The organism is Salinibacter altiplanensis (genome assembly GCF_002894645.1).
Taxonomy (GTDB): Bacteria; Bacteroidota; Rhodothermia; order Rhodothermales; family Salinibacteraceae; genus Salinibacter; species Salinibacter altiplanensis.
On sequence record NZ_NCQY01000023.1, the window covers coordinates 1 to 56,822 of the forward strand.

General features: G+C 64.4%; 47 protein-coding genes, 3 tRNA genes and 3 rRNA genes. 29 read left to right on the top strand and 24 right to left on the bottom strand.

Annotated elements, in window-relative coordinates:
- On the bottom strand, positions 1 to 1,484 hold a 1,484-nt coding region (locus tag B7R93_RS10195; protein WP_157942268.1), incomplete at its 3' end, for a methyl-accepting chemotaxis protein.
- A gap of 94 nt (positions 1,485 to 1,578) precedes the next feature.
- On the bottom strand, positions 1,579 to 2,322 hold the full coding sequence (locus B7R93_RS10200; RefSeq protein ID WP_103020686.1) for a hypothetical protein: 744 nt from the start codon (positions 2,320 to 2,322) through the stop codon (positions 1,579 to 1,581).
- Between the two features lie 663 nt (positions 2,323 to 2,985).
- On the opposite strand from B7R93_RS10200, the gene B7R93_RS10205 reads away from it, so the two are divergent.
- The 3 genes from B7R93_RS10205 to lptE all read left to right on the top strand — a co-directional run bounded on the left by B7R93_RS10205 (position 2,986) and on the right by lptE (position 5,463).
- Positions 2,986 to 4,416, top strand: a complete 1,431-nt coding sequence (locus tag B7R93_RS10205; RefSeq protein WP_103020687.1) for a sigma-54 interaction domain-containing protein — start codon at positions 2,986 to 2,988, stop codon at positions 4,414 to 4,416.
- Positions 4,417 to 4,481: 65 nt separating this feature from the next.
- Positions 4,482 to 4,652: a four helix bundle protein gene (locus tag B7R93_RS16155; RefSeq protein ID WP_198598650.1), complete on the top strand. Its 171-nt coding sequence runs from the start codon at positions 4,482 to 4,484 to the stop codon at positions 4,650 to 4,652.
- Positions 4,653 to 4,878: 226 nt separating this feature from the next.
- Positions 4,879 to 5,463 (top strand): LPS assembly lipoprotein LptE, encoded by a 585-nt coding sequence (gene lptE, locus B7R93_RS10215; protein WP_232798310.1) that lies wholly within the window; start codon positions 4,879 to 4,881, stop codon positions 5,461 to 5,463.
- A 12-nt stretch (positions 5,464 to 5,475) separates the two neighbouring features.
- Here lptE and B7R93_RS10220 read toward each other — a convergent pair whose 3' ends face one another.
- Together B7R93_RS10220 and B7R93_RS10225 are read right to left on the bottom strand one after the other, a co-directional pair.
- Positions 5,476 to 6,561 carry a glycosylasparaginase gene (locus tag B7R93_RS10220; RefSeq protein ID WP_103020689.1) on the bottom strand — a complete coding sequence of 362 codons (1,086 nt, stop codon included), beginning with the start codon at positions 6,559 to 6,561 and terminating at the stop codon, positions 5,476 to 5,478.
- A gap of 82 nt (positions 6,562 to 6,643) precedes the next feature.
- Positions 6,644 to 7,699 (bottom strand): SDR family oxidoreductase, encoded by a 1,056-nt coding sequence (locus tag B7R93_RS10225; RefSeq protein WP_232798312.1) that lies wholly within the window; start codon positions 7,697 to 7,699, stop codon positions 6,644 to 6,646.
- A 190-nt stretch (positions 7,700 to 7,889) separates the two neighbouring features.
- On the opposite strand from B7R93_RS10225, the gene purL reads away from it, so the two are divergent.
- The 5 genes from purL (at position 7,890) to ggt (ending at position 14,454) form a co-directional block, all read left to right on the top strand.
- Complete coding sequence (purL, locus tag B7R93_RS10230; RefSeq protein WP_103020690.1) at positions 7,890 to 10,154, top strand: phosphoribosylformylglycinamidine synthase subunit PurL; 2,265 nt, start codon at positions 7,890 to 7,892, stop codon at positions 10,152 to 10,154.
- Positions 10,155 to 10,408: 254 nt separating this feature from the next.
- A complete protein-coding gene (gene trxA / locus B7R93_RS10235) occupies positions 10,409 to 10,753 on the top strand; it encodes a thioredoxin (protein ID WP_103020691.1) in 345 nt (114 codons plus the stop codon).
- Positions 10,754 to 10,860: 107 nt separating this feature from the next.
- Positions 10,861 to 11,964 carry a thioredoxin-disulfide reductase gene (gene trxB / locus B7R93_RS10240; protein ID WP_423815910.1) on the top strand — a complete coding sequence of 368 codons (1,104 nt, stop codon included), beginning with the start codon at positions 10,861 to 10,863 and terminating at the stop codon, positions 11,962 to 11,964.
- 22 nt (positions 11,965 to 11,986) lie between these two features.
- Positions 11,987 to 12,580, top strand: a complete 594-nt coding sequence (locus tag B7R93_RS10245; protein WP_103020693.1) for a LysM peptidoglycan-binding domain-containing protein — start codon at positions 11,987 to 11,989, stop codon at positions 12,578 to 12,580.
- Between the two features lie 71 nt (positions 12,581 to 12,651).
- Positions 12,652 to 14,454 (top strand): gamma-glutamyltransferase, encoded by a 1,803-nt coding sequence (gene ggt, locus B7R93_RS10250; protein ID WP_103020694.1) that lies wholly within the window; start codon positions 12,652 to 12,654, stop codon positions 14,452 to 14,454.
- On the opposite strand, the gene B7R93_RS10255 is transcribed toward ggt, so the two are convergent.
- The 3 genes from B7R93_RS10255 to B7R93_RS10265 form a co-directional block, all read right to left on the bottom strand.
- Entirely contained in the window at positions 14,448 to 14,819 is a 372-nt protein-coding gene (locus B7R93_RS10255; RefSeq protein ID WP_103020695.1) for a hypothetical protein, read from the bottom strand. The genes ggt and B7R93_RS10255 overlap by 7 nt on opposite strands.
- A 78-nt stretch (positions 14,820 to 14,897) precedes the next feature.
- Positions 14,898 to 15,305, bottom strand: coding sequence for a hypothetical protein (locus B7R93_RS10260; RefSeq protein WP_232798314.1), 408 nt, complete (start codon positions 15,303 to 15,305; stop codon positions 14,898 to 14,900).
- A gap of 80 nt (positions 15,306 to 15,385) precedes the next feature.
- Positions 15,386 to 17,611 carry a tetratricopeptide repeat protein gene (locus B7R93_RS10265; protein WP_232798315.1) on the bottom strand — a complete coding sequence of 742 codons (2,226 nt, stop codon included), beginning with the start codon at positions 17,609 to 17,611 and terminating at the stop codon, positions 15,386 to 15,388.
- 251 nt (positions 17,612 to 17,862) lie between these two features.
- On the opposite strand from B7R93_RS10265, the gene B7R93_RS10270 reads away from it, so the two are divergent.
- The 4 genes from B7R93_RS10270 to ruvC all read left to right on the top strand — a co-directional run bounded on the left by B7R93_RS10270 (position 17,863) and on the right by ruvC (position 21,979).
- Positions 17,863 to 18,570 (top strand): CDP-alcohol phosphatidyltransferase family protein, encoded by a 708-nt coding sequence (locus B7R93_RS10270; protein WP_232798316.1) that lies wholly within the window; start codon positions 17,863 to 17,865, stop codon positions 18,568 to 18,570.
- A 49-nt stretch (positions 18,571 to 18,619) separates the two neighbouring features.
- Positions 18,620 to 20,407 carry an LTA synthase family protein gene (locus B7R93_RS10275; RefSeq protein ID WP_103020698.1) on the top strand — a complete coding sequence of 596 codons (1,788 nt, stop codon included), beginning with the start codon at positions 18,620 to 18,622 and terminating at the stop codon, positions 20,405 to 20,407.
- A 204-nt stretch (positions 20,408 to 20,611) separates the two neighbouring features.
- Positions 20,612 to 21,385, top strand: a complete 774-nt coding sequence (locus B7R93_RS10280; protein WP_103020699.1) for a YebC/PmpR family DNA-binding transcriptional regulator — start codon at positions 20,612 to 20,614, stop codon at positions 21,383 to 21,385.
- Between the two features lie 54 nt (positions 21,386 to 21,439).
- A complete protein-coding gene (gene ruvC, locus B7R93_RS10285) occupies positions 21,440 to 21,979 on the top strand; it encodes a crossover junction endodeoxyribonuclease RuvC (protein WP_103020700.1) in 540 nt (179 codons plus the stop codon).
- A 44-nt stretch (positions 21,980 to 22,023) separates the two neighbouring features.
- Here the strand turns inward: ruvC and B7R93_RS10290 are convergent, their stop codons facing one another.
- Complete coding sequence (locus tag B7R93_RS10290) at positions 22,024 to 22,299, bottom strand: DUF4290 domain-containing protein (RefSeq protein WP_103020701.1); 276 nt, start codon at positions 22,297 to 22,299, stop codon at positions 22,024 to 22,026.
- Positions 22,300 to 22,581: 282 nt separating this feature from the next.
- Between B7R93_RS10290 and B7R93_RS15890 the strand changes: the two genes are divergently transcribed.
- From B7R93_RS15890 to B7R93_RS10315, 5 genes are all read left to right on the top strand, one after another.
- A complete protein-coding gene (locus tag B7R93_RS15890) occupies positions 22,582 to 22,866 on the top strand; it encodes a hypothetical protein (protein WP_103020702.1) in 285 nt (94 codons plus the stop codon).
- A gap of 178 nt (positions 22,867 to 23,044) precedes the next feature.
- Positions 23,045 to 23,995: an ABC transporter ATP-binding protein gene (locus tag B7R93_RS10300; RefSeq protein ID WP_103020703.1), complete on the top strand. Its 951-nt coding sequence runs from the start codon at positions 23,045 to 23,047 to the stop codon at positions 23,993 to 23,995.
- Between the two features lie 55 nt (positions 23,996 to 24,050).
- Positions 24,051 to 25,352 (top strand): ABC transporter permease, encoded by a 1,302-nt coding sequence (locus B7R93_RS10305; RefSeq protein ID WP_103020704.1) that lies wholly within the window; start codon positions 24,051 to 24,053, stop codon positions 25,350 to 25,352.
- 209 nt (positions 25,353 to 25,561) lie between these two features.
- On the top strand, positions 25,562 to 26,941 hold the full coding sequence (tig, locus tag B7R93_RS10310) for a trigger factor (RefSeq protein ID WP_103020705.1): 1,380 nt from the start codon (positions 25,562 to 25,564) through the stop codon (positions 26,939 to 26,941).
- A 104-nt stretch (positions 26,942 to 27,045) separates the two neighbouring features.
- Entirely contained in the window at positions 27,046 to 27,780 is a 735-nt protein-coding gene (locus B7R93_RS10315) for an ATP-dependent Clp protease proteolytic subunit (protein ID WP_103020706.1), read from the top strand.
- Positions 27,781 to 27,952: 172 nt separating this feature from the next.
- Here the strand turns inward: B7R93_RS10315 and B7R93_RS10320 are convergent.
- Positions 27,953 to 28,025, bottom strand: a tRNA-Glu gene (locus B7R93_RS10320).
- A 306-nt stretch (positions 28,026 to 28,331) separates the two neighbouring features.
- Between B7R93_RS10320 and B7R93_RS10325 the strand changes: the two genes are divergently transcribed.
- Positions 28,332 to 29,363 (top strand): peptidylprolyl isomerase, encoded by a 1,032-nt coding sequence (locus tag B7R93_RS10325; RefSeq protein ID WP_103020707.1) that lies wholly within the window; start codon positions 28,332 to 28,334, stop codon positions 29,361 to 29,363.
- A 60-nt stretch (positions 29,364 to 29,423) separates the two neighbouring features.
- Here B7R93_RS10325 and B7R93_RS10330 read toward each other — a convergent pair whose 3' ends face one another.
- Complete coding sequence (locus tag B7R93_RS10330) at positions 29,424 to 29,864, bottom strand: GNAT family N-acetyltransferase (protein WP_232798317.1); 441 nt, start codon at positions 29,862 to 29,864, stop codon at positions 29,424 to 29,426.
- Between the two features lie 129 nt (positions 29,865 to 29,993).
- Here B7R93_RS10330 and B7R93_RS10335 point away from each other — a divergent pair, with 129 nt between their 5' ends.
- The 6 genes from B7R93_RS10335 (at position 29,994) to B7R93_RS10365 (ending at position 35,392) form a co-directional block, all read left to right on the top strand.
- Positions 29,994 to 30,644, top strand: a complete 651-nt coding sequence (locus B7R93_RS10335) for an HD domain-containing protein (protein WP_103020709.1) — start codon at positions 29,994 to 29,996, stop codon at positions 30,642 to 30,644.
- Between the two features lie 145 nt (positions 30,645 to 30,789).
- Complete coding sequence (locus tag B7R93_RS10340) at positions 30,790 to 31,368, top strand: DUF2480 family protein (protein WP_103020710.1); 579 nt, start codon at positions 30,790 to 30,792, stop codon at positions 31,366 to 31,368.
- Positions 31,369 to 31,982: 614 nt separating this feature from the next.
- Positions 31,983 to 32,747: an SDR family NAD(P)-dependent oxidoreductase gene (locus B7R93_RS10350; RefSeq protein ID WP_103020712.1), complete on the top strand. Its 765-nt coding sequence runs from the start codon at positions 31,983 to 31,985 to the stop codon at positions 32,745 to 32,747.
- A gap of 223 nt (positions 32,748 to 32,970) precedes the next feature.
- Positions 32,971 to 33,489, top strand: coding sequence for a polyhydroxyalkanoate synthesis regulator DNA-binding domain-containing protein (locus B7R93_RS10355; RefSeq protein WP_103020713.1), 519 nt, complete (start codon positions 32,971 to 32,973; stop codon positions 33,487 to 33,489).
- Between the two features lie 46 nt (positions 33,490 to 33,535).
- On the top strand, positions 33,536 to 33,961 hold the full coding sequence (locus B7R93_RS10360; RefSeq protein WP_103020714.1) for a phasin family protein: 426 nt from the start codon (positions 33,536 to 33,538) through the stop codon (positions 33,959 to 33,961).
- Positions 33,962 to 34,093: 132 nt separating this feature from the next.
- Positions 34,094 to 35,392 (top strand): patatin-like phospholipase family protein, encoded by a 1,299-nt coding sequence (locus tag B7R93_RS10365; protein WP_103020715.1) that lies wholly within the window; start codon positions 34,094 to 34,096, stop codon positions 35,390 to 35,392.
- A 5-nt stretch (positions 35,393 to 35,397) separates the two neighbouring features.
- Here the strand turns inward: B7R93_RS10365 and B7R93_RS10370 are convergent, their stop codons facing one another.
- The 6 genes from B7R93_RS10370 to B7R93_RS10395 all read right to left on the bottom strand — a co-directional run bounded on the left by B7R93_RS10370 (position 35,398) and on the right by B7R93_RS10395 (position 42,716).
- Complete coding sequence (locus tag B7R93_RS10370; RefSeq protein ID WP_232798318.1) at positions 35,398 to 36,885, bottom strand: ABC1 kinase family protein; 1,488 nt, start codon at positions 36,883 to 36,885, stop codon at positions 35,398 to 35,400.
- A 561-nt stretch (positions 36,886 to 37,446) separates the two neighbouring features.
- A 5S ribosomal RNA gene (rrf, locus tag B7R93_RS10375) occupies positions 37,447 to 37,558 on the bottom strand.
- A gap of 123 nt (positions 37,559 to 37,681) precedes the next feature.
- Positions 37,682 to 40,625, bottom strand: a 23S ribosomal RNA gene (locus tag B7R93_RS10380).
- A 218-nt stretch (positions 40,626 to 40,843) separates the two neighbouring features.
- A tRNA-Ala gene (locus B7R93_RS10385) sits at positions 40,844 to 40,916 on the bottom strand.
- Positions 40,917 to 40,929: 13 nt separating this feature from the next.
- Positions 40,930 to 41,004, bottom strand: a tRNA-Ile gene (locus B7R93_RS10390).
- Between the two features lie 170 nt (positions 41,005 to 41,174).
- Positions 41,175 to 42,716 (bottom strand): 16S ribosomal RNA (locus B7R93_RS10395).
- The 16S, 23S and 5S rRNA genes sit together here with 2 tRNA genes alongside, the layout of an rRNA operon.
- Positions 42,717 to 43,322: 606 nt before the next feature.
- On the opposite strand from B7R93_RS10395, the gene B7R93_RS10400 reads away from it, so the two are divergent.
- On the top strand, positions 43,323 to 44,189 hold the full coding sequence (locus B7R93_RS10400; protein WP_103020717.1) for a PASTA domain-containing protein: 867 nt from the start codon (positions 43,323 to 43,325) through the stop codon (positions 44,187 to 44,189).
- A 300-nt stretch (positions 44,190 to 44,489) separates the two neighbouring features.
- On the opposite strand, the gene pyrR is transcribed toward B7R93_RS10400, so the two are convergent.
- The gene (pyrR, locus tag B7R93_RS10405; RefSeq protein ID WP_198598652.1) at positions 44,490 to 45,002 is read right to left on the bottom strand and encodes a bifunctional pyr operon transcriptional regulator/uracil phosphoribosyltransferase PyrR; all 513 of its coding nucleotides are present in this window, start codon (positions 45,000 to 45,002) and stop codon (positions 44,490 to 44,492) included.
- Positions 45,003 to 45,540: 538 nt separating this feature from the next.
- On the opposite strand from pyrR, the gene hemH reads away from it, so the two are divergent.
- A complete protein-coding gene (gene hemH / locus B7R93_RS10410) occupies positions 45,541 to 46,824 on the top strand; it encodes a ferrochelatase (RefSeq protein ID WP_103020719.1) in 1,284 nt (427 codons plus the stop codon).
- A 25-nt stretch (positions 46,825 to 46,849) separates the two neighbouring features.
- Here the strand turns inward: hemH and B7R93_RS10415 are convergent, their stop codons facing one another.
- Positions 46,850 to 47,920 carry an endonuclease/exonuclease/phosphatase family protein gene (locus B7R93_RS10415; protein ID WP_232798319.1) on the bottom strand — a complete coding sequence of 357 codons (1,071 nt, stop codon included), beginning with the start codon at positions 47,918 to 47,920 and terminating at the stop codon, positions 46,850 to 46,852.
- 40 nt (positions 47,921 to 47,960) lie between these two features.
- Between B7R93_RS10415 and B7R93_RS10420 the strand changes: the two genes are divergently transcribed.
- On the top strand, positions 47,961 to 48,527 hold the full coding sequence (locus B7R93_RS10420; protein ID WP_232798320.1) for a hypothetical protein: 567 nt from the start codon (positions 47,961 to 47,963) through the stop codon (positions 48,525 to 48,527).
- Here the strand turns inward: B7R93_RS10420 and B7R93_RS10425 are convergent.
- The 3 genes from B7R93_RS10425 to B7R93_RS10435 all read right to left on the bottom strand — a co-directional run bounded on the left by B7R93_RS10425 (position 48,497) and on the right by B7R93_RS10435 (position 51,619).
- Positions 48,497 to 49,180 (bottom strand): OmpA/MotB family protein, encoded by a 684-nt coding sequence (locus B7R93_RS10425; protein ID WP_103020720.1) that lies wholly within the window; start codon positions 49,178 to 49,180, stop codon positions 48,497 to 48,499. The two genes, B7R93_RS10420 and B7R93_RS10425, sit on opposite strands and share 31 nt — an antisense overlap.
- 38 nt (positions 49,181 to 49,218) lie before the next feature.
- Positions 49,219 to 50,124, bottom strand: a complete 906-nt coding sequence (locus B7R93_RS10430; protein ID WP_103020721.1) for a DUF368 domain-containing protein — start codon at positions 50,122 to 50,124, stop codon at positions 49,219 to 49,221.
- A gap of 85 nt (positions 50,125 to 50,209) precedes the next feature.
- Positions 50,210 to 51,619 carry a tetratricopeptide repeat protein gene (locus tag B7R93_RS10435; RefSeq protein ID WP_103020722.1) on the bottom strand — a complete coding sequence of 470 codons (1,410 nt, stop codon included), beginning with the start codon at positions 51,617 to 51,619 and terminating at the stop codon, positions 50,210 to 50,212.
- A 175-nt stretch (positions 51,620 to 51,794) separates the two neighbouring features.
- Between B7R93_RS10435 and tmk the strand changes: the two genes are divergently transcribed.
- Entirely contained in the window at positions 51,795 to 52,457 is a 663-nt protein-coding gene (tmk, locus tag B7R93_RS10440) for a dTMP kinase (protein WP_103020723.1), read from the top strand.
- 84 nt (positions 52,458 to 52,541) lie between these two features.
- Positions 52,542 to 53,084 (top strand): Fur family transcriptional regulator, encoded by a 543-nt coding sequence (locus tag B7R93_RS10445; RefSeq protein ID WP_103020724.1) that lies wholly within the window; start codon positions 52,542 to 52,544, stop codon positions 53,082 to 53,084.
- Positions 53,085 to 53,114: 30 nt separating this feature from the next.
- On the opposite strand, the gene B7R93_RS10450 is transcribed toward B7R93_RS10445, so the two are convergent.
- The 3 genes from B7R93_RS10450 to B7R93_RS10460 all read right to left on the bottom strand — a co-directional run bounded on the left by B7R93_RS10450 (position 53,115) and on the right by B7R93_RS10460 (position 56,575).
- A complete protein-coding gene (locus tag B7R93_RS10450) occupies positions 53,115 to 53,642 on the bottom strand; it encodes a protease complex subunit PrcB family protein (protein WP_232798321.1) in 528 nt (175 codons plus the stop codon).
- Positions 53,643 to 54,174: 532 nt separating this feature from the next.
- Positions 54,175 to 55,137 (bottom strand): UDP-glucuronic acid decarboxylase family protein, encoded by a 963-nt coding sequence (locus tag B7R93_RS10455; protein WP_103020725.1) that lies wholly within the window; start codon positions 55,135 to 55,137, stop codon positions 54,175 to 54,177.
- 49 nt (positions 55,138 to 55,186) lie between these two features.
- Positions 55,187 to 56,575 carry a UDP-glucose dehydrogenase family protein gene (locus B7R93_RS10460; RefSeq protein WP_103020726.1) on the bottom strand — a complete coding sequence of 463 codons (1,389 nt, stop codon included), beginning with the start codon at positions 56,573 to 56,575 and terminating at the stop codon, positions 55,187 to 55,189.
- Positions 56,576 to 56,822: the final 247 nt, after the last annotated feature.

Below are 56,822 nucleotides of genomic sequence, written 5' to 3' on the forward strand. Positions count from 1 at the left end.
GCCTGGGCGGACTGCTGCTCGGCGCTGGCGGCCATCTGCTCGCTGGAGGCACTGATCTGCCCCACGGCCGTCACGGTCTCGTGCCCCGCCTCCTGTACGTCGGTGAAGGCCTGCCGCACTCTTTCTACCGCCCGATTGAACCCGTCAAACAACTTCCCAATCTCATCGTCTCGGTCCGCCTGTACCCGAACGGTCAGGTCCCCAGTGGCAAACTGGCCCATCGCCTCAAGCATATCTTGAACCTTGCGGGACAGATATTCCTGTTGCGCTTCGGCCTTCTGCCGGGCCTCCTCGGCGGCTTCCGCGGCCACGGTGGCCTCCTCATTCTTTTCCTGGACCTCCCGAATGGACGCACGGATCTTGCCGACCATCTGATTGAAGTTGGTCCCCAGAGAGCCGAGTTCGTCGTTGCGATCGATTGCTACCTCGACGCTTCGGTCCCCGTTTGTGACCGCCTCGGACGCTTTGCTCAGGGACACAATTGGTTTGGTCAGCATCCGCCCGATCAACGCACTGCCTCCCGCGACGAGCAAGAGCGCAATCAGGCCAGCCACGATCATGATCCACTGCACAAAGTAGACGCCGGCCATCATTTCATCGGTGGGGGCCACGGTAATCATGCTCCAGTTGCTCGTCGGAACGGACGCCACGGATGCCACCGCTTCTCTCTCCTGAAACGGGTCTTGGATCCGGGTCTGGATCGCCTCTCCACTGTCGACCGCCTCGTAGACCGCGTCCATCGAGGGATGGTCGCTGATTTCATTCAACTGCGACCGCCCCGCATGTTCTTCTCCCGGCGCAGAAACGACCCGTCCGCTGTTGCTGACGAGCATCGCGTAGCCCGTCTCGTATAGCTCCAGCTCCCTGACCTGCTTTTGGATGTCGGTCAGCGTCACCTGGGTCATTACAACGCCCTGAATCTCTCCTTCGCTTTCCACCGGTGCCGAATAGGTAACGCGCAGCCGATCGTCGAACGTGTAGGGGTCCGTGATATACGACCGGCCCTCGTTTTTGGGAATGTTGTACCAGGGATTGTCGATGTCCTCGAAGATTTGAACGAAAAGGTCTTCACCATCTCGTATCCAGATTGGCGCAAAGCGCCCGGCGGAATCCGTTAGCTTGCTCATCTCCGGGGCCGCCGGCCCTCGGCCGTCAACCTTCTCCGGGTCAAGCACCACGCCGACCGCGCCGGTGATCCGACGCTGTTCGGCAACTGAACGGACCTGCTTGTTCACCGTCTGTCGGCTCGGAGTATCGGTCGCAGACAAAATGCCAGCGAGTTCGTCGGTCGAAGACCGCAAGCGCTGCTGACGCGTGTTAAATGCACTCGCTTCCTTCCGGGCCGTTTCCCATACCTTGCCGAGAGCCTCCTCCTTCAGGTTTTTGTCAACGAAGTAGAAGATGACGGCAAACGTCAGAACGAACGCAACCGCGACCATGCCGACAGCACGCGAGACGACCTTCGAGGTGAGAGATGCAAACATGGATCTGCGTCGTAAATGATGGGTGGTGGAAGGTGGAGGTCATCGTACACGGGCCGGCATTTTGCCCTGGAAAGCTCCTATCCAGAAGCGAATGCTACATGGTCCATTTGAGAAGAACCTGCGGGGCCCGCACGTTAATGGCGCTGTTGGAATGGTAGTATAGCTCAAGGCCGGCCTCTATGGGGAGATCATCGGTGCCGACCAGAAACTGAGGCTGCGTGTGGAAATCTGCTCCGTCGTGATCAGTGCCGTATACGTCAACAAACCCGGAAAACGTGAGCCGCAGTGGCGAAATCGAGAAGGGAGATTCCCAGACGGATTTCCAAACAGTCGTGACCTGATACGTCGGGCTGTTGAACACGTCGTCTCGGTAGTACACGTTCACGTTGCTCGCCGTGAACCCTGGGACCTCCAGGTCCACCCCTGCCCCGATCATGTGGGCGGCAAACCCGTTCCCGTCCCGGTTCATCTGCGAGGCAACGAGGACGTCGCTGACGAACCCATCCGGCCGCGCTCCGAAGGCGCCCAGGGGACTGAAGCGCGCGGCCAGTTCGGAGTAGACCCGGTAGTCCTTTCCTATCGGCTCGCCGGCAGCGTCGACGTAGGTCCCGCGCGCGAGGTCGGCGAAGAAGAACACGTCGCCGCTTTTGAAGTCGGCGAGGTGTTGAAAGGTCACCGTGGTTTGCCGGCCGCTTTCTGTACTGCCTCCATAGTACCAGTCCTCAAACCCATCCCCGTACAGAACCTGGATGTTGCTGCTGGAAAAGACTTGGGCCTTCACCGACAGGGTCGGCAGCCCCACAAACACCAGAAGAAGTAGAACAAACGTGCGGCGCATCGGCAAGAATGATTCAATTTAAAAGCACTACCAAACCGCAAACCGGAAGCCCAAAAGATGTGGACGCACCAGCACTAAGTGTATCGGCTAAAAAAAGAGGCTTTTAAGCAACGAAGCCCCTCCATCATCACATCTACACGAGAGGAGGACTCGGTCTTGATTCTATTTCGGAAGAACAACGTGCGGGCCTGGCCGAGCCTCTCCCCGAACGGTCGGGACCAACCAGGAGCAACTCCGTCGGCGGGTCGAGACCGCTTTCCACCGGTCCCATTGCCCCAACGACAGCCAGCGGACCGCAGTCCGCAGGCCGCCTATCACGAGACGCGTAGTGAATGGGCCCATGCATGCGGGCGATGCCCGATCCCCTCCCATTAGCTCGTCGGGCTGCCCCCTCTCTTCGTCCTGGGCGAGTGGGCCTTCTCTGTTGTGGGGCGCAGAAGGCCTCCCCGGCGGGCCCGAGAGATCGACGACCACAAGCGCTGAGTCGAACGGGGGACGCGTCCCACGTCACGGCATCTTCAACCCGCGGCGGGCCGGAAGGGGGATCCTTCACCGGCCGCATGGGTGTAGTACACCGCACTTTATGACAAAGTGGCAGGAAGAGTGCTCCGTGACCTGCCGGTTGGTTCGCCTCGTTGTTTTGCCTTGGCCCCCTCGTTCGGTATGGACCGCGCCTCTATTCAGGAACGCTTCGGCATCGTCGGCACGTCCGACGCCATCAAGAACGTGATCGACCAGGCCCGCCAGGTGGCCGATACGGACATCACCGTGCTGCTACAGGGCGAAAGCGGCGTCGGCAAGGAGCTCATCGCCCAGGCGCTGCACGAGCTCTCGATGCGCCGCCACGAGCAGATGGTGGTGGTCAACTGCGGGGCCATCCCGGAGGGCCTCATCGAGAGCGAGCTGTTCGGGGCCGAGAAGGGCGCCTACACCGGGGCCGTGGAGGAGCGGGTCGGCTACTTCGAGGAGGCCGACGAGGGCACCATTTTCCTCGACGAGATCGGCGAGATGCCCAAGAATGCGCAGGTGCGCCTCCTCCGCGTGCTCGAGACGGGCCAGTTCACCCGCGTCGGGGCGTCACAGCAGCAGCAGGTCGATGCCCGCATCGTGGCGGCGACGAACAAGGACCTGGCGGAGGAGGTGCAGAAGGGCACCTTCCGCAAGGACCTGTACTACCGCCTGAGCACGGTCCTGATCGACATTCCCCCCCTCCGGGAACGGGCGGACGATGTCCTGCCCATCTTCGAGACGTTCCTCCACGAGTTCTCTCAGGAGTACAACTCGTCCCGCAAGCAGCTAACGACGGACGCGGAGGACCTTCTAGAGACGTACCGCTGGCCGGGCAACGTGCGCGAGCTCCGCAACATCGCCGAGCAGGTGGCGGTGCTGATGCGCACGGAGGAGGTGTCGGCCGACGACCTGCGCCCCCTCCTCCGCGACATCGGCCAGGCGTCGGCCTCGACGGGGCTGATGCGGGTGGAGCCCGGGCCCGAGGACCAGGCGTCCGGGGGCGGCGCCGAGGACGACCTGCGCCAACGCGAACTGCTGTACCGGGCCATCCTGGAGATGCGCATGGACATGCGCGACCTGAAGGAGCGGATTGACTCCCTCATGTCGAACGTGGGCGTGGTGGTGCCCCGCGAGGTGGCCGAGCGCGGCGACTTTCCGGGCGACTACGACGACTTCGTGGTCGTGAACAGCGAAGACGGGCCGACCGCCCCCCGCGGACACCGCGAGCGCGATCGGCGACACGGCGGCGAGGTCGACTCCATGATGCGAGATGTCATTTATGAGGTGGAGGAGAGCGGCCCGGCCCGCCCCACGCGGCCCCGCCGGGACCGTCCCTCCCCCCCCGATTCGGAGGCGCCGTCCTCCACCGAGGCCGAGGCGGACACGACGGCCGAGGCGAAAATTGAAACGGACCCGGCCACGGAGACGCCGGACGAGCTGCCCACCCTTGAGGAGTCCGAGAAACAGCTCATCAGCCGCGCACTCAAGCAGTTCGACGGCAACCGCCGCAAGACGGCCGAGGCCCTCGGCATCAGCGAGCGGACCCTCTACCGCAAGCTCAAAGACATCGACGAAGACCTGTAGGGACGTTTCCGGACGCGGGGGCCTTTGGGGACACGGAGTTGGCGTGGAAGCGAAAGGGGAACATCATGGGAAATATTCGCAGCTTTCGCGACCTTCACGTGTACAGCTCCGCCATGGACGGGACGATGGAGATCTTTGAGATCACGAAGGAAATTCCGAAGGCAGAAACGTACTCGATGGTCGACCAGATTCGGCGCTCGTCCCGCTCTGTGTGCGCAAACTTGGGAGAAGCCTAGCGCCGACGACGGTCTGTCGATTTCTTTCGGTCGAAGCTGGGCGACACAGAACGTGAGGCCGCAGAGCCCCGAGTTGGGCTGGGGTTCGCGTACCGTTGTGAGTATCTAGAAACGGACGTAGCACGAGATCCGGACCACCAGTACGATCAAATTGTCGGGAAACTCGTTCATATGATCGCCAATGCCGAAGACTGGACGATCCGCGAGTAAACAAAACTCCTACCCCGTGCCGCACATCACATCCCCTCCCCGTGTCTCTTCCTCCCCGCGTCTCCGCATCGCTTTTCACGGGACGGCGATACGGCACCACCTGAGCGTCCTGCTCCTTCTTCTCGGGATGGGCAGCCTCTCCGGCTGCGCCGTGTACAGCTTCAGCGGCGCCAGCATCCCGTCCGGCCTCGAGACCATCTCGATCCCGATCGCCCAGGACAACACCTCCAGCCCCGTCAACCGGCTCGGCACCGACCTGACGGACCAGTTGACCGACCGGTTCGTCGACCGCACGAGCCTCTCCCTCACGACCGACGACGCCGGGGCGGACGCCCTTCTCAGGGCCCGCGTTCAGCGCTACACAAACGAGCCCACCGGCGTCAGCGGCGACGAGCGCGCCACGACAAACCAGGTCACCCTTCGGGTGCAGGTGCGCTACGTCGACCAGACGCAGGACGAGGAGCTCTTGAACCAGACGTTCAGCGGCTCCGCCAACTACGACCCCGTTGAGGCCGGCCTCGACGGCGAGCGGCAGGCCATTCAGAACGCGCTCGAAAACGTGGCCGACGACATCTTTAGCACGGCGACCTCAAACTGGTAGGCCCCGGCGGCCCTACTCGTCGTCGAAGAGCCCCGGAATGTCGACCCGGCGGACCCCCTCGGCGTCCCCCACGATCATCTGTCCGGGGCCCCGCATCTGTGCCCCGCCGAACTGCCCGTCCGTCCGCAGCGCGTAGAACCGCACGTTGAAGTTGGGCTCGTTCCGGTCGTTGCGGAGGCGCGGGACCTGGGTGTTCTCCGCGATGCGACGACAGGCAAACAGGCAGGCCTCTTCGGGCGTGTCGCCGTCGCGCATCCGCTCCACGATGAGGTAGCTCGACAGGTTCTTGAGGTTGGCCTCGCCCCGGCCCGTAGAGCCGGCCGCCCCCACATCGTTGTCGGCGTAGAGGCCCGCCCCCACGACGGAGGTATCCGCCACCCGCCCCGGAATCTTGTAAAACAGGCCGCTGGTGGTCGTGACGGAGCCGATGTTGCCGTCGGGGGTGAGGGCCGAGCAGTGGATGGTGCCGTAGTGACGCTGCACCTCGCGCACCTTTGCCCCAAGCGCCGGGTCCTTCAGGCTGTCGGGCGGCAGGTAGTTGTCCTCCTGGGACAGATTTTCCTTCCACTCCACCCAGATCCGGCGCGCCTGTTCGGTGAGCAGGTCCTGCGTCTCGACCCCGTGCATCCGGGCAAACGTCTTCGCCCCCTGCCCCACCAGCCGGACGTGGTCGGTCCGCTCCATGACCAGGCGGGCCACTTGTGAGGGGACCGGAATGTCTTCCAGGACCGCCACCGCCCCGGCCCGGTGCGTCTTGCCCTCCACCACGCCCGCCTCCAGCTGCACGGTGCCGTCGGCGTTCGGGATCCCGCCGTACCCGACCGTGATGTCGTCGGGGTCGCGCTCGACGATGTTGACGCCCTCAATGACGGCGTCCAGGGCCTCCCCGTCGTTGGCCATGACCGTCAGGGCCTGCTCGGCGGCCGGCGCGCCGTTGTCGCTCGCCACCACCAGCGGGCCCCCGTTGGCCCCGGCGTCGAACGACGGCGGTTCTCCCGACGCGGCCTGGGGCAGAGCGGCGGCTCCGGCCCCGGCCAGAGCGGCCTGCTTCAAAAAAGAGCGACGGGACGACGCAGCAGAGGGGGCTTCGTCGGGCATGGCGACGGGGCGGTTTCTGAGAATGGGATGTGCCCGCGGAAACTAACGAAGCGAGGGGGAGAAGCAAAACCGCGCCGCCTCCTCAATACATCGCCGACGCGCGGGCCTCGTGGCGCCGGGCATACTCGACCATCGCTGGGGCGTAGTCCGGGAGGGACGGGCAGGCGATGCCCGTCCCGTGGAGGGCCGCCCGCGCATTCGACGCGTCGTAGTCCGACGGATGGTCGAAGTAGTCGATGAGCTCCGGCGCGATCCCGAGCGACCGCCCCACACCCGTGCTCATCATCGCCTGCGCCAGGCCCGGCGGCACCGGCACGTAGGCCACGCGCTTGTCCAACAGGTTGGCAAGCAGCTCCATCACGGCCTGGGCCGTAAGGGGCCGTGGGTCGGTGAGGTGAAAGACCGTCCCCACGCGGCCCTCCGTTCTCAGGAGATGCCCCATCGCGTCGACCGCAAAATCGACCGGCACCAGGTTTACCGGCTCGGTGCCCGCCCCCACACGGGTCATGAGCGTGTACCGCGGCAGCCTGCGCAGCGCGTTTAGCACAAAGTAGAGCCCGTCAAACTTGTCCGTCTCGCCCGTCTCGGAATCGCCCACCACGATACTGGGGCGGAAGATGAGGGTCGGAATCTCGTCCATGCGGTCCTGCACCAGCACCTCGGCGTGGTACTTCGTCTCCTCGTAGAAATTCTTGAACCCGGCGTCGTGAACGAGCTCGTCTTCGTAGATCGTGCCGGTGCGCTCGCCGGATACGTAGGCGGTGCTGACGTAGCCGAACCGCTCCAGGTTGGGGCTCCGCACAAGCAGGTCGAGCACGTGCCGCGTCCCTTCTACGTTGACCTCCCATCCCACCGCTCGCGGGATCGTGAGGTCGTAGACCGCGGCGAGGTGCACCGCCCGCGTGGTCCGCTCGGCCACATCGTCGTAGCGGTCCCCCAGGCCCAGGTCCGGCGCCGTAATGTCGCCGGGCAGCACGTCCGCTCGGTCGTGCAGGCCCAGGTCGGCGAGGAGCGTACGGGTGCGGGCCTCAAACTTCGGCTGGACGAGCAGCAGAAATGACTGCTCGGGGTCAGCCGTGGCCAGGCGTCGCAGGAGGCGGGTGCCGAGGAAGCCGGGGACGCCGGTAAGGAAGGTCATGCGGCTAGAATCGGTGGTCGGAGGAACTGCGAACGGGACGCCAGGCCTGTAGGGCAATCGGGCCACGCTCATTCTCCCCCTTGACGGCAAACGGCTTTCCCAATTCCCCACAAAGGGAGGATCCATCCCCGCGCCCCCTCATACTCACCATCGAATCCACGTTTCCCCGCGTCCCACGCCCCATTCCCTCATGCCCGAGACGCTCCCGCAGCCCCCCGAGGTGGACCGCGCCCTCGCCCTCGACCACGGCCTCACCAGCGACGAGTACGACGAGATTCTGGACCGGCTCGGGCGCACGCCCACCTTCACCGAACTCGGCATCTACTCGGTGATGTGGAGCGAGCACTGCTCCTACAAAAACTCGACCGCCCTGCTCCAGACGCTTCCCACGGAGGGGGAGCAGCTGCTGGCCGAGGTGGGCGAGGAGAATGCGGGCCTCGTGGACGTGGGCGACGGCAAGGCGGTCGCGTTCAAGATCGAGTCGCACAACCACCCCTCGGCCGTGGAGCCGTACGAGGGCGCGGCCACCGGCGTGGGCGGCATCCACCGCGACATCTTCACGATGGGCGCCCGCCCCATCTGCGCGCTCGACTCGCTGCGGTTCGGGTCGCTGGAGGCGTCGCGCGTCCGATACCTGTTCGACGGGGTGGTGCGCGGCATCGGCGACTACGGCAACTCGTTCGGCGTGCCCACCGTGGGGGGCGAGGTCTACTTCGAGGACGCCTACGAGGGCAACCCGCTCGTCAACGCCATGAGCGTGGGGGTGGTCGACACCGACCGCACGGCCAGCGCCGCGGCCGAGACGCCGGGCCATCCCGTGGTGCTCGTCGGCGCCACCACGGGCCGCGACGGCATCCACGGGGCCACCTTCGCCTCCGCCGAGATCGACGAGGACAGCGAGGAGGATCGCCCCAGCGTGCAGGTCGGCGACCCCTTCACGGAGAAGCTCCTCCTGGAAGCCACGCTCGAAGCGATCCGCGAGGGCGTGGTGGCGGGTATCCAAGACATGGGCGCCGCGGGCATCACGAGCTCGGCCTTTGAGATGAGCGCGTCCGGCGGCACGGGGATGGATCTGTACCTCGACCGCGTGCCGACCCGCGAGACGGGGATGACGCCCTACGAAATCCTGCTTTCGGAGAGCCAGGAGCGCATGCTCGTCGTCTGCGAGCCGGGGGACGAGGAGACCCTCGCGGAGATCTACGGCAAATGGGACCTGAACGCCCAGCGCATCGGCACCGTCACCGACACGGGCCGCGTCCGTGCTCACTGGGGGGACGACGAGGTCGCTGTGCTCGACCCGGCCCACGTCGCCGGCGACGACGTGCCTGTTTACGACCGCGACACCGAGCGCCCCTCCTACCTGGAGGAAACGAGAAGCTTTGAAGCCTCTGACGTGCCAGACCTTGAGGCGGCCGACGTAGAAGACGCACTCACCACGCTCCTCGGCAGCCCCAACATCGCCTCCAAGCGCTGGGTGCACGAGCAGTACGACACCATGGTCCGCACGAACACGGTCGTGGCCCCGGGCCCCAGCGACGCCGCGGTGATGCGGCTGAAGGGGACCGAAAAGGGCCTTGCCGTAAAGACGGACGGCAACGGCCGCTACGTCTACCTGAACCCGCGGCGCGGCGCCAAGATCGCGGTCGCCGAGGCGGCGCGCAACGTGACCTGTGCCGGCGGCACGCCCGTGGCCGTTACCAACTGCTGCAACTTCGGCAACCCGAACAACCCGGAGGTCTACTGGACCTTTGCGGAGGCCATCGGGGGGATGGGCGACGCCTGCCGGGCCCTCGGCACGCCCGTCACCGGCGGCAACGTGTCGCTCTACAACGAGCACCCCGAAGGCGCCATCTACCCCACCCCCACCATCGGCATGCTCGGCGTGGTGGACGACCTCCACACGCAGCCCACCACGGCGGCCCTGCGAAGCGAAGGCGACGTGACATTCCTGCTCACCCCGCGCGGCTGGACACACCCCGACCGCCTCGGCGGCACCGAGTACCTGTCCACCGTCCACGACCGCGTTGCGGGGGACGCGCCGCCCCTCGACCTGGAGGAGGAGAGGGCGGTACAAGCGGCCACGCAGGCACTCATCCGCGACGGCCTCGTTCAGCACGCCCACGACGTCTCCGACGGCGGCCTGGCGGTCTGCCTCGCCGAGTCCGTGATTCACAGCGACGGGCTCGGGCTGGAGGCCACCCTTCCCGGGGCCGGTCGCCTCGACGCCGCCCTCTTCGGGGAGGCACAGTCGCGCGTGGTGCTGTCCACGCGACCGGACGACGAGGCCTCCCTGGAGACAACCCTGGCGGCGCACGATGGCGTACAGGCCCACCGCCTCGGCCCCGTCACGCCGGGGGGGCTTCGCCTCACCGTGGGCGCGGACACGGTACTCGACGCCTCTCCTGAGACACTGGCCGCCCCCTACGAGGGGGCAATCCCTGACGCCGTGACATGACCCCCGTCGGAATTGCAGGCCACAGCCCTGTAGTTGGCCAAAGCCCCGGGGCGCTTCGCCGTGTCCCTGTAACGCGACCGGGGGGCACGTTGCCATAACGCTGCCTGTCCGGTGTGGCATCCTCCTTGCTCTAACACACACTGACTGTGTTGGCACCGGTCCTACAGTGAGAAACCACCAGGGGGTGCCGACGGTACAGTAGAAAGTGTGCTGAGATGCTCGTCTTCTTCCCCACAGAACGATTCCCCCTATTTATGGCCGAGAGTGCCAACGTGATTACCCTGACCGACGACAACTTTGAGGAGGAAGTGCTGAACGCCGACCAGCCGGTGCTCGTGGATTTTTGGGCCACCTGGTGCGGCCCCTGCCGCCAGATTGCGCCAATCGTCGAGGAGCTGGCCGACGAGTATGAGGGCGAGGCCAAGGTCGGCAAGGTCGACGTCGACGAGAACCCGGAGACCGCACAGGAGTACGGCGTGCGGTCCATTCCAACCCTTCTGTTCTTTAAGGACGGCGAGGTCGAGGAGCAGCTCGTGGGCGCCGCGGGCAAGCAGCCGCTGAAGGACAACCTGGAGGCACTGACCGGCCAGCCGGCGTAACCCCGCTCGGGCACAGCATTGTCCTGGGCATCCCTTTCCTCCGGATGGTGGTCGGCAGGTGCCGGGCGACTCGCCTCGGGTCTCCTCGGGGCCGCAGCGCCCGGCACCTGCCCGGTCCATCCGCACACTACGTCCCCGAATTTAGCAACGCCCCCATGCACGAGAACGGAGCCTTCTCGAACGGACACCAGCATCCGGACCTCACCGCTTTCGAGGACGTCGACTTCACCGGCGCCGAGATGCGAGACGTGGCCGTGATTGGAACCGGACCCGCCGGCTGGACGGCCGCACTGTACACCGCCCGCGCCGACCTGAACCCGCTCATCTTTATGGGCCCGGAGCCCGGCGGTCAGCTCACAACCACGACCGACGTGGAGAACTATCCGGGCTTCCCCGAGGGCCTGATGGGCCCGGAGATGATGGACCGCTTCCAGGAACAGGCCGAGCGGTTCGGGACCGAGTCCCGCTACGGAACCGTCACGCACGTCGACTTCCGGGAGCGTCCGTTCCGGCTCCTGATCGACGGCGAAACGCCGGTCTACGCCCAGACCGCGATCATCTCCACCGGCGCCTCGGCCCGGTACCTCGGCCTGGAGAACGAGCAGCGCCTCATTGGCAAGGGCGTGAGTGCCTGCGCAACCTGCGACGGCTCCTTCTTCCGCGGGGAGACGGTGGCCGTAGTGGGCGGCGGCGACAGCGCGATGGAGGAGTCGACCTTCCTCACGAAGTTTGCCGAGAAGGTCTACGTCCTGCACCGCCGCGACGAGCTGCGGGCCTCGGAGATTATGCAGCAGCGGGCCTTCGACAACGACAAGATCGAGTTTGTCTGGAACACCGAGGTCGTCGACGTGCTCGGCGAGAACGCAGTCGAGGGCATTGAGGTCATCGACAACGACACCGGCGAGACGCGCGTCATGGACGGCGTGACGGGCTTTTTCCTCGCCATCGGCCACACGCCCAACACCGGACCGTTTCAGGGCTGGGTAGAGACGGACGAGACCGGATACATCCAAACCGAAGGCGCGTCCACCTACACGAACGTGCCGGGCGTCTTTGCCTGCGGGGATGCGCAGGACAGCACGTACCGCCAGGCCGTGACGGCCGCTGGCACCGGCTGCAAAGCCGCCATCGATGCTGAACGGTGGCTCGAGGAGCACGGCGCGGCCAAAGCCTCACACTCCGACGCCGATCGGGAGCCCGTGGAAGCGTAACGTATCCCCCCGTCGCGTGCCGATGCTCGTCCGTTTACTTCTTCTTTTCGGTGCCCTCGTCCTCGGCACCGGCCTCTGTTCGGCCTGCACCCCGGGCTCTTCGCACTCCTCCCCCGCGGACACGACCGACACGGAGATGTCCGCCTCGGGCGCTGCCTCCTCCGCACGACGTTCCCCCGAGGAGGCCTCTCCCCCCACCGACGCAGAGCCCCGATCCGTATCGCAGCGGCTGGCGGACGCGAGCGTGGCGGCCCGTGCCACACAGGCCCTCGCCCGGCACCAGACGCTCCGGCGCTTCGACTTTTCTCCGTCGGCCGTGCGGGGCCACCTCACCCTGCGCGGTGACGTGAACACCCGCGAGCAGTACCGGGAGGCGGCACGCACAGTGGCGGCTCTGAGCAGCGTGCAGACTGTCACGAACGCGGTGACCATCGACGGCCGTCGGGATCCTGAGGCCAGTGCTCCCTCCGCGTCGAACACGGCCCACCACACCGTTCGGCGCGGGGACACCTTGTCCGAAATTGCCCGCCGGTACGGCGTGTCGGTGCAAAAACTTCGCAGGCTCAATGAGGGGACCTCGTCCCTACAGCCCGGCGAGCGCCTCCGCGTGCGATAGTCGTTTTCGCTTTGCGCTCTAGTCTCTATGTTACGGACGCACTCGTCTACCGCAATCGCGTTCTCCGCCCCATGGACCGCTCTCCGCTGCTCTACCTGTTGCTCTGTGCCCTCTTTCTCGCTGCCCCGCCGGCGCTCGCCCAGAACGGGGATGGCGGCGGCGACCGCCTTACCGGCCCTGCCTACGCGCAGAGCCCCGTGATTGCGGAGCATGGCATGGCCGCCACCAGCCAGCCACTCGCCTCCCAGATCGCCGTCGACGTCTTGAAGCAGGGCGGCAGCGCCGCCGATGCCGCCATCGCCGCCAACGCGGCCCTCGGCCTCATGGAGCCGACCGGCAACGGCCTCGGGGGCGACCTCTTCGCGATTGTCTACGACCCGGAGACCGACTCGCTCTACGGCCTCAACGCCAGCGGCCGCTCCCCGCGCGGGCTCTCCTACGACGCGCTGCAACAGGAGCTGGGCACCCGCGACGAGATTCCCCTCCTCGGCCACTTGCCGGTGAGCGTGCCCGGCGCCGCCAGTGGCTGGGGCAAGCTGCACAAGCGATTTGGCCGGCTGCCGCTCGAGGACGACCTGGCCCCCGCCATCGAATACGCCCGCGAAGGCTTCCCGCTCTCGCAGGTGATCGCGTACTACTGGCAGGGCAACGTAGAGGCCTTCCGCGAGAACAGCGACTTGATTCCGGGTGACAACTGGAAGGAAACGTATCTGATTGAGGGGCAGAGCGGCGAGATGCGGGCCCCGAAGGAAGGGGAAATCTTCCGCAACCCGGACCTCGCCAATACGCTGGGGACGATCGCCCAGAACGGCACGGAGGCCTTCTACGAGGGCGAAATCGCTCGGACGATCGCCGACTACGCCGAGCGAACCGGCGGCTACCTCAGCATGGAGGACTTCCGCCAGCACGAGGCCAACTGGGTGGACCCGGTCTCGGTGAACTACCGGGGGGTGGAGGTCTTCGAGCTGCCCCCCAACGGCCAGGGCATCGCGGCGCTGCAGATGCTCCAGATCCTGAAGGGCTTCGACGTGGCGGACATGGGCCACAACTCCACCGACTACCTCCACGTGCAGGCCGAGGCCAAGAAGCTCGCCTTCGAAGACCGCGCTCGCTTCTACGCCGACCCCGCGTTTGCGGACGTGCCGGTGCAGGAACTCATCTCCGAGAAGTACGGCACCCAGCGGCGGCAGCTGATCGAGATGGACGAGGTGCTCTCCGCGCCGGACGCCGGACGTCCCCGGGCCGCGGCCACCTCGAGCCTGGACCCGACCATGCGCCAGCGTCTCAACAGCGGCGACACCATCTACCTAACGGTCGCCGACTCAAGCGGCATGATGGTCTCGCTCATCCAGAGCAACTACGCTGGGATGGGCAGCGGCCTCGTGCCCGACGGTCTTGGCTTCATGCTGCAGGACCGCGGCGCCCTCTTCACGATGGAACAGGGCCACCCCAACGTGTACAAGCCGGGCAAGCGCCCCTTCCACACCATCATTCCGGCCTTCGCGATGAAGGACGAGGAGCCCTTCCTCAGCTTCGGCGTGATGGGCGGCGGCATGCAGCCGCAGGGCCACGTGCAGGTGCTCAGTAACATCGTCGACTTCGGCCTCAACGTGCAGGCCGCCGGCGACGCGGCGCGCTACCGCCACTCCGGCAGCAGCAGCCCTACCGGCGAGGCCATGGAGGGACGCGGGACGCTTCGCGTGGAGAGCGGCGTGCCCGATGAGGTGGTGAACGCGCTGCGCGGCCGGGGGCACAGCGTGAGCGTGGGTGCCGGGGGGTACGGCGGCTACCAGGCGATTCGCTGGGACCCAGAGGAGGGAGTCTACTGGGGCGGCACGGAGATGCGGAAGGACGGCACCGTGGTCGGCTACTGAGCAGACCGGGGGGGCTCCGTCGAGAGCGGGTCCTCCTCGGCGGAGGCTGAGCGGGACGGTTCGGACGCGCCCTCCGCCACCTTAAGCCGACGGAGGAGCTGCCAACGCGCCCCGGCCCCAATCGTCAGGAGCCCCACGACCACCGTGTACGACACGGTGGTCAACTCCTGAACGTCCTCCTGCGGCAGCATGGGCGGACGCACCGTCAGCAGCCACTCGGCCAGCACATTTCCTTCCACCATCAACAGTGCCCCAAGGGCCAGGAGGAGCACGACGCGAAGGAGGAGGCCCCACCAGAGGTAGCCGCGCAGAACAGACGCGGCATGCTTTGTGTCGTGGACGCGCCCGAAGAGGCGATCAAGCATATGGTCGGGGCATTCGCCATGAGCCAGTGGGGGCCGTAGTGGAAGGACAAGCACCTGGGCCCATCATTGTGCGTACGTCTAGGAGGTCGGAACGTCGGACGCCATCTCGCGCGGATCCGTCGCCATTCGTTCAGCGACCCCGACCGACTCGGCATGGGGCCCCGTGCGTGCCGTCACGCGGAGCGTGTCGCCGTCCACCTCGGGCCGCCACCGTTCCGCGTCTTCGTCGGGCGTCCCTTCATCTTTCAGGACAATCGTCTGCCCATCGATCTCGAGAATTGGGTGAGCGGCAACATGGGGCTCCTGCCCTGCTTCACGCTTCACGACATCCCAGCTTTCCGTCGTGGCGACGTAGTAGGTAGGCACGGAGGGCTCCGCCTCGTCCCAACGGCGGACCCGCCAGAAGCCCACCCAATCGGGGCGCGCGGCGCCGGGGTCGGCACTCGTTGGGGGAGACGCGGACTCGTCGGGGCCTGGGTCAGTCATGGAGAACGGAGCAGGGGATAAAGGGAGTGTGCTTTTTCCGTACGGCGCACCGGGAGCGACAGATTCCCGCCCCGCTCCCATCACCGCTGCCTCTCCGCTCCGGACGGCCGGAGGACAAACTCGACGGTCCGCGAGACGGTCGCCCCCGTTACCTCGTCGGTTGCGCGGACGGTCACCCGCACGTCCTGGGGCTCGTCCTGCTCGATCTCAGAGAGGTCGAGCAGGATTGCCTCCTCTGTGCGGCGGTCGGTGCCCTCCATCGTCATTTCGGTGCTCGTGCGCTGCGTGTCGGTGCCGCGAAAGATTTCTGTCCAGCCGCGCCTCGTCTCCCCTTCCGCCTCGTAGGCGATTGCGTACTGTGTGCGGTCATCGTCGCTGAGGGCCAGGTGATACAGCTCGAAGGAGAGCAGCAGGGGCGTGTCGCCCGTGAGGACGCGGAACGGATACGGCGTGGCCTGTTCGGTGGGACGGGCGAGGGACTGAGCACTCGTGTCGGGCAGTGTGAGCACCTTCACGTCGCTCATCTCCACCTCCGGCCCCTCCTTCCGGAGCGGGACCAGCGAGTCGGCCCGGGCGGTGGCCATCCGGCGCTTCGGTCCCATCCGTTTTTCGGCGGATGCCTCGGACGCCCACAACTGGTATTGGCTCCACTGCAGGCCAAGGTGGTAGCGATCGGTCGCGCCCTCTAGCGTGAGGGGCGGCGGCACAATCATCCGCGGATCCGAGCCCGGCTGCACCTCTACCGGATGCCGTTGACGCGTCCGCTGCGACAGTCGGTGCTCGTCGTCGTACTGGGCCGCCGAGACGGCGATCAGAGACGACGAGGGCGAGTCGGCCTCGCCCAGGACCAGCCGGGCGGCCGGCACGCCCCAGTAGACCTCCGTCCGTGTCGTGCCATCCGGGTCGAGGAATCGCGCCGTTCGCACCGACACGGGAAGCTGTGCGGCCTCGTCGAGTAGGGTGGTGTGCTGGCGGGGCATGGCCTCCTCGCGTCGTTCCACGGCCTGCCGGTCTTCGTGCTCGGCTCGCGAGACCATCCGGGTCACAAACTGCGTCGGATCGTCGAAGCCGAGCGACGGATCCGAAAAGACGCGCCGGGTCTGCCCGACGCCCGCTCCCACCTCCGTCGAGCGCTGACTGGCCGACCCGGACGCCACCATCGCCTGCATCTCCTGCCAGTTTACGTAGCTGGCGATCTCGGCGTATCGTGTGCCGAAGTTGATGTGGTACAGGGCCAGCTCTCGGTAGATGGCCCGCATGGCCATGACGGCCGAGTAGGCGATGTTGAGCCCTCGCCCTGTGTCCGCGCGCTGCCGCGTCAAATACCTGGGCATCAGCTCGTTGGCCGTCGCCTGCCGAAAGCACTCCGACGTATCCTCTTCGGCGAACAGATAGAAGCCCGACTCGTCGATGTGGGTGTACAGCCAGATCTCGCTTTCCGGAAAGCTCGAGGGCGGCACGTTGACCCCGAATCGGTGGACCTCCCGAAAAAACTCGCCGTCTTCGTAGTCGAGGGCCCGTTGCTTGTAGGGCTGGCCGAAGCGCAGGTGAACCAGGCCGCGATCGTCGAGCGCGCTGACTCGCTCCGCACACGCGTAGTTCTGACGCCCTCGAACGAGCCGGGTGAGGTGCTCCTCCAGGCGCTCATTGGCGTCGGTGGCCGGCAGGGGATCGGCGCCACGCCACCACTCCACGAGGGCCGCTCCGGCCCCGGGCCGGAAGGTCCACTCCGCAGGGGCGGTGGAGCGATCGTTCCGGATGACACGGGCCAGTGCGGAATCGGCCATGAGGGGAGCCATCTGCGCCACCCGCCGGCGCGAAAGCGCCCGCACCGCCTCCGACGTGTCGGTGCCCACCCGACCGAGGAGGGACCGGTAGACCTCAACCGCGTAGAGTCGCTCGCCCCGGAGTTGCTTGGGCGTAAGTCCTTGGAGGTACGCATCGGCAAGACGCACGTCAAACTGCCCCGTCTCCCAGAGCGCCCGAAGTCCCGTGCGCCGCACCGACTCGGCCTTCGCCGACTGGTCGGCCCGCTCATAGGCCTTGCCCAACCAGTAGGCGGCCGCGCCGTGCACGGGAGAGACGAGCGTGGAGTCAGTGTCCAGCGCCGACCGCAGCAGGGACGCGGCGGCGTCGGGGCGTCCGTCTCGAAGCAGCCCCGCTCCCGCTTCCACCTGGGACGCGCCGGAGAGGCTTTTGACCCCGGGAATATCGAATTGGGCCTGTGCAGGGAGCCCCCCCCCACACAGGTGCAGAAGAAGCCCTCCGAGAACGCCCAGGAGAACACGGGCCGCCCACGGGGGCACGGGCCACAGGAGCCGAGTCAGAGCAGAACAGGGAGGGCTGCACATGGGACTGCGCGCGTCGCGCCGCGACGAAAAAAGCAGCCAACGTCTACATTTTACGTGGGGTAAGTAAGATGTTCACCGAACCTTTGTCGTTCCCACTGTTCGCCTCGTTCGTCCTCGGCCGTTACAATTGTGTAGTGAAGGAATCCGTCGAGGGCGGGCGTCGTGTGTTGCATCTCATTGGAATGTGCGCATTGCCACTTACGTCCGTGTCCTCCCTCACGACCTGCCTCCGGTCCGCGACGCGCCTTGAGCGCTGGTCGCTCGTCAATGCCATCGCCATGCTTCTCGCGACCGTGGGCACCGTGTGGCTTCGCGCCCTTGGCCCCGTCCTCGTCGTGGGCACGGCAATGCTCGGGGGACTTGTGGGGATCGAACGGGGGCGCTGGACGCCGACCGGGGCATTTGGCGTCGCCAACGGCGTGACGGCGCTCCGGGTCGTCCTACTGGGCCTGCTCCCACCCGCAGCGTCCCTCGGCCCCTGGCCGCTCGTCGCGCTGAGTCTCTTTCTTCTGGGCCTGGACGGCCTCGACGGATGGCTGGCCCGCCGGTACCGCCTCTCATCGGGGTTCGGGGCGTTTTTCGACAAAGAGACCGACGCCCTCTTTCTGCTGCTCCTGTGCGGGTTCGCGGCGTTCCAAGGGGTCCTCCCACTCTGGATTTTGGGCGCCGGGCTGCTCCGCTACGGATTCGTGGTGACTCTTTTTCTTCTCCCAATTCCCCGAAAGACCGAGCCCCGCTCGTCGGTCGCCCGGTACGTATACGTGGGGATGGTCGGCGCACTGCTCACATCGTTCCTTCCCTATCCAACCCTCTCGCACCCGCTCGTGACCGTGGCCACGGCGGCGTTGCTCATGTCGTTTGGTCGGTCGCTTTGGGCAGTCGTGGCCCCACAGTGGGCGTTGAGGAAATCGTGAGCGGGAGCGTCCCTGACGTTGCCTCCCCTTCTCCTGAACGGACCGTGCTATGTCGAGCCGTTGGCACACGTCGATCTCCGCCCCCGACCGGGCGTGGCTCTCGTTTGTGGGGGCTTGGGGGCTTCTTACCCTGCTTCCGTTCCTTCCGTCCCTCGCCACACCGCGCCCCCGCAGCCCATATTTTCCCCTCTGCGTAGAGGTGCTGGTGCTCGGGACGGCGGTCGTCTACGCTCATCACACACGGTGGGCCCGGGCCACTCGGATCGGAGCGGGGCTCGGGGTCGGCGTTCTGTTGCTCTACGAGGCGTACGACGCGACGGTCTATGTCGCCACCCGCCGCAGCGGCATTCTCTACGAGGACCTGCAGTACGTCGACAACCTCGGCTATCTGCTGTTGAACCTCTGGTCGTGGCGCATGGGGGCCCTTGCCGTTCTCGCGCTCGCCGGGGCCCTCGGGGCAGCACGGCTCGTGGCCTGGGGCCTCCGCACAGTGGCGCGGACGGGACGCTACGGGGGGTGCCGAGCGGCCCTGCTGGCCGTACACCTGGGGGCCTGGCCCCTCATCGTCGTGGTGGGGCCGGCCCTGGAGCTCGGCCCCGTGAACATGACGTACCAGTCGTCCAGCGAGCGAGCCCGTGTGCGCACGGCGACGACCCGCGCCGTGGCCAACGTCCAGGCCTCGCTGCGCCTCCAAACCATGCTCGACTCACTGCAAACAGCCCCGGTGGACTCCACCTACGCGGGCTACGACTCCCTCTCCCTCGACCGGCGTCCCTCCATCTATCTCCTCATGGTCGAGTCGTACGGGTCGGCCCTCAATACCCACCCGTCGCTCCGCGCCCCATACCGAGCCCTCCTGCGGCGCACCGACTCTCTGCTTGCCGCGGACGGCTGGCACCGGGCCACGGCCCGGAGCGACGTGCCCGTGCGAGGCGGGCGGTCGTGGCTCTCCATCGCGTCTTTCCTGACCGGCACGCGCGTGGGCCACCAACTGCTCTTCAACCAGTTCCAGGCCGCCGCCGACGACGAGTCAAATCGGAAGGCGCCCCACCTCGTCCGCTTCCTGGATGACCAGGGCTACCGCACCGTGGCCCTCCAGCCGTTTGTCTTTGAGCGTCCCGGCCTTCCCGTTCGCAACCTCTACGATTTCGACGTCCCCCTCTACCGGGACGACCTCAACTATGAGGGCCCGTCCTACGGCCTCGCGGACGCCCCCGACCAGTACAGCCTGCAGTACGCGCACGAGACGCAGCTGCGGGCCACCGACGAGCCGTTCGTTCTCTTCTTCGAAACCGTCGACTCCCACTCGCTCTGGAACTACGGCCTGCCGCCCTACCTCGACGACTGGCGCCAGTTTAACCAGCAGACGGAGCCCCCCCGCTCGCCCCCTTCCAACACAGCATCGGCTCCCCCGGTCTTTCTCCCGGACTCCCTCACGACCCCCCTCATCTACGATCAGCCCACACCGCTGCGCTATCTCCGCCACGTGGCCCACGAGCTGCGTGTACTCCGCGAGTACCTGATTGAGAACGCCCCGCCCGGCAGCCTTGTGCTCCTGCTCGGGGACCACCAGCCGCCCCTCATTGACTCCGCGGACCGCACAGTGCCCCTCCACGTGCTGAGCACCGACTCGACCCTGGTCGCTCGTGCTCGCGAGCAGGGGTTTACGGACGGCCTCCGCCCCTCTCTCACAGGACGAACCCTTCGCCAGGAAGGACTGTACTCGTTCCTCGTCCGCCTGCTGGTCGCACACGACCGGGGCACCGCGCCGACGGACACGACCGGCCTTCCGGCTCTGCAGCCGCGCGGCCTTCCCCCGTCGTTGCTGATGCAGTGATCCCCTGGCAAGAGACTCTCCCTCAGCGTGCTCTTCGGGAACCCGCAGCGCACCTGAAGGGCGCGCCAGAAGACTGTGCCTCGCCCCCTTCGCGGAACGCACTCCCGCTCGGGCATCGGGGGCAGACAACTCCCGTTGTCGCTCTCCGTTGGGGGAGGCCCTGCACCACGACACGTTTGCTTTTCGCATCCGCACGTTCCATCCATGGCCGGACACACGCGCAAGTGGGCAAAGGTCAAGCGCAAGAAGAAAAAGGACGACCGGCGCAAGTCGAGGGTCTGGGCTCGGCTGTCGCAGGAAATTGAGACGGCCGCCCGGAACGGGGGAGGCGACCCGGACGCAAACGTCGCGCTCTCTCAGGCCCTGGAGCGGGCCCGCGACGAGGACATGGCGAAGGACACGATCGAACGGGCCATCAAGCGGGGCACCGGAGAGATAGAGGAGGAAGGTCGCGAGAGGGTCACCTACGAAGGCTACGCCCCCCACGGCGTCGCCGTCTTCGTGGAAGGCGAGACGGAAAACATCAATCGCACCGTCAAGGACCTCCGCAACCTGTTCTCCGACCACGGCGGCAACCTGGGCAAAGACGGTTCGGTCGCGTACCTGTTTGAGCAAAAGGGGCGCCTGGCGGTTCCCACCGGCGCCACGGACGAAATGACGCTCTTCGAGGTGGCGGTGGAGGCCGGCGCGGAAGAGATCGACGAGGCCGACGCAGCGTACATCGTCACGACCCGTCGGGACGCCTTCGCCGACGTGGAAGCGGCCCTCGACGAGGCCGGAATCGCCGTGGAGGCGAACGACCTCGTGCGCTCGCCCACCACGACCGTTACCCTGGCGCCCGACGAGCGCGAGGCGGTTGAGGACCTGGTTGAGAAGATCAACGACCTCCGAGATGTGGAGGCCGTCTACACCACCCTGCAGATCGACGGCGTTCCCCTGACGCTCGGCGTGGACGTCGCCCCCCCGGCTGAGCATTGACCCCCGCACAGGCCGTCTTGCCCTTCCTTTTCCCCTTTTTCAGCGCGTAGACCCATGGTTATTCTCGGCGTCGACCCCGGCTCCCGCGCCACCGGCTACGGCCTCATCGACCGGTCGGGGAGCGACGAGCAGCTCCTGGCCGCCGACACGATCCGCGTCGGCGGCACCGACGATCACCCCACCCGCCTGAAGCAGATCTACGACGCCCTCATCGAAATCATTGCCGCCCACGGGCCCGATGAGTTTGCGGTCGAGATGCCGGTGTACGGCCAAAACCCCCAGTCCATGCTGAAGCTGGGCCGGGCCCAGGCCGCCGCGATGATGGCGGCCCTCAACCGCGACCTGCCCGTGGCTCAGTACACCCCCAAGGAGGTCAAAAAATCCGTCACGGGCAACGGCAACGCTTCGAAGAAGCAGGTCGGGTTCATGATCGAGTCCATTCTCTCCGTGGAGGGGGAGGGGTTCACCCACGACACCACCGATGCCCTCGCCATTGCGCTGTGCCACGGCAACCGCGACGCACACGACGATGGCCAGTCCTACACCGGATGGGCCAGTTTCGTCGACGCCAACCCCGACCGCGTGTCGGAGTGATGGCACTACCCGCGAGGGCCCTGGTCTCTAACTCACAGGGCACCCTAGCGGTACCCCTTCTCCTTGTCCCGCACCCGGACCACCCGCTCCACCTCGTCGGTATCGAGCTGGCCGCCGCTTAGCTCGTGGGCGAGTTCGGCGATCCGCTCGACCTTCTTGGGGGCCTGCCGCCACTCCGGGTGGGCCTGGTCGATCAGACTGATGAGGATGCGGAGGTACGGGTATCGCTCCTCGCGGGAGTCGAGCTCGGGGATCGACTGTGCAAAAAGCTCAGCGTTCCGGCCCACCTGTCGGTCGACCATCGTGGAGTCGTAGCGCATAACGGGAAGCCCTTAGGCCAAAGTTATCGAGTGTGTCCTTCGCCCATCCGTCGGTCCGACGGGGACAGTCGGAGATTTGTTGTTGGGAGCAAAGGAACGGCTCACAACGCGGTCCCCGGCCGAGAGTTGCCTGTCCCATCGGAGCCCCCCGTCCATCGCCCCAACTCGTCCCGATGGTTTCACGTCTTTAACGGACGACGGGCGCTCACCGAGGGCCACTGCGCGAACCTGGCCTCGCAGGTTCCGTACAGCACATCAGTACTCATCAGGCCCCGAGGTCCCATGAGCAGCCGTTCCGACGAGTCCTCCACCCCGTATCAACTCGATCGCCTCCGGGAGGTGCCCGCCTTTCATCGCGACGCCCGCCGGGACGGCCGTCTGTCCGAGGGACAGCTTGTCTATTACGGCCCTCAGCCCTCCTACTACGGCATCGGCGAGGTGAAGCGCATCAACGGCTCTGATATCGCCGTGGACTTCCGCGGCACCGGGCTCTTCGACGTGCACGAGGAGATTATCGAGCAGCGCTACCTCATCGGCATCCCCCCGGAGAAGATGGCGGAGCTGTAGCGCTCCCCCCGGACGCTCGGGGGCTGCATTCCTCGTCGATCGGACGCCCCGTTGGCCCACTCCGTGCACCTGCTCCTCAATTGTCGGATCGTCGGCCCGGGCGGTTTCTTTTCCTCTCCCTGCCCTCTTTCTTTATGGGGAGTTTGCATTCCGGCCTCTTCCGACCCCCACTTCTTCCATGGCACACCTTGAGGTGTCTCGCGTGACGAAGCGCTACGGCAACACCGTAGCGGTTGACAACGTGTCGTTCTCGGCCGAGCCCGGCCGCATCCTCGGCCTTCTGGGCCCCAACGGCGCCGGCAAGACCTCGACGATCCGGATGATCACCTACATCGCCGTGCCCGACGCCGGCACGGTCCGCTACGACGGGCGCACTGTGGGCCCCTGGAGCCAACAACGGATGGGCTACCTGCCGGAGGAGTCGGGGCTCTACAAGCGGCTCGGGGTGAAGGAGCAACTCGTCTACCTCGGCACGCTCAAAGGGCTTTCACAGGAAACCGCCGCCGACCGGGCCGACCACTGGCTCGATCGCTTCGACGCCACCGACTGGGCGGACATGACGATCGAGGAGCTGTCGAAGGGCATGCAGCAGAAGGTCCAATTCATCGCCACGCTGCTGCACGACCCGTCGCTCCTCATCTTCGACGAGCCGTTCAGCGGCCTCGATCCCATCAACGCCGACCTTCTGCGCGACATCATCCTGGAGCTGCGCCGCGACGACCGCACGATCCTGTTCGCCTCCCACCGCATGGAGCAGGTGGAGCAGCTCTGCGACGACATCTGCCTGATGGCCGAGGGGGACGTGGTGCTGCAGGGCCCGCTCCGCGACGTGAAGGCGCAATTCGGCCAAAACACGCTCGTTCTGGAGTTCGACGGCGACGATGCCTTCCTCGACGAGCTCGTGGCGGCCGGACAGGTGCGCGTCAACACCCGCAGCGCCCACCGCGCCGAACTCACCCTGGCCGACGGCACCGACGCGCGTCCGGTGCTCGACCGCGCCCTCGACCACACCGACGAGCTCTACCGGTACGAGCGCGTGGCCCCGCCCCTGAACGAGATCTTCGTCGAGGTGGTGGGGGAGGCTGAAGCCCAGCGCATGCGTGAGGAGGCCGCCGCGGACACTGACTGATCGTCGCTGTTCCGAGTCGTCCTCGAGTTTCTTAAATCTAGCCCCCGGACCTCGAATGTCGTTCCACAAGATCTGGCTCATTCTTCGTAGTGAGTTCTGGCGTCGCGTCCGGTCGAAGGCGTTCGTACTCGCGACGCTCCTGGTGCCGTTCGGGGCCATCCTTCTGTTTGCGGCGCCCGCCCTGTTCGGGTACCTCGCCGACCAGACCGACGAGCAGACGGTCGCCGTCGTGGACGAGACCGGCCGGCTGGCCGACTCGCTCATGGCCACCGGCGGAGAGAGCCTCACCTTTCGCCCCGTCGATGCCCCGACGGACTCGGTGCGGAGGGCCGTGCGGAGCGGCCAGTACGACGGGTACCTGCGGCTGCCCACGTCGCTGCTGGACGGCACGGGAGAGGCCACCTACTACTCGATGGAGGGCGGCGGGCTCACCCTCCGGTCAGACCTCGACACGCGGGTCAATCGGGTGGTGCGGCGGTCCCGCCTCGCGACGGCCGGCGCCTCCGCGGACGTGCTGTCCATCGTGGACTCGGACGTGGGGCTCGCCACGCGCAAGTTGAGCGAGGACGAGGGCACCACGGACGACTCCACCCTCGCCTACACTGCCATCGGCTACGTGATGGCGTTCGCCATCTATTTTGCCGTCTTCTTTTACGGCCAGTACGTGATGCAGGGGGTCATCGAAGAAAAGAGCAGCCGGGTCGTGGAGGTCATCGTCTCGTCGGTCCGCCCCTTCGAACTGCTGATGGGCAAGGTGCTCGGCATCGGGGCGATGGGGCTGACCCAGATGGTGACGTGGGCCGCCCTCGCGACGGGCGGCATGGCGGCCATCGGGCCTGTGCTGGCTCTCTTTTTTGCCCCGTCGGACCTGGGCGCCTCTCCTGGGGCCTCCCCGGACGCGTTGCGGGAGGCGGCCGGAATCTCCGTCCCAACGATTCCCCTCGACCTGATCGTCTGGTTCATTCTGTTCTTCGTCGGCGGCTTCCTCCTGTACGCCTCTCTCTTCGCCGCCGTGGGCTCGGCCGTCGAGCAGCAGCAGGACGCGCAGAACCTGCTCCTGCCAGTCATGACGCCCCTCATCCTGCCCATCCTCTTCCTCGTCTTCATTATCGAGAGCCCGAACGCGACCGTGTCGGTCGTCACGTCGATCATTCCGTTTTTCTCCCCGATCCTGATGGTGCTGCGCATCGCCATTACCTCCGTTCCCCTCTGGGAAGTCGTCACGGCGTTTGTCCTCCTGGTAGGCGCCTTCGTCGGGATGATCTGGGTCGCCGGGCGCATCTACCGGGTCGGCATTCTCTCGTACGGCAAGACCCCGAGCCTGCGCGAGATCGCCCGGTGGGCCACGTACCGGTAGGGAAGCGGCCGCCACCGGCTTTTCATCCGGGATTTGTGGGGTTTTCGGCGTGCAGTCTCCAGTCTCGGGCACTCCCGCCGATCTTTTTGTCGGGCCGCGCATTCCAAAGGCGTTCCCCAAAAGAACAAACGCCCGCCCCCCGGAGCCTCTTCGGAGCGCCGGGCGGCCCGTCCTCGCTCTCGTCCTCTCAGCGCACCCCTTTGTTGCTCATGGACACCACACTCTCGGAGGCTTCTCCGGTCGAGTACGAATTGGACCTTCACGCCACGGCCGACGAGCTGGCGCCAAAGCTGGAGGAGGCCCTGAACGCCCAGCGCAAGAACATGGACGTGCAGGGCTTCCGCAAGGGAAAAGTGCCCCTCGGCCTCGTGAAGAAGATGCACGGCGAGGCGATCGGCTACCGCGTGGCCGAGCAGTTTGTGCAGGAGGCCTTCGAGGAGGAAGTAGAGGAGGCCGACGACCTCGAGCCCCTCGGACAGCCGACGCTGGTGGACCTCAACTACGAGCTCGACGCGGACCTACAGGCCACCCTTCGATTCGGCGTCCGGCCCGCGGTGGAGTTGGAGGACCTTTCGTCGGTCGAGATTACGATGCTCGACCCCGAGATTACCGACGAGGACGTGGAGGACGAGATCGAGCGCCTCCGGAAAGAGGAGGCCGACCTGCTGCCCCTCGAAGGGGAGGCCGCCACGGGCACCGACTACGTGAACGTTGACCTCCAGCGCATCGACCCGGAGACGGATACGCCCATCATTGGGGACAAGGACGAAGACCTCACGTTCTTCCTCGACGATGATCGGCTCAAGGAGGAACTTCGCGAGGCACTCGTGGACCGGACGGCAGGCGACACGTTTCGCGTGGAGCTGCCCCAAGAGCCCTCCGCCCACGAACACGAGGGCCACGAACACCCACACGAACAGGAGCACGATGGCGAGGATCGCCTCTACGAAGTGACGGTCAACGAGGTGAAGCGCCGCGACCTACCGCCGCTCGACGAGGAGTTCGTGCGTCGGGCCACCGAGGGAGAGTTTGACGACCTGGAGGCCTTCCGCAACGACATTCGGGAGCGTCTTCAGGAGGCCTGGGACGAGCGGGCCCGCGAGATGGCGCAGGGCGAGGTGATTGACAAGATGCTGGAGCTCCACCCCGTTCCCGTTCCCGAGTCCGTCATCGAGGGCTATCTCGACTCGTTCGTCAAGCAGGTGGAGGAGGAAAACGACGGCGAGCGGCCCGAGGACTTCGATGAGGAGCACTTCCGCCAGCGCAACCGCCGCGATGCCGAGAACCAGGGCCGCTGGATGCTCATCCGGGACCAGATCGTCGAGGAGGAGGCCCTGGAGGTTTCCAACGAGGAGATTCAGGCCTTCTTTGCCGAGCAGTCCGGGGGCGAGGAGCAGGTGACTGCCCAGCAGATCGAGCAGTTCTACCAGACCATGCCCCAGATGATGGAGAAGGTGGAGCAGCAGATCCTAAGCGACAAGGTGTACGACTTCTTGTTCGACCGCCTCACCGTGCAGTCCAAGAGCCGCGACGAGTTTGAGGAGGAGATGCAGCAACAGCAGCAACAGCGGCAGCGCGTGGCGCGGTAGTCGGGCTGTCCCCTTCCCACACTGTTCACGAAGGGGAACCCCTGCCCCAAAATCTGGGTTCATTATCGCCCGTTTTGAGACTCTCAGGAACGTGTGCCGACTCCATGGTTGATGACTTTGTTCAGTTTAGCAGAGGCCTGACCTCTCTTCCCCGGAGCATCTACGACGGGGACCTGGGAGATCAGCCGATGTCGGGGCTCGTGCCCATGGTCGTGGAGCAGACGACCCGGGGCGAGCGGGCGTACGACATCTTCAGCCGCCTGCTGAAGGAGCGGATCGTGTTTATCGGAACCCCGATCAACGACCAGATTGCCAATCTGACGGTTGCCCAGCTTCTCTACCTGACGAGCGAGAGCTCTGAGAAGCCCATCAACCTCTACATCAACTCGCCGGGCGGCGTCATCTACAGCGGCCTCGGCGTTTACGACACGATGCAGTACATCGGCGCCCCAGTCTCGACCACCTGCGTGGGCCTGGCGGCCTCGATGGGCTCCGTGCTGCTCGCGGCCGGTGAAGACGGAAGCCGCGCGTGCCTCCCCAACTCCCGCGTCATGATCCACCAGCCGATGGGCGGGGCCGAAGGCCAGGCCTCCGACATCGAGATTCAAGCGGAGGAGATCATGTGGCTCAAAGAGCGCCTCTACGAAATCTTGGCCCTCCACACCGGCCAGGACATGGACCAGATTGAGGCAGATGCCGACCGCAACTACTGGATAAGCGCGGAGGAGGCCGCAGAGTACGGCCTCGTGGACAACGTTTTGAACTCGGACAACCTGGAGGACCTGCGGTCCGTGCAGCCCAACGGAGAAGCCGCGGACGACGCGGGCGAAGACACGTAGCTTCCAGTCCTCTTTTTGCGTCGAAGACAGCGGCGACGGCCCCAGTGGGGCTCGTCGCCGTTTCTATTGGGGCCCGGTGCGGGCCCGAGCCGCCCACCACAAAAACAAAAAAGAGGCGCTGACCTGGGGGGAGGGAGGAGGAAGGTCAGCGCCTCTAAAAAACGTCGGGATGTACCGCGTACGGGATTCGAACCCGTGCTACCGGCGTGAGAGGCCGGCGTCCTAGACCCCTAGACGAACGCGGCAGGGCCGTGTCTACAAGTTCACTACATTGGACACGAGGGCCGATTCCAGGTTTCACGTTCACGAAAATTCAACCCCACACTGGCGAATCAACTTCGCGCCCCCCTCCTTGATTCGCCTCTTTCCCTGCCCGCGACAGGCCGTGCTTTTGCTCGGCGTTTCGAGAAACATGTCCGTGCGGGGGGACGTGCATCCATCGCTTGCTGGCGGCGCGCCACGGAGCCCGGCTCGTCTGGGCGTTCCGGGGGTGCCCTGCTCGCCAGTCCCCGCCGTCCTTCTCCCCGTACTCCCCCGACTGCCCTGTGCCTATGTCTCTCCCGACCCTCTCACGCCTTCTGCCGGCCGTTGTGCTTCCTGCCCTCATTCTCTCGTTGGCGGGGTGTGGGAGCGGAAACGGAACCAGCTCCGAGACCGCGGACGTGCCCTACCAGATGGGCAACGCCGTTTCCGACTCCACCGTCGCCCTCGTCGTGTCGTCCGAGTACGGGTCCGACACCCTCACGGCCCAGCGCTACCAGCAGCAGGTGCGGATGTCGATGAAGCGTCAGGCCCCCGGGCAACAGTCGGAAGACCAGGCGCAAGACACGCACCGTCAACTCATTCGCGGCTTCGCGCGCCAGCACGCCCTGCGGGGAGAGGCCAAAGCCCAAGGGGTGGAGGCCGATCCCGCACAGGTGAACGCCCGGGTCGAGAAGCTCAAGCAGCGGTACGAGAGCGAGGAGCAGTTCCGGAAGCAACTGGCCCGCAACAACATGACCATCGATTCGGTCCGCAGCCTACTGGCCGATCAATTTCGACAACAGCAGCTGCAGCGAGAAATGGCCCAGAACTTTGAGGAGCCGTCCTCCGAGGACGTTACGGCCTACAGCGAGGAAAACCGGCGCATCCGGGCCCAGCACATTCTCCTCAAGGCAGGCGAGAACGCCCCGGAGTCGGAGGTCGACTCGGCCCGGCAAGCCGCGACGGCCCTCGTGGACAGTGCACAGATGGACGACGTCGACTTCGCCGAGCTGGCCCGGCGTCACAGCCAGGGCCCCTCTGCCCAGAAGGGCGGCGACCTCGGCTTCTTCACGCGGGACCGGATGGTCGATGAGTTTGCCGAGGCAGCCTATGCCCTCTCCGACTCGGGCGACGTGGCCGACGAGCCCGTGCGCACACGGTTCGGCTTCCACGTCATTCGCTTAACCAATGCCGGCGAGCCGATGGACACAACCAAGGCGCGAAAGCAAATGACGAAAGAACGCCGTCAACAGGCCGTTGAGGATCAGATCAACGCGCTGCTGGACGACGTGACCGTGCGGACCAACCCCGACATCGTCAGCGCTGGGCTGCGCAAGTAGGCGGGCGCCCTGGAATTGAGGACCGGGGAATTGAGGGCCGGACGGCAGCGAGTTCTTCCTCTACCGGTCTTCCCGCCGGACCATTTCGACGTGGGGAATGCCCACTTCCTCGAAGGTCCGGCCCGTCGATTCGAATCCGAGGTCCCCGTACCAGTCCCGAAGGTGTGCCTGGGCGTGGACGAGAAACGCATCGAATCCAGCGCGGCGGGCGTCCTCGAGGACCGCACGCACAAGCTGCGTGCCGTGGCCCCGTCCGCGGTAGTCCCGAAGGACGGCGAAGCGCTCGAGCTTCGCGACGATCTCTTCGTCGTACGGCACCGTGCGCCATCGCGCCGTGGCAACGGCCTCCCCGTCTGCCCAGCCCAGCACGTGCCGGCTCGTCGCGTCGTGCCCGTCCCACTCCTCGTCGGGCGGGCACTCTTGCTCTTCCACGAACACCTGCGTGCGAATGGCACGGGCCTTCTTCCAGTCTGCGTCGCGCTGTACGGGTGTAATCTCCATGTGGGCCATCAGACACGGTCGGTTCCGCAAAAACCATCTTGTCTTAGGGCACACGCACGCCACGGGTAGATGCTCCGACGCGTCCGGGGCGTGCCTTCCTCTTGAGTTCTCACATACACACCAAGCACTATGCCCTCTTCCACCGATGCCTGGGGCCTCTGGGAAGACCGTTTCGCCGACTTCCTAGACTCTCAGACTGCCGACGCAGCCCACGATCGCGCCCACGTCGAGCGCGTGGCGGCGACGGCCCGCCGCCTGGCTCAAAGCGAAACGGCCCAGATGGATGTCGTCATGCCCGCCGCCTGGCTGCATGACTGCGTCGTTCTTCCGAAGGACGCGCCCGACCGTGCATCCGCCGCCCGGCGCGCCGCGGACACGGCCCGGGACTTCCTCACGGACGAGGGCTATCCTGAACAGTGGATTCCCGACATCGAGCACGCCATCGCCGCCCACAGCTACTCGGGCGACACCGAGCCCGAGACCGCCGAGGCGAAAGTCGTGCAGGATGCCGACCGGCTCGACGCCCTCGGGGCCATTGGGATTGCGCGCTGCTTCACTGTGGGCGGGGCCCTGGACCAGTCGCTCTACAACCTCGACGATCCGTTCTGCGACGACCGCGCGCCCGAGGACGATGCCTACACGCTCGACCACTTCTACGCCAAACTGCTGCGCCTTCCCGAAACGATGCGGACCGACGCCGGACGGACCGAAGCCAAGCGGCGCGCGGCATACATGCGGTCGTACCTAGAGCGGCTCGACGGCGAGATCGATACGGACTGAACCGGTGCGTCCCCTCGGCATTGGCTGTTTTTCCCACGTCGGGCCTTTCTGGGGGCGCCCCACGACGGTGCGCAAGAAACCCGTCCCTCACCGTGCCGATTCGAATGTACGGCCTGCATGCACCGTCAAACAGACCCTCTTCCTCATGGAATCGATTGAGAACCGCGTTGCCCAGGGCGAGATTGAGGTTTACAACCTGGCGGATCTCTGGGACGATCGGCCCGTCACGGAGCTCGACATCAGCGCCTTCCTCGTGGACGGCCTGATGCTCAAGGAAAAGGAGTTCCGGGCAGAGGTCGACGCACACGACTGGTCCCAGTACGCGAACGAGCACGTCGCCCTGCACTGCTCAACGGACGCCATCGTGCCGACCTGGGGATACATGCTGATCGCCTCGGAGCTCCACGACGTTGCTCAGTCCACCACCATCGGCCGGGCCGACGACCTCCGGCGCGAGTACTACGTCGCGGCGCTCGACGCAGAGGACTGGTCGGCCTACGAGGATACACCGGTCGTCGTCAAGGGCTGCGGGGACGACGAAGTGCCGGAGATGGCATACGTCCGCGCCACCCAGAAGCTGCAGGACGTGGCCCGCAAGCTGATGTACGGCGAGCCCTGCTCGTCCGTCCCGCTCTGGCGTCGGCCGCAGGACAACTCCCCCACGCCCGACGCCGAGGCGGTGGGCGTGAAGAAGCCGGATCTCCCCACCCCGAACGCGGAATAGCGCCTGCTCGTCCCTCCCGTCAGGGCGTTGGGGCGGGCCGTTCCGGTCTGCCCGCTTACGCCGTCGAATCGTGCGGTCGGCTCCGTCCCCAGAGGCCCCGTCGGAAGTGCGCTGCACAGGCACTGGGCGCGGCGTTTCGCCCGAATCCTCCGCGACCGGCTCGCCCGACAGCTACACCATCGCCACGAGGCAATCGTCCCACTGAAGGGTTTCTGTGGAGGCCGTTCCCGGGAGTGCCCTCACTCTTTAGCGAGTCGGCGTGTTGCCCGACAACGTCATCTTCAGGGAATGCCTCGAACTGTTAGAGGGCTTCTTCTCAACCGGCACGACCGCCCGCTCCCGCCGGTGCTGCGGGCCCTCAGCCCCTGATCTGTCGGGGCGGTGCAGTTCCTGGTCGGGAGGAGATTCATCGCCTGCGCGATCTATCATACGCGGAGCGCTTCGCTCACCACCGCGTCCCTCTTCCTGCTCGTGCTGATGGGGCTCCCCCTCGGCGGGCTCATCACCGTTTTCAGCCGGGCTCTCCCCGTTCCCACCGTCACACGCACGCCCCACTGCTGCGCGTACCGGTCGCTCTGCTGACGTCCCCCGTTCCCCAAACGAAACTGCCCGCTATGGACCTCGATCTGTCGAATCGCACCATTCTCGTGACCGGCGCGAGCCGCGGCATTGGCCGGGCCACCGCCGAGGCCCTCGCCGACGCCGGGGCCACCGTGGCCGTCCACTACGGCCAGAGCAAAGAGGCAGCGGCGGAAGTGATGGAGACCTGTGGCCGGGGGGCCCGCACGTTCCAGGCCGATCTCTCGACACTGGACGCAACGGACGCACTGATTGAGCGCGTGGTGGACGCCTACGAGGGGCTCGACACCCTCGTGCTCAACGCCGGCGTGGCGGTGCCCACGCCCCTGGACGACGATACCCACCGCTGGGACGACGCGTGGAGCGAAACGATGCATGTCAACCTTCGGGCCCCCGAACTGCTGTGCCGGCACGCCCTCGGCCACTTCCGCTCTCGGTCTCCCTCCGGCGGCCGCATCATCAGCGTGGCCTCGCGGGCCGCGTTTCGGGGCGACACGCCCGACTACATGACGTACGCCGCCTCGAAGGCCGGGCTGGTGGCGCTCACACGCTCCATCGCCCGAGAATTTGGGGCAGACGGAATCAAGGCCTTCACGCTCGCGCCCGGTTTCACCCGGACCGACATGGCCCAGGACTTCATCGACGAGTACGGAGAGGCCCACGCGACGAGCGACCTCGCACTCAACGAGCTTACCGATCCCGCGGACGTCGCGTCGGTCATCGTCTTCCTCGCCAGCGGCCACGCGGACCACACCACGGGCACGACCATCGACGTCAATGCCGGCAGTTATGTCCACTAACTGATGCGGCTTCTCTTCCCGTACAGGCCCCTCGGAACTGCGTCTCCAGTTTACGGACGGGCACTCTCCCCCCCAATCGGGCCAGTCACCTGTCCGGCTCCGCTGTCCCAATTTGCACCGACCAAACACTGTGCGTGCCGTGTGGATCAATTCGTAACGCGCCGCGTCAAAACGAGCACTCCAACCCGGTGGATTGTGTTACCAATGGCTCACCGCCTTGTGCATGGCCCGACGAATCAAGCGCTACGACAACCGAAAACTGTACGACACCAAAGCGAGCGAGTACGTGTCGCTGAGCGACATCGCCGCCCTCGTGCGGCGGGGCCATACCATCGAGGTCGTAGACAAGACCACCGGTGAAGACCTCACCGCCCACACGCTTACCCAGATCATCCTGGAAGAAGAAAAAAACGGCTCCCCCGTCCTCTCGTCGGACCTGCTCCACACGTTGCTTCGTCGCAGCAGCGAGGCCCTAGACACCGGCCTCGACCAGCTCCGGGCGACGGTCGACGGCCTCGTGGAGAGCTCGTTGGGGCCGCTCACGCAGCTCCTCCAGGGGCCCCGCCAGCAGGAGTTCGACCACCTCCGACGGCAATTGCGCGACCTGGAGCGCCGGCTGTCTGTTCTGCTCGACGACCTGGACAAGCCGCCCCCTGATGCCGCAGATGCGCGGTGTCCCTCTCAGGAGGCCTCCGGGCAGGCGTCCCCCTCCGAGCCGCTCGGCCTGCCCTCCCAGGAATGACCCGTTTGGTTCTGCACGCTTCGCTCATAACCGATCGTTCCACGCCATGACTGCCGAGCACGACGGATCTCCCCCCGACAACCTGCAGGATGAACTGACCGAGCGCGGCCGCGAGGTGTGGCTGGCCGGTCTTGGGGCCCTCGCCACGGTCGAAGAGGAAGGCACCAAGCTCTTCAATCGACTCGTCGACCGGGGGCAAGACTTTGAGGAAGAGCGCCAGGCCCGCATTGAGGAGGCCACCGAGAAAGTACGTGAGCAGAGCGACGAAGCCCTTGCCCAACTCGAGGAGGCCGGGGAAGAGACGCAGTCGATGCTTGCCGACTCCGTAAAGGCCGCCCTGGACCGCTTCGGCGTTCCGACCCAGAAGGAGGTCGACGACTTGGCGGACACGGTAACTCGCCTGTCCGAACAGGTCGAGGAGCTTGCCGACCACCTCGCGGAGAAGGAAGAGGCGTCCCCGGATCAGTCGTAGTCTCCTCGTCCCCCGTTCCACACCTGTCTTCTCGGGGGCAGGAAGTCCCTCTCCCTCAGGAGCCACGAGGCCGCCTCTACGGAAAGGCGACCCCGCAGGACCGGCGCGCTGTCCCACTGCTCATTCCCCTCGATGCCGTCCTCCCCCTCCGGCTCCAGCACGCTCGGTCTCGCCTGTGCGGGCGGGGTCATCGAGGGCGCCCTCTACGAAATCGGGGCGCTCTGTGCCCTCGACGAAGCGATTGCGGGATGTCGCCTGCATGACCTAGACATTTACGTCGGGGTAAGCTCGGGCAGTCTAATCGGAAGAATGCTGGCCAACAACGTCTCGGCGAGAACCCTCAGCCGGGCAGCCGTCTCGGAGTCGGCCGACCCGAGTCTGCACCTCGCCCCAGAGGTGCTTTTCCGCCCGGCGGTGAACGAATACGCGGGCCGCCTGTTACGCATGCCCGGTGCCGTTTTCTCCTCTCTTCGCCACTACCTTCTGCATCCCGGCGACCTTTCAGTCCTCGAGCTTCTCGCCACGGTGGGGCCCCTGGTTCCGACAGGCCTCTTCAGCAATGCTGCCCTCGAACGCTTTCTCGCCGAAGCGCTCTCCGCCAACGGGCGGACCAACGACTTCCGACGGCTGAAGCGGAAGCTGTACGTGGTGGCCATGCATCTCGACTCCGCCGACGTCACGGTCTTCGGCGAGCCCGGGCACGACCATGTGCCCATCTCGTCGGCCATTCAGGCGTCTACGGCGCTTCCAGGCTTGTACACTCCCGTTGAGATCGACGGCCAGCACTACGTCGACGGGGTGGCGCGCCGCACCGTACACGCCAGTGTGGGGCTCGACGCCGGTGCCGACCTTCTCTTCTGCGTCAACCCCATCGTGCCGATCAACATGCAGCTCAAACGGCACGCCACCCGACTGCTCGATCGTCAGGCACGCGGCCAGGGGGCGTCCCTCGCCCATCGGGGCCTGCCGACAGTACTTTCCCAGACGTTTCGGGCAATCGTCGACTCCCGCAAGCAGACCGGCTTCAAGAAGTACGAGCATACCCACCCCGAGGCAGACCTCATCCTGATTGAGCCGGAGTGCGATGACACACGCCTGTTTTTCTCCAATGGCTTCGGCTTCCAGAACCGGCGCGACATCTGCGAGCACGCCTACCAGGCCACCCGCAGCCACCTGCGCACCCGTGCGGGCGAGCTCCAGACGATTCTGGAGCGCCATGGCCTGTGGCTGCGCCAGGACGTACTCGACGCCCCGCACACCCTCTACGACACGCGACCGTCGACGTACAACGACGGTCCCCAGGGCTCCTCGTCTTCAATGACGGAGGTGCTCCGCAAAACCGACGACGTCCTCACCCGCCTCGACGTGCTACTTGACCGCCTCCACGACCGCACGGCAGAGCCGGACCGTTCCTCGTCAGAACGGTCGTAGCTCCTCTACCGGGCCCACACCGCCAGTCCTGTGCCCAGCACGAACAGAGGAATTGAAAGCCACAGCGGGCCGCCCTGCACGACAGCGATTACCCCCCCAACGATGCAGGCGCCAGCAATGACGCTGCTTCGAACGCCAGAGAGGGGATCGCTCGGGGATTGATCGACCAACGACTCCTCAAGGTGCGCCACCCCAGAGGTAAGAAGCTGCGGGAGCTTTAGGGCTACATCCACCAGCTCAGGGGCGTTGCTCAGCATTTCCGATCCCAGCGTCAGGGGATTGAATCGCTCACGGAAGATGTGCCGCACGTGACGCCGCGACACCGACACCACATCGAGGTCCGGATTGAGCGTCCGCCCGACGCCCTCGAAGGTAACCAGGGCCTTTACCATGAGGGTCATCTCCACCGGAAAGAAGATTCGGTACCGCCCGCCTAGACTCAATGACCGCAAAATGACCTGCGCGAGGCTGATCGAGCCCTGCTTGCTGCGCATCAAGAAGTGCCGGGCCATGTCGGAGACGGCTCGCCGAAATCCCTGTGGGTCGCCGCCCTCCCCCACCCGAGCCATGTCGAGCAGGTAGCGGGCCGCGTTGTCCACGTCTCCCCGCACGAGGGCGTAATAGTAGTAAAGCATACGCCGCCGGATGTCGGCCCGGAAGCGCCCGACCATCCCAAGATCGATAAAGCCAATCTGGAGGTCCTCCGGACGTTCTCCCGGAAGGATTTTCAGGTTTCCCGCGTGCAGGTCGGCGTGAAAGAATCCATCCTTGTACAGCATTCGAATAACGGCGGAGGCCCCAAGATCAATCACACGCTGCCGCTCAGCCTCGCTGAGCTCGCGCACCGCCTGGGGGCCCGGACGAATGCCGCTCAGATACTCCATCGTTAGCACATCGCTTGTGCTCAGCTCACGATAGACAGTCGGAAAGATGACCCCCGACACGTCCTGAAAGTTGGCGGCAAAGATCTCAGCGTGGTCGGCCTCGTAATCGAAGTCGATCTCGCGCTCTGTGTAGGCCCCAAATTCGTCGATGATCTGCCGCGGTTGATAGCGTGGCAGCAGCCATTGCAGAAACACCCCGAAGAATTCCAGGAGCTTCAGGTCGGACGTTACGACGTCCCGAATGCCGGGCTTAATCACCTTCACCACCACGTCGTCCCCGTCGTGTGTCGTGGCACGGTGCACCTGTGCAATGGAGGCGGCGGCCAGCGGCTCCGAATCGACCGACCGGAAGAGGGATTCCACAGGAGCCTCCAGTTCTCGTTCGAGGATCCTCTCCACCTGCGCGAAGGGAATCGGCGGCAGATGGTCCATCAGGCTGTCGAGCTCCGCCGTAATCACCTCTGGCAGCAGATCCTCCCGAATGGCCATGATCTGCCCCAATTTGGTAAACGTGGGGCCGAGAATCTCCAGCCGGCGCCGAAGCTGTTCCGGAAAAGGTTGGTCCCGAAGATCGCCACGCACGAACGGCTTCAGAATGGCCGCTAGCATGCGCTTCCCGAGTGAACGCAGGCCTGTTCTCTGCACACGCGGCAGGGACCGGACGTACGCGATGTGCCCCCCCATCAGCAAACCTGCCACATGCCGCCAGACCGTAAAGAATCGCCGAACGGCTCCACGGTAAGGCGCCAGGGGGTCGAAGTCCGTAAACGGCGAAAAGGGGGGCCGTCCGCCTGTCGATGAGGACACGCCATTGTCGGAAGGACCACTGTCGGGAGCAGAAGTCTCCCTCTCCTCCGAGGCCTCGTCGCGACGTGCATCCAAAGACCCTGCCTGTTCTACGACGGAGTCTCCGTTGCCCTCTGCCCCCAGTTGGTCAGACGAAGAGTCCGATGGGGAGCCGTTGGGGCGTTTCATGCGAACACGTTGGCTCGTGAGGAGAAAAGCGCATCGTTGGGGGCAGACGACCATCCCCACACGTGATACTCTGTAACGACGAGCCTCCGAAATGGTTGACGAGTAGACAGTTCGGAATCGGCACTTCTCGTTGGCTCACAGCCCCAAACAAAAAAAGGGACGCCGTTGCAGTTGCAACAGCGTCCCTCAGGGGAATCCTGGCAGCGTCCTACTCTACCGGCCAAGGGCCAGTACCATCGGCGCTGCGGGACTTAACTTCTCTGTTCGAAATGAGAAGAGGTGTTACCCCCGCGCTTTAGCCACCAGGAAACTCAGTGCTGGTACGTTCACCAGCGAATGTCTGACATAATGGTAGATTGGATCACACTCCCGAATAGAATCGGGATGCAAGCGATGCGTTGTGCTCCTATGATGGCATGTGCAAAATAGGAGTGTTAAGCCTTATGGGTAATTAGTACGGCTCGGCTGAACGTGTTGCCACGCTTACACCTGCCGCCTATCGACGTTCTCGTCTCGAACGACCCATTGGGAAGACCCAGTCTTGCGGAGGGCTTGGCGCTTAGATGCTTTCAGCGCTTATCCCTTCCGGACATAGCTACCCAGCGATGCGCCTGACGGCACAACTGGCACACTAGCGGTCCGTCCACTTCGGTCCTCTCGTACTAGAAGCAGATCCGCTCAAGTCTTCGACGCCCTCAGTAGATAGGGACCGACCTGTCTCACGACGGTCTGAACCCAGCTCGCGTGCCGCTTTAATGGGCGAACAGCCCAACCCTTGGAACCTTCTTCAGCTCCAGGATGCGACGAGCCGACATCGAGGTGCCAAACCTCCGCGTCGATATGAACTCTTGGCGGAGATAAGCCTGTTATCCCTGGCGTACCTTTTATTCTTTGAGCGACGACCCTTCCATTCAGAGTCGCCGGATCACTAAGTCCTGCTTTCGCATCTGCTCGACGAGTATGTCTCGCAGTTAAGCACCCTTTTGCCTTTATACTCAACGCATGATTACCGACCATGCTGAGGGTACCTTTGAAATCCTCCGTTACTGTTTTGGAGGAGACCGCCCCAGTCAAACTACCCGCCTGACAATGTCTCTCGGCCGGATCACGGCCGCAGGTTAGACATCAATCAGAACAAAAGCGGTATTTCAGGGATGGCTCCACTGCGCCTAGCGACGCAGCTTCCATGCCTCCCGCCTATTCTGCATATGTTCTGACTAATGGCAATGCCAAGGTGTAGTAAAGGTGCACAGGGTCTTTCCGTCCCACTGAGGGTAGCCGGCGTCTTCACCGGCACCACAATTTCACCGAGCTCGCGGTCGAGACAGTGCTCAGATCGTTGCACCATTCGTGCAGGTCGGAACTTACCCGACAAGGAATTTCGCTACCTTAGGACCGTTATAGTTACGGCCGCCGTTTACTGGGGCTTCAGTTGCGAGCTTCATGTCCCGAAGGACATTAACACGCTCCATTGACCTTCCAGCACCGGGCAGGTGTCAACCCCTATACGTCGTCTTGCGACTTAGCAGAGGTCTGTGTTTTTGTTAAACAGTCGTCTGAGCCTGGTCACTGCGACCCTCTTCCATTTTTGGACGGAAGAGAGCGCCCCTTTTTCCGAAGTTACGGGGCTAGATTGCCGAATTCCTTGACCACGATTCACTCGAGCGCCTGAGGATACTCTCCTCGCCTACCTGTGTCGGTTTATGATACGGGCTCCCGAAGCAACGACCGACGGTTTTCTCGGTGGCCTGCTTGGGGGCTCTGTGAGTTTGCCTGTCGGCTCCCTCTACTATTGCGGTTCAGCCTTTGGGATGGAGCAGCGGATTTGCCTACCGCTCCGGCCTACTCGCTTCAACGTGCTTTCGTCAGCACGCGGCCCTTACGCTACCACGTCACGTCAGACGTTTGCGCTGTTGGGAGGTACGGGAATATTGACCCGTTTTCCATCGCCTACGCCCTTCGGCCTCGGCTTAGGTCCCGACTAACCCTGTTCCGATTAGCGTTGAACAGGAACTCTTAGGCTTGCGGCGAACACGTTTCCCACGTGTTTTATCGTTACTCATGCCTACATTTTCTTTTCCAGTCGCTCCACTGTGCCTCGCAACACAGCTTCCGTGCAACTAGAATGCTCTCCTACCAATCGCCCAAAGGACGATTTCGAAGCTTCGGCGTCAGACTTGATGCCCGAAAATCTTCGGCGCCAGACCGCTCGACCAGTGAGCTATTACGCACTCTTTTAATGAATGGCTGCTTCTAAGCCAACATCCTGGTTGTCTAAGCAGTCCGACCTCCTTCGTTCAACTTAGTCTGAACTTTGGGGCCTTAGCTGTCGATCTGGGTTGTTTCCCTCTCGGACATGGAGCTTATCCCCCATGCCCTCACTGTCATGAAACGTGTACCGGCATTTGGAGTTTGTCAGGGTTTGGTACCCGGTGAAGGGCCCTAGCCCAATCAGTGCTCTACCTCCAGCACACTTTAACATAACGCTGCACCTAAATGCATTTCGGAGAGAACGAGCTATTTCCGAGTTTGATTGGCCTTTCACCCCTACCCACAACTTATCCGGCAGTTTTGCAACACTGGTCGGTTCGGTCTTCCACGCGGTCTTACCCGCGCTTCAACCTAGTAATGGGTAGCTCACTCGGTTTCGCGTCTGCCCCCACTGACTCGACGCCCTATTCGGACTTGCTTTCGCTGCGGGTACGGCCCTGAAGGCCTTAGCCTGGCCAGTGAGGAGCAACTCGTAGGCTCATTAAGCAAAAGGCACGCCGTCACACCGACCCAAAGGGTCCGTGCTCCGACTGGTTGTCAGCCCATGGTTTCAGGTGCTTTTCGCTCGCCGATTAGGCGTTCTTTTCACCTTTCCCTTACGGTACTGGTTCACTATCGGTTATGGGCGAGTATTTAGCCTTGCCAGATGGTGCTGGCTGCTTCCCACAGGATTTCTCCGGTCCCGTGGTACTCAGGGGGTCCCGCGAAACCTAATTGTCTTACGCCTACGGGACTTTCACCCTCTTTGGTACTGCTTTCCAGTCAGTTTCGACTTCGACGCATAGGTTTCGGTGCGGGCCCTACAACCCTGACGTAGCCGAAACCACGTCAGTTTAGGCTTTTCCCCCTTCGCTCGTCACTACTAAGGGAATTCCGATTGGTCTCTTTTCCATCGGCTACTGAGATATTTCAGTTGGCCGAGTTAGCTCTTGCCACCTATGTATTGAGTGACAAGTGACAGGCGTTGCCTGTCGGGTTTCCCCATTCGGAAATCTACGGATCAACGCTTATTTGCAGCTTCCCGTAGCTTATCGCAGCTTATCACGCCCTTCGTCGCCTGCCCATACCAAGGCATTCACCATGAGCCTTATCAATGCTTAACACCCACTATTTTGCACATCCCACAACGGAGCAACATTCTGCCTGTCGAGGATGCCCAACAAAGTCGGTGAAACACACCGCTTAAATATTGCGCTCGCATGCTCGGAGTACAACACGATCCGTGAAAGCTCTCTCACATGACGTGTTGCACCGTGCAGTGCGGATCAACCTACCACTATGTCAAAAGAACAATGCCTGACTACCACTCGTCAGGGCGCTGTGGAGCCAGTCGGATTCGAACCGACGGCCTCCTGCGTGCAAAGCAGGTGCTCTACCAACTGAGCTATAACCCCGCCTGACAAGATGTGGGGCTGGGTGGAATTGAACCACCGACCTCACGCTTATCAGGCGTGCGCTCTAACCAACCTGAGCTACAGCCCCAGTCGCAGGCACGACCTGCGTGGGGAAAGTGAGCGCAGACATCGCATTCGATACGCGCTCTGCCCAAACTGGGCTGTACCTGAACAGGTGTTCTCTTTGGAAGGGAAGCACAGCGAGTCCTGCCGATTCTGCTGCAAAGCAGCACGAAGTGCAATCGAGCAAGAAACTCTTTAGGAGGTGATCCAGCCGCAGGTTCCCCTACGGCTACCTTGTTACGACTTAGCCCCAGTCACTGAGCTCACCTTCGGCCGCTCCCTCCCAAAAGGTTGGGTCACGGACTTCGGGTGCTCTCAGCTTCCATGGCTTGACGGGCGGTGTGTACAAGGCCCGGGAACGGATTCATCGCGGCATTGCTGATCCGCGATTACTAGCGATTCCTGCTTCATGGAGTCGAGTTGCAGACTCCAATCCGAACTGGGACCGGTTTTAAGAGATTCGCTCCCTCTCGCGAGGTGGCTGCTCGTTGTACCGGCCATTGTAGCACGTGTGCAGCCCTAGGCGTAAGGACCATGATGACTTGACGTCATCCCCACCTTCCTCACTGCTTGCGCAGGCAGTTTCACTAGAGTCCCCGGCATTACCCGCTGGTAACTAGCGACAAGGGTTACGCTCGTTGCGGGACTTAACCCAACATCTCACGACACGAGCTGACGACAGCCATGCAGTACCTCGCTAGAGGCCCCAAAGGGGAAGCTCCTTTTCGGGAGCGGTCCTCTAGCGTTCGAGCCTAGGTAAGGTTCTTCGCGTTGCATCGAATTGAGCCACATGCTCCACCGCTTGTGCGGGCCCCCGTCAATTCCTTTGAGTTTCAACCTTGCGATCGTACTCCCCAGGTGGATTGCTTAACGCGTTAACTTAGCCACTGCCCCTTGAGCGGGGCAACGGCGAGCATTCATCGTTTACGGCGTGGACTACCAGGGTATCTAATCCTGTTTGCTCCCCACGCTTTCGTGCCTGAGCGTCAGTACCCGTCTAGCTGTCCGCTTTCGCCTCTGGTGTTCCTCGTGATATCTACGCATTTCACCGCTACACCACGAATTCCGACAGCCTCTCCGGGACTCAAGAGCAACAGTTTCGAAGGCGCTTCCGTGGTTGAGCCACGGGCTTTCACATCCGACTTGCTGCCCCGCCTGCGCACCCTTTACACCCAGTGATTCCGGACAACGCTTGCACCCTCCGTATTACCGCGGCTGCTGGCACGGAGTTAGCCGGTGCTTATTCCTGAACTACCGTCGCGCCCTGAAGCTACAGGGGTTTCTTCGTTCAGAAAAGGAGTTTACGCCCCATAGGGGTGTCTTCCTCCACGCGGCATGGCTGCATCAGGGGTGACCCCATTGTGCAAGATTCCCCACTGCTGCCTCCCGTAGGAGTCTGGGCCGTGTCTCAGTCCCAGTGTGACTGATCGTCCTCTCAGACCAGCTATGGATTGTTGCCTTGGTGAGCCGTTACCTCACCAACGAAGCTAATCCAACGCAGACCCATCCAAAAGCGCCCGAAGGCTTTCATCTGGTCCCCATGCGGGGTCCAGACGACGTACGGTATTAGCCGCGGTTTCCCGCGATTGTCCCGCGCTTTTGGGCAGGTTGTCTACGCGTTACGCACCCGTCCGCCACTGTACTTGCCCTGGCAAAGCCAGAGCGTTCTCGTGCGACTTGCATGTGTTAAGCCTGCCGCCAGCGTTCGTCCTGAGCTAGGATCAAACTCTCCGTGGTAGGAAAGCTTGGTATCGCTCGGTTTGCATTCGCTTTCTGCCCGAAGGCAGAAAGGAATCGACAAGGACTCGCTGTGCTTCCAATTCCGTCAAAGAACGTTGCCGCGTCCCCTTATTTCCAGTGAGCGCGGACTATCATGTTACGGAGAGTGTCCTTCAATTTCAAGGCGGGCCCTTTCATTTCATTATTTCTCAAAAGAGCGCCTTTCTCCGTGGGGCTGAGTGAGCCGCTTTCGCTCTCTCGCCCCGTCTTTCCGTCCGCATTAGACTCATCGGGTGAGGCTTGGTTTCAACTCACCGTATGAATCAAAGTTAAACTGCCTGCGGACCGTCTCCCCTGTGAGGCCTCGCCGGCTGCGCCGACGCCTCCTCGTTCAGGGCCCGCATTAGACCCGCTGTCTTTACTGCTGTTCCTGCCCCTCATGTCAAGAACGAGTGGAGCTCTCAGTGCCCTATCTGCCGGTCCGTCCCCGGAAACTGCAGACATGCGCTCGTGTTATCCTGCCGCGACGCCAGGCAAGGGCAACGGGCATGACTCCCTGTCTCTCTGTTGCTCTTTCCCTTGGCGTTTGGTATCCGTGGCCGTCGCCTCTTACGACTTGCAACAATGCCTTTCTCTTCTGTCGTTCAGAACCTGCTTGGCTGGCTCCGCACGCTCCTCCGAAACACATACTTCTGGGGGGGGCTCGGCGGGCTCCTGGTTCTGGGCGTGGCGGCGTATGTTCTGGTGGACGCGCTCCTCATGCCATCGTATACCCGGCACGGGGTGTCCGTACAGGTTCCCGATGTGGAACGCCAGTCTTTTCTAACGGCGAAGGAGCGTGTCGAAAACCACGCCCTTCAGGTCAAGCGCCAGGTGGGTCGCTTCAATCCGAATGTCCCACGAGAAACCGTGGTGGACCAAAACCCGCCTCCCCGCTCAGACGTGAAGCCGGGGCGACGTGTGTACCTGACAGTAAACGCGGGCGAGGCGCCCGTGGTGAACATCCCTGACCTGAACGGCATCTCGGTGCGGGAGGCCAAAAATCAGGTTGCCTCGCTCGGACTCAACGTCGGGGTGGTTGAGCCCGACTCGCTTCCCTCCCCATACCCAAACACAATTACCCGGCAGCGGCCCAGGCCGGGCGACTCTCTGAAGACGGGCGGCACCATCGATCTTTGGTACAGCACAGGACTCGGAACGGATAGCGTTCAGGTGCCAGGCGTTGCCGGACGGACGGTCGAACAGGCGCGGCGTCGGCTCCGGGCCCAAAAGCTGCGGGCCATTGTCGTTGCCCCCCGTACGCCTGACACGCCCAACTCCGACGCCCAGCCAGCCGACACCTCCTCGCCCCAGCGTTTTATCCAACGACAGGGCCGTCCCCCGGAGACAAAGGTGCGCGCCGGAACGGAAATCCGGCTCTTTGCAACCGACGACTCCACTGCGGTGCCGGAGCCTGCCTCCGCTTCTCCGGACACCGCAGCCTCCAACTGAGGGCCCCAAAGACGTGGGGGCGCCTCGGACGTCGGAGCCCTTCAGAAGTTGTTTGGCGGACGCTCTGTGGCCCCCCCGACGAGTACTTGGTCGCTGCGCTCCCAGCGCAAGATGGCTTCTGCATTCGCCCGGTAGCTCCCCACGGGCATGACCTCGCTCCTGCTCGGCCCCCGCTACAGAGACTCATTACAGAGACTCATTTGGGCACCATTTTGCAGCTTCGCCCACTGTGTGTACTCGGCTGGGCCTCGTCAGTCGCTACGCTCGTGTCGACTGAACATCAATCCACCAAACAGCTTCTCAGTCGTCCACGTGTACCGCAAACTCTCCATCGGTCTCCACGATCACCTCTTCCTTGTGCTTCGTCTGGAGGCGCCGACCGGTGAAGTCCGGCTGGAGGGGATACTCCCGGTGTCCCCGATCCACGAGGACGACGAGCTGAATGCTGCGCGGGCGTCCACACTGAAGGACTGCGTCGAGCGCGGCCCGCGCCGTCCGGCCTGTGAAGACCACATCGTCAACGAGGATCACGTCCCGATCCGTCACATCCACGTCGTGGGGCGCCCTCCCGGGCGACTCTAGGTCGGGGCGGTCGTCCCGAAAGGGCGTCACGTCGAGATCGTGGGGCTCTAAACCGGTTCCTTCCACTGCCCCAATGTCATCCGCCAGGACCTGGGCCAGCGGAACACCACTCCGCTCTATTCCAAACAGCTCGAGGGAGTCGGCCCCACGGTTCTGTTCGATGATCTCGAAGGCAAGACGTCGGAGCGTGCGGCGGACTCGCTGTGGAGACAGGATGCGCGTTCGGCCCATGTGTTGACTCGATATGGTCAATTTGGCTGTAGGAGACACGACGGAAGACGACAGTTCTTTTCGCAATGATACGGCATGGCGGGCCGAATGTCGAAAGCCAGGGGCTGAGCAACGACAACTCGTTCCGCCCTCCATAGATCACTCCCCTGCGGGCCTCGGGCTGCCACGGGGGATTTTGAGGCGGTCGCGTCGAGGGCCTGGGGCAACCTCCGACGGCTGCGGAAGCGGAGGCAATTCCGCCCGCGGGTTCGTCGGTAGATTGTACCGTTGTGCCCCAAGGGGAGGGGAACGTCCGACGGCGACGCAGCGGGTATTCTGCCCTCCCCACCGGGCCTTTGGGCGCTCCACTTTCTCCCTGCCCTCCGGTTGTCTCAAATGTAAATCGAGCGGGAATCCAGGACCGACGTTTCCCCTTTCGCGTTGCTACAAGTACGAAACGCATCTGCAACGATCGGGGCACGAGGCGGGTCTTTCTACCAGTGTCCTCGTTCTACAATTGCCATTTTGACGTCCCTTCTCCAAGCGACCGTTTTCTCAGATGACGCCCTACGAGTTTATACAGCGCTACGACCGCGAGGAATACAACAGCGACTCCCGTCTGGTGGAGGGGGAGTTCTTCCCCTCGGCCAAGCTCGGCGTCGAGTCGGGCGATACGGTCGGGGTCGTGCTTCTGAACCTGGGCGGCCCCGACGGCGAGGAGTCCGTCGAGCCGTTCCTCTACAACCTGTTCATGGACCCGGCAATCATCGACTTCTCGGAGGTCGTCTACTTCCAGGCACGGGGCCGCGTTCGCCAGGCATTCTCCAAGGTCATCTCGTACTTCCGGTCCAAGTCGGTCGCCGAGGACTACAAGGAGATCAACGACGACGGGGGCTCGCCCATCAATCCGCTCACGCGCGAGCAGGCCGACAATCTGGAGCAGCGGCTCAACGAGCAATACGCCGCGGAGACGGGGGCCACGTTCAAAACGTACATGGCGATGCGGTACTGGGAGCCGTTCAGCGAGGACGCGGCCGCCCAGATGCAGGAGGACGGGGTCGACAAGGTGGTGTTGCTCCCCCTCTACCCCCAGTACTCCAAAACGACGACGGGCGCCTCGCTCGTGTACTGGCACGAGCTGGAGAAGGCAGGCGAAATTCCGGCCTGGCCCACAACGTCGGTCTTCGAGTACGCCACGTACCCGAAATACATCCAGGCCTTGAGTGACCGAATCGACGAAGGCCTGCAGCGCTTCCCCGACGACGTGCGCGACGACGTGCACCTTCTCTTCAGCGCGCACGGCACCCCCCTGACAGAGATGAAAGACCGGGAGGACCCGTACTGCTGTCTCGTCCACTCCACAGTCAAGCACCTGATGGAGCACCGCGGGTTCAACCACGACTTTAGCACGGCCTTCCAGAGCAAGGTCGGGCCCTCGGAATGGCTGACGCCCGCCACAGACGAAACTGTGGAGGAGCTGGCGGAAGAAGACGAGGACGTGCTCGTGATCCCGGTGGCGTTTGTGACCGATCACATCGAGACGAGCTACGAGCTGGCCATTGAGATCCCGGAGGATCTCGAAGAGGAGGGCGCCCCAATCCCGGAGCACTACGAGGTGATGCCGGGCCTCAACAGCCACCCGAAGTTCATCGAGACGCTCGCGGACATGACGGCCGCTCAGCTTCAGCTGCCGAATGTGGAGACCCCCACGTCGGCCTCCGATCGCCCCTGCTGCCAGGTCGACAACCGCGACATCCGCTGCCACCAGTGTCAGCATGTGGCCGAGGCGACTGACTGGTCCGCGTCGGAAGAAGAGGAGGCGCGCGAATTGGAGGCGGCGTAGGACACACGGGCGTTGGCCGTTCCGATCAGTCTCTCGGGCCTCCGCTCAGCGATGGGAGGGCGTCGTAAGACGGCCATTCGGCCACGGCCACAGGGCGCAGCGAAGCCGTCACCGCGCAGTGGTCGGACGGGGGGGCAGGGGTCCCGCACCACCGCTGTGCGCGCGCTACCTCGAAGAATTGAGGAGGGTACAAGATGTGATCGATCTTTTGGGCGGGGGCGTCGGACGGGTAGGTGGACTCCGCCGCGGTGGTGTCGGTGGCCGGCCGCAAATCAGTGCCTCTCAGCAGGCGGTGCATCGTCGCATCCGCCGTCCCCTCCTGTGCGGCCTGCGTCTCAGGCACGAGCCGGCTGTTGAAGTCGCCGAGCAGGAGCGTCGGAATGCCCCGATCGGCGAGGCGGCGGTAGAGCTCGTTCACAGTGCGGGCCTGTTCCTCGCGCGTTTCGACGTGGAAGGCCTCAAGGTGTACGTTCAGGACCGCGAGCGGGTGCCCGTCCACGTCGACCACACTCACCTGTGCCAAACGATCGAGGTAAAATGCATCCCGAAAAAACGGCTGCGGGGGACGCGGGAGCACCGTCCGCACGTGCCGCCGTACGGGGAGTCGGCTGAGGACGGCCTGCCCGGAGAGGGTCCGACCAAAGTGTACGGCGGGGCGGCCATACGGAAAGGGGAGGTATCGCTCATCCCAGTTTACCGCCTGCGCCGCCCCGGAATACCCGAGACGCGTGGCGAGGGTGTCGAGTTGGTGCACATGTGCGGCGCGGGCCCCTCCAAAATCGATTTCCTGGAGGGCGACGAGGTCGGGGGCAACGCCCCGAAAAAAATCGACGACCTGATCCATGTTGGCGTGGAAGAGGCTATCGGGACGCACCACCGGCTCGTTGTTCGTCCTTCCCGAGAGGTAGCCGATGTTGTAGGTCGTTACCGTGAGCGGGTCCGGCCGCGTGGTGTCGGGCCCGGCGGCGTAGGTCCGGATCTGCGAGAGCTCCCCCTCGGGCAGCGCCCCGGAGCTCGCCCAGAAGAAGAGTCCGGCGGCGCCGAGAAGCAGGCCGCCAACGACCAACCCGAACACTCGAAGCGCTCGTCTCATCATGCTGTCGTTGACTGATGCGCGTTGAACGAAACCGGACGGGATGTGGACCTGCCAATGGCCTCTCTCTTCAGCCCGGTACACCGGGCGGGGCCTTCTCTTTCTTTGCACCGGGGAGCGCTCCGCACAGGCGCAGTCTCCCCGGGCCGCCCTGGAGCCACAGACGGGACACTGGAAGGGCCCGTTCGGGGTATACACCCACGACGGCAAACAGGTCGATTCCCTTTCGGCAGAGCACCGCTACCGATGGGAGGACAGCGTGCAGGTGGGCACGCAGGTGGATCGGTCTCCGGACGGACGGGTCGTCCGAAAGACGGCGCGCAATTACGTCACCGACGAGGGGCGGCTGATCTGCGAGGTCGACGAGCCCGGCGGCCCCGCCCTTACGTATCGCGGGCAGGTGTCCGACGGCGTGATCACCTGGCACCGGACCACCGACGCCGGGGTCGTCGAGAGCTTTCGGGAGCGCGTGGTCGACACCCCCACCGGTCCGGAGTATCGGATCGATGGCTTCGGCGTCTACCCGAGCGAGGACGGAACGCGGAGCTATCTTCATTTTGTCGGGCGGTATCGGGCCGTTCACCAGGACGTGTCGACGGGGCGGGAGTAGTCCTGGGGGGGCGGGAGCACCGCAATGCGGACCCGCCGGTTGCGGCGGCGGCCCGGGGCCGTCGCGTTGGACGCCACGGGGGCTGTGGTCCCGTAGGCAAGGGCAGCAAACTGCGAGGGGGCAAGGGTGCTGTGGGCGATGAGGTAGCGAGCAACAGCGGTGGCGCGGGCCGCCGAGAGTTCCCAATTCGACGTAAACCGCTCCTGCAGGGACTCACTCAGGGGCGTATCGTCAGCGTGCCCCTCCACCCGAACCGAGCGGGCGGAGTAGGCCCTTTCTAGGTGGCCAATTGCGGCCTGGAGTCGTCCTTCCCCCGCCGCCGTGAGCGTGGCCGTGCCGGACTCAAACAGCGAGTCGGCCGGGAGCACACGCACCGTTCGTCCTCCCTGCCGAAGCATCTGCACCTCGTAGGTCCGGCGGTTCAGCCGGTCTTCCAGGACGCGCAGGTCACGGTAGTACTGTCCCGTCGCCACGTCGTCGCGCACCCTCAGGGAGTCCTCCGCCCGGCGGAGCCGACTGCGCAGGGCGGCATTCTCGGCCCGGAGGGAGTCCAGACGGGACGCGGCAGGGTCCCCTACAAGCTGCGTCGTGGCGCACCCGACCAGCCCAGGAAGGGCGACGACGAGGCCGGCAAAGAGGAGAAGAGGACGCATCGGGGGAAGGCAGCGGCAGGGCGAGACCGGGCGTTGCGCTACGAAGCGGAGGCGGGGGTTTCTTCTCCTGCGGGCGATGGGCTCCAGGCCAGCAGCGCGAGCACGGCCCCAAACCCAATCAGAGCGAGAAGAACGACCGCCCCAATCGGTTCGCCCGCCTCGGGCGCCCGCAGGACGCGCTCAGCCCCGCCGTAGGGCCAGAGGGCGCGGAGGGCCCCAGCAATAAGCCCCACGAGCGCCGCCATCGTCGCGTCGTGGCGATGCGTGAGGAGCAGATCGAGCAGCTTCGCGAACGTGCCGAGCCCCACGGCCGCCCCCGCACAGAAGGTGAGCACGTATCCTCCGTCAAGCATATTGAGGGCCTCCAGCGTGGGGGCGTATATGCCCAGCGCCTCCAGCAGGAACGCCCCACTCACGCCGGGCAGAATCATGGCACAAATCGCGACCATGGCCGAAACAAAGATCCGGACGGGGCCCGGGTCCGGCGCGGCCAGGGCGGGAAGACTAGTCAAGACAAAGGCCCCGGCGGCACAGGCAAGGCCAATGCCAACCCGTAGGCCCGTGACCCGCTCGATGCGGCGGGCCGGGATCAGAAGCGACGCGGCCACGAGCCCGAGGAAGAGCCCACGCATGGGCGCCGGATACGCCTCCATCAGGGGCGGGATAACCTGCGCCCCCCCAAGAATGGCGACCACGATGCCTCCCAGGAGGGGACCGATGAGGCGCCACGGCACCGCCGCCCAGTGCTGCCGAGCCGCCGCAGGGTCGAGTCGGAGCAGCGCGAGCCCAGCGGAGGCCCCCGAGCTGAGGGCCCCCACGAGCTGCTCGTAAATGCCCACGATGAGGGCCATGGTGCCCCCACTTACCCCGGGAATGACATCGGCACCCCCCATCAGCACGCCGTACAGCACGTAGCGGACGAAGGCAAACGGGACGGTGGGCATGCGGCGGAGGACAGATGGGTTCGGCGAGAGACTGCTGACTCAAACACGGCGGCCGTCGCGACAGCCCAGGCCGGGCCGGTGGGGACTACGAATCGAGGTCGAGAAGCCGTCGGACGCGGTCGTTGTCATAAAGGGTGGGATAGGCCTTCTGGAACTCCTCCTTCTTCGCAGGATCGAGTTGAAAGGCCGTCTTGAGGGCCCGAATGCTTTCGTCCGCCCGCCCGAGGGCCAGCAGGGCCTTGGCCTGTCGGAAGTACGTGTTGGCACTTTTCGGGGCAAGCTCCAGTGCCTCCCGGTACGCCTCCAGCGCCTCCTCGGGCTGCTCCTTGTCCAGCAGCGTCTCGGCGTAGCCCGTCCAGGCGTGCTCGTTCGATTCATCGAGCCGGACGGCGTGCTGGTAGGACTCCAGCGCCTCGTCGAGCTTCCCCATCTTGTACGCACAGTCGGCCCGCGCCGTCCAGAATTTCGGCACGTTTGCGTCCAGGTTCACGGCGTACCGGAAGCACTCCAGCGCCTCTTCGTGCCGCTCATCCATGTCAAAGCAGCAGCCAAGGCCGTACCACGCCTCCGGGTAGCTCGATTTTAGATCGAGCGTCTTCTCGTAGTAGGTGCGTGCCGCGCGGAGGTCTCCCTGCTCCTCGTAGGCAAGCGCGAGGTTGTAGTAGGTCGCCGCGTCCGGGCCCTCAAGCTCCAGCACGTGCTCGTAGCTCTCGATGGCCGCCTCCAGGTCTCCCCGATTCGCCTCCGCGTTGCCTCGGTTGTAGTAGGCCGACGAGAACGTGTCGTGAATCGCAAGGGCCATGTCGTAGCTCTCTATTGCCTCCCCAAAACGCCCCAGGCGATTGAGCACAATGCCGCGGTTGTACCAGGCATCCTTCGAGTAGGGGTCAATGTCGAGGTGGTTGTCGTAGGCCTCCACGCTCTTCTCGTCCTCGCCGAGCCGGTCGTAGCAGTAGCCCAACTCGTACCAGACCTCCGGGTGCTCCGGGTAGACGTCCGCACACCGCCGGAAGGCATCCACGGCCGCCTCCAGTTGCTCATCTCGTTCCAGAGTGACCCCGAGGTTGAAAAGCGCCTCTCCGTGCAGCGGATTGATCGAGAGCGCCTCGTCGTAGGCCTGCAGGGCCTCGTCGGTCCGCCCGAGACCGTCGAGCGTGATCCCGAGATTAATGAGCGTCTCGGTGTCGGTCGGGTTCACGTCGAGGGCTTGCTCGTAGGCCTCCAGGGCCTCTTCCGGGCGGCCCAGGTTGTTTAGGAGAATGCCGCGCCGCATCCAGGCATCGGAGGTGTAGGGGTGAAGCTCAATGAGGCGGTCGATGACCTCAAGGGCCTTTTTCATTTCTCCCTCCTCAAAATAAAAGGAGGCAATCTCTTCGAGGTCCCCGGAGTCGAAGTACGCGGACGGGTCGTTTTCGTAGGCGGCCACGAGATCCTCAAGAGGGTTCTCGTTCGGAGAGTCCTCAAAGTCATCGAAGCCAAAGTCGAACGTGTTCATACCACACCAGTACGTGAATAGGAAGTCCGCACGGTTGTCGCCGAATCGTCATGCCAAGGGCCACGGCCGGCGCTTGCTCCTAAGTATAATGTTTCCTCGGAGGAACTTGCAAAGAGGACGCCGTCGTGGGTCCCGCGCACACACCGAACCAATTCTTGTCCACGGAGCCGCCACCATGCTGCTTCTCACGTTCGAAGGCATCGACGGAAGCGGGAAGAGCACGCAGGCCCGCCGGCTGAACGAACATCTGCAGGAGCACGGGCACGAGACCCTCCTCGTCCGCGAGCCCGGGGGCACCGAGCTGTCCGAACAGGTCCGTTCCATCCTGTTGGAGCCTGACCTAAACGTCCATCCAATGGCAGAGTTGCTTCTGTTCTCGGCGGCCCGGACCCAGCTTGTGACCGAGCGCATTCGGCCGGCGTTGGAGGCGGGACAGATTGTCATTTGCGACCGCTTTTACGACTCGACCACGGCCTATCAGGGGGCCGGCCGGAACGTCGCCAATCCGGAATGGCTCCAGTCGTTTCACCACCGCGTCACGGACGGCCTCGTTCCCACCCGCACCTATCTCGTGGAGCTCGACCCGGCGACCGCCCGCGCCCGGCGCACGGAAGACGACCCGACGGACGACCGCATGGAGGCCGAAGACGAGGCGTTTTATCACCGTGTTGCGGCGGCCTACGATGCCCTTGCCGACGAGCATCCGGCCCGTATTCATCGCCTCGACGGGCACCGGTCGATCGACGCCCTGCACACCGAAATTCGGGCCGACGTAGAGGCTCTTCTGGACGCTGCTCCCGGAACCCCCCACACGGCCTCCGGTTCGTCTAGTCCCTGAGCAGGGCTACTCGCATCGGGGGACACCTGCTCGTGGCCCCACGCCCCGACGTCCCCTCTGCTGTCCAATACAGGCCCCAGTGGCATGTCGACCCTTCCCCAACAGAAGATCGACGAGGTTCGCTCGATCTTCCAGGCCTTCCTCAAGAATCGCAACAAGCGACAGACGCCGGAGCGCTTCGCCGTCCTGGAAGAGATTTACCAGACGGAAGATCACGTCGACGCCGACGAGCTGTACGTCCGCCTCAAGCAGGACGGCACCGAGGTGAGCCGGGCCACGGTCTACAACACCCTGGAGCTGCTGCTGGAGTGCGACCTGGTGGTGCGTCATCAGTTTGGGAAGAACCAAGCCAAGTACGAGCGGGCCTACAGCTACTGGCAGCACGACCACCTCATCTGCATGGACTGCAATGAGCTGTTCGAGTTTTGCGACCCGCGGCTGCAGAGCATCCAGGAAATGGTGGCCGACATCTATGAGTTCGAGATCAAGCATCACTCGCTGAACATGTACGGCCACTGCATCCGGGAGAACTGCCCGAACCGGTCCGAGGGGTCGGATCGCGAAGAGGCCGACTCCGCGGACAAGACGACCGCGAAGAAGGCCGCCACGAGTGAGACTGAGGCGTAGCGCAACAGACAGGGCTCCCTCTTCACTTCCCTAACAGCCCGTCTGCTCCGAGCGAGAGAACAGAACCTCGTCGTTCGCGTCTGCCGGCCCGTCCTGCACGTTCACCGCCACGAGGATGTACGGGGACGTGAGCACCTGCGTGGCGGCGCACGCATCGCCCGGCACGGTCTCGACAAACTCAACGCGCATCGCCCCCTCGTCTTCGTCGGCCACCACCCGGTCGATGTCCACCGAATATCCCCCGGTTGACCGTTCGCCCAACACGATGGCCACGACCATCCGCGCATCAAAGTCAACCGGGGGCGGATCCGGGAGCGCGTCTTCGTGCGCGCCGGTCTGCCCTTCGTGCAGCTTCGCCCAGAAGTCAGCGAGCTCGTCTTCGTTCCGGAGGACGGCCTGCGTGCCCTCGACGATGTCGCCGTATTTGCCACGATCGATCTCTTGGGTATTCACGGTCCCCTTCGCGACTGCTTGCGTTTCCACGTCGGCGTCGAAGTTCGTCTCGTCGGTTGGGGGCGGGCCTGCGCCGGTGCATGCCCCAATCAGCAGGATCGCCACCCCCAGAACGATAGGGACTCGCGGACGGGGGGGCCCTCCAGCTCGCTGAGGGCCGTCGTGCCGTATCGCAAGAAGGAAATCCATTGGTAAAACGGGCCATTGGCGGAACAGGATCGAGGGTCTCTGCGCGTCTGTGTCTTCGTACACGCACCTGTTCCCCAACACACAGTTGCGACGGCCTGCTGGCCCGCGGCCCTCACTGCCGGCGCACATCTTGAGTTTCGTTTTCTCCTCCGGCCCTACACGCTGTGCAGGAGAACGCCACCCGGGCCCTCGTCCGCGGATGCGGGCTGTTCCTCGCCGGCCGGACTGGCCCAAACGTCCACGGGCACGTAGCCGAGGGGCCGGTCCCAAGGGCGATGTGTGCGATCTGGATCGCAGGCATTCCGATCGCACTGTGCAGGCTGAGCAGGCACACCGTTGGCAGTGACAGTCCCCCGGACCAGACGATCCGGGGTGCACCGGCAATCGGGGGCCCACGGTACAGAAAAGAAAGGCGAGCCCTGCACGCTGCGGGCGTCCGGGGGGGCATTCAGTTGCCCGCGGGCGCCGCGGTCTCCACCTCTTCTTGGAAGTAGTCCAGCGTGCGACGAAGGCCCTCCCGCCGATCCACATCCGGGGTCCATCCCAGTTTTTCCTTGGCCCGCGAGATGTCCGGCTGGCGTACCTGAGGGTCGTCGGACGGCAGTGGCTCGTAGGTGATCTCGCTGTCCGTCCCGGTCACCTCGATGATCTCCTCAGCAAACTCCTGGATTGTGATCTCGTCGGGGTTCCCAATGTTTACCGGGTCGGTGGTGTCGCTCATCAGGAGCCGGTAGAGCCCCTCCACGAGGTCGTCGACGTAGCAGAACGCGCGCGTCTGGCTGCCATCGCCGTAGACGGTGAGGGGATCGCCCCGAAGCGCCTGCGACATGAAGTTGGGCAGGGCCCGCCCGTCGTCCACGCGCATGCGCGGTCCATACGTGTTGAAGATCCGTGCGATGCGGGTCTCCACGCCGTGGTACCGGTGGTACGCCATCGTGAGCGCCTCCCCGAACCGTTTGGCCTCGTCGTACACCCCCCGCTTGCCGATCGGATTCACGTTGCCCCAGTAGTCTTCCGGTTGGGGATGGACCTGCGGATCGCCATACACCTCGCTCGTTGACGCGATTAGCAGACGAGCCTCCTTCGCCTTGGCAAGCCCCAGGGCCTTGTGGGTGCCGAGCGCCCCCACCTTCAACGTCTGGATCGGGTACTGCAGATAATCATCCGGCGCAGCGGGACTCGCGAAGTGGAGGACGTAGTCGAGCTCGCCGTTGACGTGGAGGTAGTCAGTCACGTCGTACTCGACAAACCGGAAGCGGTCCTGCCCGAGCTCGAACAGGTGCTCGATGTTTTCGGTGTCTCCCGTGATGAGGTTGTCCATGCAGATCACCGAGTGGCCCTCCTCGATGAGGCGGTCGCAGAGGTGGGAGCCAAGGAAGCCGGCACCGCCGGTGATGAGTGTACGGGGCATGGGCGGGGGCGTGGGAACGTGGAAAAGGAAACGCGGGGTGGGGTGGGGGCTACGGCTGTCCGTTTTCGACAATAGCCTCCTCGATGGCCTCCTGATTGGTCTCCGGCGCGTAGCTCGGCCGTCCGATGCTGTGGTACTCGAAGCCCATCTCGGCCATCCGGGCCGGGTCGTACAGGTTGCGCCCATCGAGCACGAGCGGGGTCTCCAGGTGGTCTCGCACTGCGCCCAGGTCCGGCCGCCGAAACTCGTGCCACTCCGTGCAAATCAGGAGCGATTCGGCCCCGTCGACCGCCTCGTACATGCCGTCGGCGTACGCGATCTGGTCACCGAACGTCTCTCTCGTCGTCTCGATGGCCTCGGGATCGTACCCTACCACGTCGGCCCCTTTCTCCAGGAGATGGTCGATAATGATGTGTGAGGGCGCTTCGCGGGTGTCGTCGGTGCCGGGCTTGAACGACAGGCCCCAAACGGCAATCCGCCGGCCCTCCAGGTCGCCGTCGAAGTAGTCCTCCGCCTGCTCGGCGAGGCGTCGGCGCTGTTGATCGTTCACGTCGAGGACAGAGTCCAGAATTTGGAAGTCGTACCCCTCTTCTCGGCTCTTTCGGGCGAGGGCCTGGACGTCCTTTGGGAAGCAACTGCCCCCGAACCCGATGCCCGCGTACAAGAAGTGTGGGCCGATGCGATGGTCTTTGCTGATGCCCAGGCGCACTTTGTCTACGTTGGCCCCCACCCGCTCGCAGACGTTCGCGATCTCGTTCATGAACGAGATGCGCGTGGCCAGAAGCGAGTTGGCGGCGTATTTGATCATCTCCGCCGAACGGCGATCGACGACAAGGATGGGATTCCCCTGCCGCACGAATGGCTCGTACAGCCGCTCCATCTTCTCGGCGGCCTGGTCGCTCTCAGTGCCAATGACGACGCGATCTGGCTTCAGGAAGTCCTCCACCGCAGACCCTTCCCGCAGAAACTCCGGATTGGAGACGACATCCACTTCCCGCCCGATCTCGAGGCCGCGGTCCGCAAATACCTCCTCCACCCGATCGCCAGTGCCCACCGGGACAGTGCTTTTGTTGACGACGACCCGGTACTCGGGAGCGTCCGCCTCGATCAGCAGATCCGCCACGTCGTCCGCCGCCTCCAGCACGTACGAGAGATCGGCCGAGCCGTCCTCCCCCGGTGGCGTCGGAAGGGCAAAGAATACAATCTTCGCGTCGGTGAGGCCTTCTGCCAGGTCCGTCGTGAAGTGAAGGCGATCCTCGGCCCGCGCTCGCTCGAAATACCGGTTTAGGTCGGGCTCGTAAATCGGAACCTCACCGTTGGAAAGCTGAGCAACTTTTTCCTCGTCGATGTCAATGCACGTGACATCGTGGCCCATTTCCGCAAAGCAGGTGCCCGAGACGAGACCGACGTACCCGGTACCAATCACCGTGATGTCCATACCAGCAAAATTCGTTTCGATCCGTAGAGATGTGCGTGAAATGCCCCGACTGAGCAGAACGGTACAAAGGACATTTGTGTTTACCGTAAGGTGAAAACCGTCACCCGCAAACGCAACGAGGTTCTGCTCGACGCACCGTTGCAGCGGCATCTTTGTAGAACCTACTTCTTTCGCATACAAAAACCGATCCGTCTCAGGAGAGACTAACACCGATAGGGGTTGACGCAACGCCGACAACCTCTCAGAG

What these genes read in the sequence shown, in the direction of transcription:
- tig (WP_103020705.1), top strand. Translation starts at nt 25,562, where the DNA reads ATGGACACCACACTCTCGGAGGCTTCTCCGGTCGAGTACGAATTGGAC.
- B7R93_RS10205 (WP_103020687.1), top strand. Translation starts at nt 2,986, where the DNA reads ATGGACCGCGCCTCTATTCAGGAACGCTTCGGCATCGTCGGCACGTCC.
- ruvC (WP_103020700.1), top strand. Translation starts at nt 21,440, where the DNA reads ATGGTTATTCTCGGCGTCGACCCCGGCTCCCGCGCCACCGGCTACGGC.
- ggt (WP_103020694.1), top strand. Translation starts at nt 12,652, where the DNA reads ATGGACCGCTCTCCGCTGCTCTACCTGTTGCTCTGTGCCCTCTTTCTC.
- B7R93_RS10370 (WP_232798318.1), bottom strand. Translation starts at nt 36,885, where the DNA reads ATGCTAGCGGCCATTCTGAAGCCGTTCGTGCGTGGCGATCTTCGGGAC.
- B7R93_RS10420 (WP_232798320.1), top strand. Translation starts at nt 47,961, where the DNA reads ATGTGGACCTGCCAATGGCCTCTCTCTTCAGCCCGGTACACCGGGCGG.
- trxA (WP_103020691.1), top strand. Translation starts at nt 10,409, where the DNA reads ATGGCCGAGAGTGCCAACGTGATTACCCTGACCGACGACAACTTTGAG.
- B7R93_RS10290 (WP_103020701.1), bottom strand. Translation starts at nt 22,299, where the DNA reads ATGCGCTACGACTCCACGATGGTCGACCGACAGGTGGGCCGGAACGCT.
- B7R93_RS10305 (WP_103020704.1), top strand. Translation starts at nt 24,051, where the DNA reads ATGTCGTTCCACAAGATCTGGCTCATTCTTCGTAGTGAGTTCTGGCGT.
- B7R93_RS10255 (WP_103020695.1), bottom strand. Translation starts at nt 14,819, where the DNA reads ATGCTTGATCGCCTCTTCGGGCGCGTCCACGACACAAAGCATGCCGCG.
- B7R93_RS16155 (WP_198598650.1), top strand. Translation starts at nt 4,482, where the DNA reads ATGGGAAATATTCGCAGCTTTCGCGACCTTCACGTGTACAGCTCCGCC.
- B7R93_RS10435 (WP_103020722.1), bottom strand. Translation starts at nt 51,619, where the DNA reads ATGAACACGTTCGACTTTGGCTTCGATGACTTTGAGGACTCTCCGAAC.
- B7R93_RS10400 (WP_103020717.1), top strand. Translation starts at nt 43,323, where the DNA reads ATGCCTTTCTCTTCTGTCGTTCAGAACCTGCTTGGCTGGCTCCGCACG.
- B7R93_RS10330 (WP_232798317.1), bottom strand. Translation starts at nt 29,864, where the DNA reads ATGGAGATTACACCCGTACAGCGCGACGCAGACTGGAAGAAGGCCCGT.
- hemH (WP_103020719.1), top strand. Translation starts at nt 45,541, where the DNA reads ATGACGCCCTACGAGTTTATACAGCGCTACGACCGCGAGGAATACAAC.
- B7R93_RS10300 (WP_103020703.1), top strand. Translation starts at nt 23,045, where the DNA reads ATGGCACACCTTGAGGTGTCTCGCGTGACGAAGCGCTACGGCAACACC.
- B7R93_RS10350 (WP_103020712.1), top strand. Translation starts at nt 31,983, where the DNA reads ATGGACCTCGATCTGTCGAATCGCACCATTCTCGTGACCGGCGCGAGC.
- B7R93_RS10325 (WP_103020707.1), top strand. Translation starts at nt 28,332, where the DNA reads ATGTCTCTCCCGACCCTCTCACGCCTTCTGCCGGCCGTTGTGCTTCCT.
- B7R93_RS10280 (WP_103020699.1), top strand. Translation starts at nt 20,612, where the DNA reads ATGGCCGGACACACGCGCAAGTGGGCAAAGGTCAAGCGCAAGAAGAAA.
- B7R93_RS10275 (WP_103020698.1), top strand. Translation starts at nt 18,620, where the DNA reads ATGTCGAGCCGTTGGCACACGTCGATCTCCGCCCCCGACCGGGCGTGG.
- B7R93_RS10245 (WP_103020693.1), top strand. Translation starts at nt 11,987, where the DNA reads ATGCTCGTCCGTTTACTTCTTCTTTTCGGTGCCCTCGTCCTCGGCACC.
- B7R93_RS10200 (WP_103020686.1), bottom strand. Translation starts at nt 2,322, where the DNA reads ATGCGCCGCACGTTTGTTCTACTTCTTCTGGTGTTTGTGGGGCTGCCG.
- B7R93_RS10220 (WP_103020689.1), bottom strand. Translation starts at nt 6,561, where the DNA reads ATGCCCGACGAAGCCCCCTCTGCTGCGTCGTCCCGTCGCTCTTTTTTG.
- B7R93_RS10460 (WP_103020726.1), bottom strand. Translation starts at nt 56,575, where the DNA reads ATGGACATCACGGTGATTGGTACCGGGTACGTCGGTCTCGTCTCGGGC.
- B7R93_RS10365 (WP_103020715.1), top strand. Translation starts at nt 34,094, where the DNA reads ATGCCGTCCTCCCCCTCCGGCTCCAGCACGCTCGGTCTCGCCTGTGCG.
- B7R93_RS10260 (WP_232798314.1), bottom strand. Translation starts at nt 15,305, where the DNA reads ATGACTGACCCAGGCCCCGACGAGTCCGCGTCTCCCCCAACGAGTGCC.
- tmk (WP_103020723.1), top strand. Translation starts at nt 51,795, where the DNA reads ATGCTGCTTCTCACGTTCGAAGGCATCGACGGAAGCGGGAAGAGCACG.
- B7R93_RS10315 (WP_103020706.1), top strand. Translation starts at nt 27,046, where the DNA reads ATGGTTGATGACTTTGTTCAGTTTAGCAGAGGCCTGACCTCTCTTCCC.
- B7R93_RS10335 (WP_103020709.1), top strand. Translation starts at nt 29,994, where the DNA reads ATGCCCTCTTCCACCGATGCCTGGGGCCTCTGGGAAGACCGTTTCGCC.
- B7R93_RS10340 (WP_103020710.1), top strand. Translation starts at nt 30,790, where the DNA reads ATGGAATCGATTGAGAACCGCGTTGCCCAGGGCGAGATTGAGGTTTAC.
- purL (WP_103020690.1), top strand. Translation starts at nt 7,890, where the DNA reads ATGCCCGAGACGCTCCCGCAGCCCCCCGAGGTGGACCGCGCCCTCGCC.
- B7R93_RS10415 (WP_232798319.1), bottom strand. Translation starts at nt 47,920, where the DNA reads ATGATGAGACGAGCGCTTCGAGTGTTCGGGTTGGTCGTTGGCGGCCTG.
- B7R93_RS10455 (WP_103020725.1), bottom strand. Translation starts at nt 55,137, where the DNA reads ATGCCCCGTACACTCATCACCGGCGGTGCCGGCTTCCTTGGCTCCCAC.
- B7R93_RS10425 (WP_103020720.1), bottom strand. Translation starts at nt 49,180, where the DNA reads ATGCGTCCTCTTCTCCTCTTTGCCGGCCTCGTCGTCGCCCTTCCTGGG.
- B7R93_RS15890 (WP_103020702.1), top strand. Translation starts at nt 22,582, where the DNA reads ATGAGCAGCCGTTCCGACGAGTCCTCCACCCCGTATCAACTCGATCGC.
- B7R93_RS10445 (WP_103020724.1), top strand. Translation starts at nt 52,542, where the DNA reads ATGTCGACCCTTCCCCAACAGAAGATCGACGAGGTTCGCTCGATCTTC.
- B7R93_RS10355 (WP_103020713.1), top strand. Translation starts at nt 32,971, where the DNA reads ATGGCCCGACGAATCAAGCGCTACGACAACCGAAAACTGTACGACACC.
- B7R93_RS10225 (WP_232798312.1), bottom strand. Translation starts at nt 7,699, where the DNA reads ATGACCTTCCTTACCGGCGTCCCCGGCTTCCTCGGCACCCGCCTCCTG.
- B7R93_RS10430 (WP_103020721.1), bottom strand. Translation starts at nt 50,124, where the DNA reads ATGCCCACCGTCCCGTTTGCCTTCGTCCGCTACGTGCTGTACGGCGTG.
- pyrR (WP_198598652.1), bottom strand. Translation starts at nt 45,002, where the DNA reads ATGGGCCGAACGCGCATCCTGTCTCCACAGCGAGTCCGCCGCACGCTC.
- B7R93_RS10360 (WP_103020714.1), top strand. Translation starts at nt 33,536, where the DNA reads ATGACTGCCGAGCACGACGGATCTCCCCCCGACAACCTGCAGGATGAA.